The sequence below is a fragment of the Pseudomonas sp. FW300-N1A1 genome, assembly GCF_058789115.1.
Genome location: NZ_JBYTBK010000003.1, coordinates 1 through 55208 on the forward strand (window position 1 = coordinate 1; position 55208 = coordinate 55208).

53 protein-coding genes and 1 pseudogene (1 of these 54 running past the window's edge) are annotated in these 55208 nt (G+C 61.2%); 33 read left to right on the top strand and 21 right to left on the bottom strand.

Annotated elements, in window-relative coordinates; translation table 11 throughout:
* Window positions 1–139: 139 nt before the first annotated feature.
* Window positions 140–712: a xanthine phosphoribosyltransferase gene (locus AC3WQN_RS03580; protein WP_095081958.1), complete on the bottom strand. Its 573-nt coding sequence runs from the start codon at window positions 710–712 to the stop codon at window positions 140–142.
* Between the two features lie 71 nt (window positions 713–783).
* Entirely contained in the window at window positions 784–2793 is a 2010-nt protein-coding gene (gene rep / locus AC3WQN_RS03585) for a DNA helicase Rep (protein ID WP_103398698.1), read from the bottom strand.
* A 265-nt stretch (window positions 2794–3058) separates the two neighbouring features.
* Here rep and AC3WQN_RS03590 point away from each other — a divergent pair, with 265 nt between their 5' ends.
* Complete coding sequence (locus tag AC3WQN_RS03590) at window positions 3059–4732, top strand: putative bifunctional diguanylate cyclase/phosphodiesterase (protein WP_103398699.1); 1674 nt, start codon at window positions 3059–3061, stop codon at window positions 4730–4732.
* A gap of 60 nt (window positions 4733–4792) precedes the next feature.
* On the opposite strand, the gene AC3WQN_RS03595 is transcribed toward AC3WQN_RS03590, so the two are convergent.
* Window positions 4793–6190: a NorM family multidrug efflux MATE transporter gene (locus tag AC3WQN_RS03595; protein WP_103398855.1), complete on the bottom strand. Its 1398-nt coding sequence runs from the start codon at window positions 6188–6190 to the stop codon at window positions 4793–4795.
* Window positions 6191–6348: 158 nt separating this feature from the next.
* Between AC3WQN_RS03595 and AC3WQN_RS03600 the strand changes: the two genes are divergently transcribed.
* Window positions 6349–7269, top strand: coding sequence for a LysR substrate-binding domain-containing protein (locus tag AC3WQN_RS03600; protein ID WP_103398700.1), 921 nt, complete (start codon window positions 6349–6351; stop codon window positions 7267–7269).
* 13 nt (window positions 7270–7282) lie between these two features.
* On the opposite strand, the gene AC3WQN_RS03605 is transcribed toward AC3WQN_RS03600, so the two are convergent.
* Together AC3WQN_RS03605 and AC3WQN_RS03610 are read right to left on the bottom strand one after the other, a co-directional pair.
* Window positions 7283–8776 (bottom strand): YifB family Mg chelatase-like AAA ATPase, encoded by a 1494-nt coding sequence (locus AC3WQN_RS03605; RefSeq protein WP_103398701.1) that lies wholly within the window; start codon window positions 8774–8776, stop codon window positions 7283–7285.
* Window positions 8777–9020: 244 nt separating this feature from the next.
* Entirely contained in the window at window positions 9021–9281 is a 261-nt protein-coding gene (locus tag AC3WQN_RS03610; RefSeq protein ID WP_095081948.1) for an accessory factor UbiK family protein, read from the bottom strand.
* A 415-nt stretch (window positions 9282–9696) separates the two neighbouring features.
* Between AC3WQN_RS03610 and glnK the strand changes: the two genes are divergently transcribed.
* From glnK to sutA, 4 genes are all read left to right on the top strand, one after another.
* Window positions 9697–10035, top strand: coding sequence for a P-II family nitrogen regulator (glnK, locus tag AC3WQN_RS03615; RefSeq protein ID WP_002555808.1), 339 nt, complete (start codon window positions 9697–9699; stop codon window positions 10033–10035).
* A 34-nt stretch (window positions 10036–10069) separates the two neighbouring features.
* The gene (locus AC3WQN_RS03620; RefSeq protein ID WP_103398702.1) at window positions 10070–11407 is read left to right on the top strand and encodes an ammonium transporter; all 1338 of its coding nucleotides are present in this window, start codon (window positions 10070–10072) and stop codon (window positions 11405–11407) included.
* A 212-nt stretch (window positions 11408–11619) separates the two neighbouring features.
* Window positions 11620–12045, top strand: a complete 426-nt coding sequence (locus AC3WQN_RS03625; protein ID WP_095145812.1) for a secondary thiamine-phosphate synthase enzyme YjbQ — start codon at window positions 11620–11622, stop codon at window positions 12043–12045.
* 102 nt (window positions 12046–12147) lie between these two features.
* Entirely contained in the window at window positions 12148–12474 is a 327-nt protein-coding gene (gene sutA / locus AC3WQN_RS03630; protein ID WP_095145814.1) for a dormancy-specific transcriptional regulator SutA, read from the top strand.
* Window positions 12475–12710: 236 nt separating this feature from the next.
* On the opposite strand, the gene AC3WQN_RS03635 is transcribed toward sutA, so the two are convergent.
* From AC3WQN_RS03635 to lptM, 6 genes are read right to left on the bottom strand one after another with little or no spacing between them, the layout of a single operon-like run.
* Complete coding sequence (locus tag AC3WQN_RS03635; RefSeq protein WP_103398703.1) at window positions 12711–13415, bottom strand: HAD family hydrolase; 705 nt, start codon at window positions 13413–13415, stop codon at window positions 12711–12713.
* Window positions 13412–14311, bottom strand: a complete 900-nt coding sequence (xerC, locus tag AC3WQN_RS03640) for a tyrosine recombinase XerC (RefSeq protein WP_103398704.1) — start codon at window positions 14309–14311, stop codon at window positions 13412–13414. Before xerC ends, AC3WQN_RS03635 begins: the two co-directional genes overlap by 4 nt.
* Before the next feature lie 2 nt (window positions 14312–14313).
* Entirely contained in the window at window positions 14314–15033 is a 720-nt protein-coding gene (locus AC3WQN_RS03645) for a DUF484 family protein (RefSeq protein ID WP_103398705.1), read from the bottom strand.
* A 13-nt stretch (window positions 15034–15046) separates the two neighbouring features.
* Window positions 15047–15877 carry a diaminopimelate epimerase gene (gene dapF, locus AC3WQN_RS03650; protein ID WP_095081934.1) on the bottom strand — a complete coding sequence of 277 codons (831 nt, stop codon included), beginning with the start codon at window positions 15875–15877 and terminating at the stop codon, window positions 15047–15049.
* 4 nt (window positions 15878–15881) lie between these two features.
* On the bottom strand, window positions 15882–17129 hold the full coding sequence (gene lysA, locus AC3WQN_RS03655; protein WP_103398706.1) for a diaminopimelate decarboxylase: 1248 nt from the start codon (window positions 17127–17129) through the stop codon (window positions 15882–15884).
* 12 nt (window positions 17130–17141) lie between these two features.
* Window positions 17142–17342 (bottom strand): LPS translocon maturation chaperone LptM, encoded by a 201-nt coding sequence (gene lptM, locus AC3WQN_RS03660; RefSeq protein WP_103398707.1) that lies wholly within the window; start codon window positions 17340–17342, stop codon window positions 17142–17144.
* Window positions 17343–17581: 239 nt separating this feature from the next.
* On the opposite strand from lptM, the gene cyaY reads away from it, so the two are divergent.
* The 3 genes from cyaY to rnk all read left to right on the top strand — a co-directional run bounded on the left by cyaY (window position 17582) and on the right by rnk (window position 18700).
* Complete coding sequence (gene cyaY, locus AC3WQN_RS03665) at window positions 17582–17914, top strand: iron donor protein CyaY (RefSeq protein ID WP_095081928.1); 333 nt, start codon at window positions 17582–17584, stop codon at window positions 17912–17914.
* A 4-nt stretch (window positions 17915–17918) separates the two neighbouring features.
* Window positions 17919–18137 carry a DUF1289 domain-containing protein gene (locus AC3WQN_RS03670; protein ID WP_095081927.1) on the top strand — a complete coding sequence of 73 codons (219 nt, stop codon included), beginning with the start codon at window positions 17919–17921 and terminating at the stop codon, window positions 18135–18137.
* Between the two features lie 152 nt (window positions 18138–18289).
* Window positions 18290–18700, top strand: a complete 411-nt coding sequence (rnk, locus tag AC3WQN_RS03675) for a nucleoside diphosphate kinase regulator (RefSeq protein ID WP_095081924.1) — start codon at window positions 18290–18292, stop codon at window positions 18698–18700.
* Between the two features lie 7 nt (window positions 18701–18707).
* Here rnk and AC3WQN_RS03680 read toward each other — a convergent pair whose 3' ends face one another.
* The 3 genes from AC3WQN_RS03680 to AC3WQN_RS03690 form a co-directional block, all read right to left on the bottom strand.
* A complete protein-coding gene (locus AC3WQN_RS03680; protein WP_103398708.1) occupies window positions 18708–21557 on the bottom strand; it encodes a class I adenylate cyclase in 2850 nt (949 codons plus the stop codon).
* A 183-nt stretch (window positions 21558–21740) separates the two neighbouring features.
* Window positions 21741–21986 carry a TIGR02647 family protein gene (locus AC3WQN_RS03685; RefSeq protein WP_103398709.1) on the bottom strand — a complete coding sequence of 82 codons (246 nt, stop codon included), beginning with the start codon at window positions 21984–21986 and terminating at the stop codon, window positions 21741–21743.
* 178 nt (window positions 21987–22164) lie between these two features.
* Window positions 22165–22464: a hypothetical protein gene (locus AC3WQN_RS03690; RefSeq protein WP_095081917.1), complete on the bottom strand. Its 300-nt coding sequence runs from the start codon at window positions 22462–22464 to the stop codon at window positions 22165–22167.
* A gap of 126 nt (window positions 22465–22590) precedes the next feature.
* Between AC3WQN_RS03690 and AC3WQN_RS03695 the strand changes: the two genes are divergently transcribed.
* The gene (locus AC3WQN_RS03695) at window positions 22591–23250 is read left to right on the top strand and encodes a glutathione S-transferase family protein (protein ID WP_103398710.1); all 660 of its coding nucleotides are present in this window, start codon (window positions 22591–22593) and stop codon (window positions 23248–23250) included.
* A 66-nt stretch (window positions 23251–23316) separates the two neighbouring features.
* Here the strand turns inward: AC3WQN_RS03695 and argH are convergent, their stop codons facing one another.
* A complete protein-coding gene (argH, locus tag AC3WQN_RS03700; RefSeq protein WP_103398711.1) occupies window positions 23317–24711 on the bottom strand; it encodes an argininosuccinate lyase in 1395 nt (464 codons plus the stop codon).
* Between the two features lie 349 nt (window positions 24712–25060).
* Between argH and AC3WQN_RS03705 the strand changes: the two are divergent.
* The 8 genes and pseudogenes from AC3WQN_RS03705 to rsd form a co-directional block, all read left to right on the top strand.
* Window positions 25061–25192: pseudogene (locus AC3WQN_RS03705) on the top strand (sensor histidine kinase); the annotation flags it as partial.
* Window positions 25189–25935, top strand: coding sequence for a LytR/AlgR family response regulator transcription factor (locus tag AC3WQN_RS03710; protein WP_103398712.1), 747 nt, complete (start codon window positions 25189–25191; stop codon window positions 25933–25935). The pseudogene AC3WQN_RS03705 and the gene AC3WQN_RS03710, both read left to right, overlap by 4 nt.
* A 138-nt stretch (window positions 25936–26073) precedes the next feature.
* Window positions 26074–27015, top strand: coding sequence for a hydroxymethylbilane synthase (gene hemC, locus AC3WQN_RS03715; RefSeq protein WP_103398713.1), 942 nt, complete (start codon window positions 26074–26076; stop codon window positions 27013–27015).
* Window positions 27012–27776 carry a uroporphyrinogen-III synthase gene (locus AC3WQN_RS03720; RefSeq protein ID WP_103398714.1) on the top strand — a complete coding sequence of 255 codons (765 nt, stop codon included), beginning with the start codon at window positions 27012–27014 and terminating at the stop codon, window positions 27774–27776. Before hemC ends, AC3WQN_RS03720 begins: the two co-directional genes overlap by 4 nt.
* A 16-nt stretch (window positions 27777–27792) precedes the next feature.
* Window positions 27793–28932, top strand: a complete 1140-nt coding sequence (locus tag AC3WQN_RS03725; protein ID WP_103398715.1) for a uroporphyrinogen-III C-methyltransferase — start codon at window positions 27793–27795, stop codon at window positions 28930–28932.
* Window positions 28929–30167 (top strand): heme biosynthesis protein HemY, encoded by a 1239-nt coding sequence (locus AC3WQN_RS03730; protein ID WP_103398716.1) that lies wholly within the window; start codon window positions 28929–28931, stop codon window positions 30165–30167. The genes AC3WQN_RS03725 and AC3WQN_RS03730 overlap by 4 nt, the downstream gene beginning before the upstream one ends.
* Before the next feature lie 230 nt (window positions 30168–30397).
* Window positions 30398–30949, top strand: a complete 552-nt coding sequence (locus AC3WQN_RS03735; protein ID WP_103398717.1) for a disulfide bond formation protein B — start codon at window positions 30398–30400, stop codon at window positions 30947–30949.
* A gap of 178 nt (window positions 30950–31127) precedes the next feature.
* Window positions 31128–31586 (top strand): sigma D regulator, encoded by a 459-nt coding sequence (gene rsd / locus AC3WQN_RS03740; RefSeq protein WP_095145859.1) that lies wholly within the window; start codon window positions 31128–31130, stop codon window positions 31584–31586.
* Window positions 31587–31652: 66 nt separating this feature from the next.
* On the opposite strand, the gene AC3WQN_RS03745 is transcribed toward rsd, so the two are convergent.
* The gene (locus AC3WQN_RS03745) at window positions 31653–32318 is read right to left on the bottom strand and encodes an FKBP-type peptidyl-prolyl cis-trans isomerase (RefSeq protein WP_103398718.1); all 666 of its coding nucleotides are present in this window, start codon (window positions 32316–32318) and stop codon (window positions 31653–31655) included.
* Between the two features lie 192 nt (window positions 32319–32510).
* Here AC3WQN_RS03745 and AC3WQN_RS03750 point away from each other — a divergent pair, with 192 nt between their 5' ends.
* Window positions 32511–33467 carry an AlgP family protein gene (locus AC3WQN_RS03750; RefSeq protein ID WP_103398719.1) on the top strand — a complete coding sequence of 319 codons (957 nt, stop codon included), beginning with the start codon at window positions 32511–32513 and terminating at the stop codon, window positions 33465–33467.
* On the opposite strand, the gene AC3WQN_RS03755 is transcribed toward AC3WQN_RS03750, so the two are convergent.
* The gene (locus AC3WQN_RS03755; RefSeq protein WP_103398720.1) at window positions 33464–33928 is read right to left on the bottom strand and encodes a TIGR02444 family protein; all 465 of its coding nucleotides are present in this window, start codon (window positions 33926–33928) and stop codon (window positions 33464–33466) included. The genes AC3WQN_RS03750 and AC3WQN_RS03755 overlap by 4 nt on opposite strands.
* A 50-nt stretch (window positions 33929–33978) precedes the next feature.
* Between AC3WQN_RS03755 and AC3WQN_RS03760 the strand changes: the two genes are divergently transcribed.
* The 5 genes from AC3WQN_RS03760 (at window position 33979) to AC3WQN_RS03780 (ending at window position 39755) form a co-directional block, all read left to right on the top strand.
* Window positions 33979–35889 carry an ATP-binding cassette domain-containing protein gene (locus AC3WQN_RS03760; protein WP_103398721.1) on the top strand — a complete coding sequence of 637 codons (1911 nt, stop codon included), beginning with the start codon at window positions 33979–33981 and terminating at the stop codon, window positions 35887–35889.
* Window positions 35889–36470, top strand: a complete 582-nt coding sequence (locus tag AC3WQN_RS03765) for a mechanosensitive ion channel family protein (protein WP_103398722.1) — start codon at window positions 35889–35891, stop codon at window positions 36468–36470. The genes AC3WQN_RS03760 and AC3WQN_RS03765 overlap by 1 nt, the downstream gene beginning before the upstream one ends.
* A 115-nt stretch (window positions 36471–36585) precedes the next feature.
* Window positions 36586–37218 carry a LysE family transporter gene (locus AC3WQN_RS03770; RefSeq protein WP_095145870.1) on the top strand — a complete coding sequence of 211 codons (633 nt, stop codon included), beginning with the start codon at window positions 36586–36588 and terminating at the stop codon, window positions 37216–37218.
* Between the two features lie 148 nt (window positions 37219–37366).
* Window positions 37367–39265 carry an FTR1 family protein gene (locus tag AC3WQN_RS03775; RefSeq protein ID WP_103398723.1) on the top strand — a complete coding sequence of 633 codons (1899 nt, stop codon included), beginning with the start codon at window positions 37367–37369 and terminating at the stop codon, window positions 39263–39265.
* Window positions 39266–39299: 34 nt separating this feature from the next.
* Entirely contained in the window at window positions 39300–39755 is a 456-nt protein-coding gene (locus AC3WQN_RS03780; protein ID WP_095081881.1) for a YaiI/YqxD family protein, read from the top strand.
* 131 nt (window positions 39756–39886) lie between these two features.
* Here AC3WQN_RS03780 and elbB read toward each other — a convergent pair whose 3' ends face one another.
* On the bottom strand, window positions 39887–40555 hold the full coding sequence (elbB, locus tag AC3WQN_RS03785; protein ID WP_103398724.1) for an isoprenoid biosynthesis glyoxalase ElbB: 669 nt from the start codon (window positions 40553–40555) through the stop codon (window positions 39887–39889).
* 115 nt (window positions 40556–40670) lie between these two features.
* Here elbB and AC3WQN_RS03790 point away from each other — a divergent pair, with 115 nt between their 5' ends.
* Window positions 40671–41906, top strand: coding sequence for a sterol desaturase family protein (locus AC3WQN_RS03790; protein ID WP_103398725.1), 1236 nt, complete (start codon window positions 40671–40673; stop codon window positions 41904–41906).
* On the opposite strand, the gene AC3WQN_RS03795 is transcribed toward AC3WQN_RS03790, so the two are convergent.
* A complete protein-coding gene (locus tag AC3WQN_RS03795; RefSeq protein WP_095081876.1) occupies window positions 41887–42519 on the bottom strand; it encodes a DedA family protein in 633 nt (210 codons plus the stop codon). The two genes, AC3WQN_RS03790 and AC3WQN_RS03795, sit on opposite strands and share 20 nt — an antisense overlap.
* A gap of 207 nt (window positions 42520–42726) precedes the next feature.
* Between AC3WQN_RS03795 and hemB the strand changes: the two genes are divergently transcribed.
* Together hemB and ppk1 are read left to right on the top strand one after the other, a co-directional pair.
* On the top strand, window positions 42727–43740 hold the full coding sequence (gene hemB, locus AC3WQN_RS03800) for a porphobilinogen synthase (protein ID WP_103398726.1): 1014 nt from the start codon (window positions 42727–42729) through the stop codon (window positions 43738–43740).
* Between the two features lie 18 nt (window positions 43741–43758).
* Window positions 43759–45984 (top strand): polyphosphate kinase 1, encoded by a 2226-nt coding sequence (gene ppk1, locus AC3WQN_RS03805; protein ID WP_103398727.1) that lies wholly within the window; start codon window positions 43759–43761, stop codon window positions 45982–45984.
* Window positions 45985–46038: 54 nt separating this feature from the next.
* Here the strand turns inward: ppk1 and ppx are convergent, their stop codons facing one another.
* The gene (gene ppx / locus AC3WQN_RS03810; RefSeq protein ID WP_103398728.1) at window positions 46039–47541 is read right to left on the bottom strand and encodes an exopolyphosphatase; all 1503 of its coding nucleotides are present in this window, start codon (window positions 47539–47541) and stop codon (window positions 46039–46041) included.
* Between the two features lie 242 nt (window positions 47542–47783).
* Between ppx and trxA the strand changes: the two genes are divergently transcribed.
* The 5 genes from trxA (at window position 47784) to AC3WQN_RS03835 (ending at window position 53128) form a co-directional block, all read left to right on the top strand.
* On the top strand, window positions 47784–48113 hold the full coding sequence (trxA, locus tag AC3WQN_RS03815) for a thioredoxin TrxA (RefSeq protein WP_003206727.1): 330 nt from the start codon (window positions 47784–47786) through the stop codon (window positions 48111–48113).
* A gap of 249 nt (window positions 48114–48362) precedes the next feature.
* A complete protein-coding gene (gene rho, locus AC3WQN_RS03820; RefSeq protein ID WP_020295939.1) occupies window positions 48363–49622 on the top strand; it encodes a transcription termination factor Rho in 1260 nt (419 codons plus the stop codon).
* Window positions 49623–49765: 143 nt separating this feature from the next.
* On the top strand, window positions 49766–51232 hold the full coding sequence (gene ubiD, locus AC3WQN_RS03825; RefSeq protein ID WP_095081871.1) for a 4-hydroxy-3-polyprenylbenzoate decarboxylase: 1467 nt from the start codon (window positions 49766–49768) through the stop codon (window positions 51230–51232).
* Window positions 51232–52200 carry a CDP-6-deoxy-delta-3,4-glucoseen reductase gene (locus tag AC3WQN_RS03830; RefSeq protein WP_103398729.1) on the top strand — a complete coding sequence of 323 codons (969 nt, stop codon included), beginning with the start codon at window positions 51232–51234 and terminating at the stop codon, window positions 52198–52200. Before ubiD ends, AC3WQN_RS03830 begins: the two co-directional genes overlap by 1 nt.
* Before the next feature lie 259 nt (window positions 52201–52459).
* The gene (locus tag AC3WQN_RS03835; RefSeq protein ID WP_095148673.1) at window positions 52460–53128 is read left to right on the top strand and encodes a gamma-glutamylcyclotransferase; all 669 of its coding nucleotides are present in this window, start codon (window positions 52460–52462) and stop codon (window positions 53126–53128) included.
* On the opposite strand, the gene glpT is transcribed toward AC3WQN_RS03835, so the two are convergent.
* Window positions 53104–54453, bottom strand: coding sequence for a glycerol-3-phosphate transporter (glpT, locus tag AC3WQN_RS03840; RefSeq protein ID WP_103398730.1), 1350 nt, complete (start codon window positions 54451–54453; stop codon window positions 53104–53106). The two genes, AC3WQN_RS03835 and glpT, sit on opposite strands and share 25 nt — an antisense overlap.
* Window positions 54454–54779: 326 nt before the next feature.
* Between glpT and AC3WQN_RS03845 the strand changes: the two genes are divergently transcribed.
* On the top strand, window positions 54780–55208 hold the 5' portion of the coding sequence (locus AC3WQN_RS03845; protein ID WP_256587196.1) for an energy transducer TonB. The gene runs 186 nt beyond the window's last position; the window shows 429 of its 615 coding nt (coding positions 1–429); the start codon lies at window positions 54780–54782; its stop codon lies off the right edge, out of view.

Consider the following 55208-nt stretch of genomic DNA (forward strand, 5'->3'; position numbering starts at 1 on the left):
CCTGATGAAAAACCAGAGCGAATACCACCCAAACTCAGTTATTGGAGCTTCCCCTCAAACATAGAATCTCCCACAGGCTTGCGCAAAACCTGATGTGGGAGCGGGCTTGCAGCTTAAGGCTTGAAGCTTACAGCTGCCCTTATTCGATAAAAGTCACGACGCCGCCCGCCAGGGATTTGACCCGGGCCAGGGATTCGACGCGGTAGCCTTGCGAGTCCAGTTCGGCGCGGCCGCCCTGGAACGACTTCTCGATCACGATCCCCAGGCCTGCCACGGTGGCGCCGGCCTGCTTGATGATCGAGATCAGCGCTTGCGAGGCCTTACCGTTGGCCAGGAAGTCGTCGATGATCAGCACGCGGTCGCTGCTGGTCAGGTGGCGTGGGGAGATTGCCACGGTGCTTTCGGTCTGCTTGGTGAACGAGTACACGGTCGCCGACAGCAGGTTTTCAGTCAGGGTCAGGGACTGGTGCTTGCGGGCGAAGATCACCGGAACGCCCAGGTTCAGGCCGGTCATGATCGCCGGTGCAATGCCCGAGGCTTCGATAGTGACGATCTTGGTGATGCCCGAGTCCTTGAACAGCGCGGCGAATTCGTCGCCGATCAGCTTCATCAGGGCCGGGTCGATCTGGTGGTTCAGAAAGGCGTCGACTTTCAGGACCTGGTCGGAAAGCACGATGCCTTCTTCGCGAATTTTCTTGTGCAGTGCTTCCATGAAGCTTCCTCTGATGGCGCTACATGCGCCTAAGCTCAATTAAAAAGTGGTCGGTTAAAAAGTAGTCAATTCTAGCGCTTTAACATCGCGCGTATATCCGCCAATGCGCTATTGCCACGCACGGCTTTCACTTCGGTCGGGGTATCGTCGTTGCCTTCCCAGGCCAGGTCGTCCGGCGGCAGCTCATCGAGAAAACGGCTCGGGGAGCAGTCGATGATCTCGCCGTACTGTTTGCGCTTGGCGGCAAAGGTAAAGGCCAGGGTCTGGCGCGCGCGGGTGATCCCGACATAGGCCAGGCGGCGTTCTTCCTCGATGGTGTCGGCTTCGATGCTGGAGCGGTGGGGAAGGATTTCCTCTTCCATGCCCATGATGAACACGTAGGGGAACTCCAGGCCCTTGGAGGCATGCAGGGTCATCATCTGCACGCCCTCGGCGCCGTCTTCCTCTTCCTGCTGGCGCTCGAGCATGTCGCGCAGCACCAGTTTGCCGATCGCGTCTTCGACGGTCATTTCACCGTCTTCGTCTTTCTCCAGGGTGTTTTTCAACGCCTCGATCAGGAACCAGACGTTACCCATGCGGTAGTCGGCGGCCTTGTCGCTGGAGCTATTGGTGCGCAGCCAGTTTTCATAGTCGATGTCCATGACCATGCTGCGCAGGGCCGAGATCGGGTCTTCGCCGGCGCACTGCTCGCGCACCTTGTCCATGAAGCGCTTGAAGCGCGCCAGGCGGTCGGTGAAGCGGCTGTCCAGGTGTTCGCCCAGGCCGATTTCGTCGGTGGCGGCGTACATCGAGACCTTGCGTTCGGTGGCGTAGTTGCCGAGCTTTTCCAGGGTGGTCGAACCGATTTCCCGGCGCGGGACGTTGATCACCCGCAGGAAGGCGTTGTCGTCATCCGGGTTCACGATCAGCCGGAAGTAGGCCATCAGGTCTTTGACTTCCTGGCGCCCGAAGAAGCTGTTGCCACCCGACAGGCGATAGGGCACCTGGTGGTGTTGCAGCTTCAGCTCGATCAGCTTGGCCTGGTAGTTGCCGCGGTAGAGGATCGCGAAATCGCTGTACGGGCGGTCGGTGCGCAGGTGCAGGCTGAGGATTTCCACGGCCACGCGCTCGGCTTCGGCGTCTTCGTTGCGGCAGCGGATGACGCGGATTTCGTCACCATGGCCCATCTCGCTCCACAGTTGTTTTTCAAACTCGTGGGGGTTGTTAGAGATCAGCACGTTGGCGCAACGGAGGATACGGCTGGTGGAGCGGTAGTTTTGCTCCAGCATCACCACCTTCAAGGACGGGTAGTCGTCCTTGAGCAGCATCAGGTTTTCCGGGCGGGCGCCACGCCAGGCGTAGATCGACTGGTCGTCGTCACCGACCACGGTGAATTGGTTGCGTATGCCGATCAGCAGTTTCACCAGCAAATACTGGCTGGCGTTGGTGTCCTGGTATTCGTCCACCAGCAGGTAGCGGACCTTGTTCTGCCACTTTTCGAGGATGTCGGCGTGTTCCTGGAACAGCTTCACTGGCAGCAGGATCAGGTCGTCGAAGTCCACCGCGTTGAACGCCTTGAGCGTGCGCTGGTAGTGGGTGTAGACGATGGCGGCGGTTTGCTCCTTGGGATTGCGGGCGTTTTCCAGCGCCTCGGGCGGCAGGATCAGGTCGTTCTTCCAGGCGCCGATCATGTTCTTGATCTCGTCGACGCCGTCGTCGCCCGAGTATTCCTTCTGCATGATGTCGGTCATCAGGGCTTTGACGTCGGTCTCGTCGAAAATCGAGAAACCGGGCTTGTAGCCCAGGCGCACATGCTCCTTGCGGATGATGTTCAGTCCCAGGTTGTGGAAGGTGCAGACCGTCAGGCCGCGCCCTTCGCCACCCTTGAGCAACGTGCCGACCCGCTCCTTCATCTCGCGCGCGGCCTTGTTGGTAAAGGTCATGGCGACGATGTACTGGGCACGAATGCCGCAGCTCTGGATCAGGTGGGCAATTTTGCGGGTGATCACGCTGGTCTTGCCGGAGCCTGCACCGGCGAGCACCAAAAGAGGGCCGCCGACGTAGCTCACGGCTTCTTGCTGCCGGGGATTGAGTCGGGACATGACGGAAAAATGGGTCGATTACGAAAAGGGCGGGCATTTTAACAGGATGCACGGATTCTGCCGCCTCTCTCCGACTTGTGACGTACCACGCGATCTAAATTTGCCGGTTTTGTTACTTTCGCGCAGGATGCGTGCTGAATTTGCGTCTAATGTTCGATTTAGAGCGGTACAACACAGTGTTTGATAATCAATACCATTTGCTCCTGATTATCTGCGCGTCATAATGCCCGCCGCCAACATCTTTTGCAGAGTCTAGGGAGCTAGCTTGTCTACGCCTGTCGAACCCTTGCGTTTGCTGCTACTGGCACCAGAGCCAGCGTGGGCAGCGTTGTTGCGCGAGTGTCTGGTTCCCATGGGGAGCTCGGCTGTGCTGATCAGTGCACCGACCTGGGAGTCGGTGAGCAGCCTATTCACCGAAGGCCACAGTGCGGTGCTGCTGACGGTTCCACCCCTGCAACCGGAGCCGGGCCGGTGCAGCCTGCCGACGGTATTGTTGCTTGAACATGAACCGTCCCCGCCACCGGTTGGTGTCAGTGACTGGCTGGTGCGCGATGTCCTGGATGCCGATACCTTGCGTCGCTGCTTGCGCCACGTGCGAGAGCGCGGGGTGCTGGAAAGCACCCTGCAGCGTCTGGCCGAGCAGGACCCGCTGACCGGTATCGCCAACCGCCAGGGGTTTCAGACCCTGCTGGCGGCACGCCTGGCGGAAAACGAAGGCCGTGGCCTGGCGTTGGGGCACCTGGACCTCGACAACTTTCGTCATGCCAACGACGCCCTTGGCCATCAGGCCGGTGACCGGTTGATCCTGCAGGTGGTCTCGCGGCTCAAGAGCCAGCTTGAGGCCGGCGATCAACTGGCACGCCTGGGCAGCGATGAATTTGCCTTGCTCATCGACACCCGTCGCGCGCCGCAACGCGCCGAATGGATGGCCGAGCGCATCACCGAAGCCTTGTCCGAGCCCTACTGGGTGGACGGTGAAAGCCTGTTGATCGGCTCCAGCCTGGGGATTGCCCATGCCCGGGCCCAGGCCGGTGCCGACCCACTGATGTGGCACGCACACATTGCGATGCAGCAGGCCAAGAGTACCCAGGGCTGTACCTTTCATATCTTCAACGAACGTATCAACCGCAACGCCCGCAGCATGGCTGACCTGGAAAGCGAACTGCGCCGCGCCTTGCGTCGCGATGAACTGGAGCTGCACTACCAGCCGCGATTGAACCTGGATGACGGGCAGATTGTCGGCCTCGAAGCCCTGGTGCGCTGGCGGCATGCCGAGCGCGGCTTGTTGCCGCCGAGCGAGTTCGTGCCGCTGGCCGAGCAGAGTGGCTTGATCGTGCCATTGGGGTACTGGGTCATTTCCCGGGCCCTGCGTGACATGCAGGCGCTGCGTGAGCGCGGCTTGCCAGCGTTGCACATGGCGGTGAACCTGTCGTTTCGCCAGTTCCAGGACAGCCAGCTGCTGTCGACCTTGAGCCGGCTGATCGCCGAGCGCGGCGTCGAAGCGCAGTGGCTGGAGTTCGAACTGACCGAGACCGCGGTGATGCGCCGCAGTGACCTGGTCAAGCAGACCATGGACGCGCTGGGGCGGCTGGGTGTGCGCTTTTCCCTGGATGACTTCGGCACCGGGTTCTCATCGTTCGTGCACCTCAACAGCCTGCCGATTACCTTGCTGAAGATCGACAAGAGCTTTGTCGGCGGCATGGAACAGCGCGAAGAGAATCGCAAGCTGGTCCACGCCATGATCAACCTGGCGCACAACCTCCATCTGGAAGTGGTCGCCGAGGGTGTTGAAACCCCGGAGCAGTTGGAATTGTTGCAGGGGTTTGGTTGCGACCAGGTGCAGGGTTACCTGATCAGCAAGCCGCTGCCGTTGGCGGAGCTGGTGGAGTACCTGACCTTCGGCTGCAGCCAGCAGGCGATCATGGACGTGGTGGGCTGAACACGAGCCAATGTGGGAGAGAGCCGGGCGGCGTTCCGACTGCTCGCTCCCACTGAGATCTCAGTCTGCCTGGGCGTTCCGGAAATTCTGCTCTGGCGTTGGCTCCAGGCGAATCATCCGCTTCATTTTCCACTCAAACGCCAGCGTCAGGCTCACCGCCGCACAGGCCAGCCCCGAGGCAAGCCCCCACCAGACGCCCGTCGGCCCCCAGTCGAGGTGGAAGGCCATCCACCAGGCCGCGGGTGCACCGATCAGCCAATAGCAACCCAGGCCCACCAGGAAGGTGGTCTTGGCGTCTTTCAGGCCGCGTATGCAACCCATGGCGATGGTCTGTACACCATCGAACAGCTCGAACCAGGCCGCGACGGCCAACAGGCTCACCGCGAGGGCGATCACCTCGGCGAACGCCGGGTCGTCATGGTCCAGGAACAGCCCGACCAACTGGTTGGGCAGCAGCCAGAACACCATGGCAAAGCCCAGCATCGCCAACGCACCAAATCCGATCCCGACCCGCCCAGCCAGGCGCGCATCGAGCAATTGCCCGGCACCGTAGTGTTGGCCGATGCGCATCGTGATCGCATAAGACAGCCCGGCCGGCACCATGAACGCCACCGAGACGATTTGCAGGGCGATCTGATGCGCGCCCAGTTGCGTGCTGCCCATGGTGCCCATGCACAGCGCGGCGAACGCAAACAACCCGACTTCTACCGCATAGGTGCCGCCGATAGGCAGGCCCAGCCGCCATAGCTCTCGCAGGTACTGGCGATTGGGGCGTGACAGGCCCTTGCGCAACGGGTATGCGTCATATGCCGGGTGCCGACGGATATGCCAGGCCAGGCCCAGCGCCATGCAGTTGGCAACGATGGCCGTGACCAGGCCGATGCCCATCAGGCCCATTTTCGGTAGGCCGAACATGCCGGTGATCAGCGCGTAGTTGAGCAGGAAGTTGGCCACGGTGCCGACCACGCTGATGACCATCACTGGCGTGGCCCGGCCGATCGCGCTGGTGAACCCGCGCAGTGCCATGAAACTCAGGTAGCCGGGCAGGGCGAACGGCAGGAGCAGCAGGAACTGCCCGGCCATGTGTACGTTGGTTTCGGTCTGCCCGAATAGCAGCAATACCGGCTTGAGGTTCCACAGCAGCACGCCTGCCACCAGCGCCATCAACCACGCGAGCCAGAGTCCGGCCTGGGTCAGCCGTGCAGCACCCTCGATGTCGCCGGCGCCCTGACGGATCGCCACCAGGGTACCGACCGCGGCGATCACACCGATGCAGAAAATCGACACGAACGAATAGGTCGCCGCGCCCAGGCCGCCACCGGCCAACGCCTCCGGGCTGAGCCTGGCCATCATCAGGGTGTCGGTGAGGATCATCAGCATGTGTGCCAACTGCGAGGCGATCAACGGCCCCGCCAGCCGTAGGATAGCCCAGAGTTCGGTCCTTGCTGGATGCTGCATGATCATCACGCTCGTTTCGTCAGAAGATGTGGGAACGGTTGATTCTCGGCGCTCCGAGGTGTTTGCACAAAGGGATAAAAACGATCGCTGGCATGATTAAAACTCATGCTGGCGGGATTCTGCTAGGGTTGGTCCATTGCGCTACAGGAGCTTTATCGATGTCTCGTCGTCTTCCACCGCTGTATGCCCTTCGCGCATTCGAAGCCGCCGCGCGACACAGTTCGTTTACCCGCGCCGCCGAAGAATTGTCGATCACCCAAAGTGCCGTCAGCCGACATATACGCACGCTGGAGGATCACTTTGCCTGCCGGTTGTTTCAACGCAGCGGGCGCCACCTGCAATTGACCGAGGCCGCACGCTTGCTGTTGCCGGGGGTACGCGAAGGTTTTGGTGCATTGGAGCGGGCCTGCAATACCTTGCGCGCCGAAGATGACATCTTGCGCATGAAAGCCCCCTCGACCCTGACCATGCGCTGGCTGCTGGCGCGCCTGAGTCGCTTCCGGCATCTGCAGCCGGGTAATGAGGTGCAGTTGACCAGCGCCTGGATGGATATCGACTCGGTGGACTTCAATCACGAGCCTTTCGACTGTGCCGTATTGCTGAGCAATGGGCATTTTCCACCAGACTGGGAAGCCAGTTATCTGTTTCCAGAGTTGTTGATCCCGGTGGGCGCGCCGAATCTGTTGAACGATCAGCCCTGGGACGTCGAGCGCCTGGCCAGTACCGAATTGCTCCACCCGACCCCGGATCGCCGCGACTGGCGCAGTTGGCTGGAGCGCATGGGCCTGTCCGAGCAGGTGTCGCTCAAGGGCGGGCAGGTGTTCGACACCCTGGAGCTGGGGATGATTGCCGCCGCCCGTGGGTATGGCGTGTCGATGGGTGACTTGCTGATGGTGGCCGAGGACGTGGCTCAAGGACGCTTGAGTCTGCCGTGGCCGACCGCCGTTGCCAGCGGCCTGAATTACTATCTGGTCTGGCCGAAAACCCGTCCGGGAGGCGAGCGTTTGCGTCGTCTGGGTGACTTCCTGCAGGGAGAAGTACAGGCCATGGAGCTGCCGGACGTCCCGCGCCTGGACTGAGCCGGTGCGTCATTCACTGGCTCGAAGGTCGATAGTGCAGCGCCTCGGCCAGGTGGTCGCGCTGGATGTGTTCCACCTGTTCAAGGTCCGCCAGGGTGCGCGAGACCTTGAGCAAGCGATGGGCCGCCCTGAGGGACAGGGTCAGCCGTTCGCAGGCGCTCTCCAGCCAGTGTTCATCAGCCTTGGATAGTCTGCAGTGCTGACGCAGGCCGGGCAGATCGAGAAAGGCGTTCGCGCAACCCTGGCGCTTGTGCTGGCGCTCACGGGCGTGGGCAACGCGCTCGGCGGCGCTGGCGGTGTTGTCGCCGGGTTGGACAGCGGGATTGAGCGCGGTGGCCTCGCGGGCAACGGTCAGGTGCAGGTCGATACGGTCAAGCAGGGGGCCGGAGAGTTTGTTGCGGTAGCGCTGGACCATGTCCGGCGTGCAGGAGCAGCGGCCACTGGGGTCGCCCAGGTAGCCACAGGGGCAGGGGTTCATGGCCGCCACCAACTGGAAGCGGGCCGGGAAACGCACGCGATCCCGGGCCCGCGAGATCACAATCTGGCCGGACTCCAGTGGCTCGCGCAGCACCTCCAATACCTTGCGGTCGAACTCCGGAAGCTCATCGAGGAACAGTACGCCGTGATGGGCCAGGGTGATTTCGCCAGGCTGTGGTTTCGAACCGCCGCCGACCAGCGCCGGGCCTGAAGCAGAGTGATGGGGTTGCCTGAAGGGCCGTTGCGGCCAATGACTCAAGGGCACGCAACTGGCGACCGATTGAATCGCCGCCACTTCCAGTGCTTCGCTCTCTGTCAGGGGTGGCAACAGCCCTGGCAAACGACTCGCCAACAAGGTTTTTCCCGTGCCCGGTGGCCCGCTGAACAACAGGTTATGCGCCCCCGCGGCAGCAATCAGCAGCGCCCGCTTGGCTGCAATCTGGCCCTGCACTTCATTCAGGTCGGGATAGGGCTTGCTGGCATGGAGCAAGCCATCGGAGGTGTAGGGTTCGAGGGGCGTGTGACCGTTGAAATGGGCGACCGCTTCCAGTAGGTGGTTCACCGCGATCACCTTCAATCCGGAGGCCAGGCAAGCCTCCTCGGCATTCGCCCACGGCACCACCAATGCACGTCCGGCCTGGCGCGCCGCGAGGGCCGCCGGCAATACCCCGCGAACCGCCCGCACCTCACCGGAAAGTGCCAGCTCTCCCAGGCACTCCACATCATCGAGGGTCAACGTCGGCACTTGCACGCTGGCCGACAGGATTCCCAGGGCTATCGCCAGGTCGAACCGCCCGCCATCCTTCGGCAAATCAGCAGGGGCGAGGTTCAGCGTGATGCGTCGCGCCGGAAACTGCAGCCCTGAATTGATGATCGCACTGCGCACCCGGTCCTTGCTTTCCTTCACCGCCGCTTCGGGCAAGCCGACCATCGTCAGCGACGGCAAGCCGTTGGCCAGGTGGACTTCGACGGTAACGGCAGGCGCCTCGACGCCCACCTGGGCGCGACTGTGGACGATGGACAGAGACATGGTCATTCCTTGAGCGAAAGAAGGCCGCTTCCTGCGGTTGTTCAAGGGTAGTTGCGCGGGGGTGTTTTAGCGCCGCGCGAGGGCGGGCAAACGTTCGCAGAATGTTGCGGACGGGGGGCATTTGTAGGCGCGAGCGCGCTCGCGATGAACGCAAGAGCGTCGCGTCTATTCAGACAGCACGCTTAATCGTTGACGCCCAGCGCGAGCGCTCGAGCATCGAGCGGCTGCTCCTACTGTAAGGGGGTCACTCGGCGGGCGGGTTGAGCTTCGCTTCCAGTTCCGCCACTTTTGCCTCAAGGCTCTCCAGCCGTGCCCGGGTGCGTGCCAGGACGACCATCTGGCTGTCGAATTCTTCCCGGCTCACCAGGTCCAGTTTGCTGAAGCCGCTTTGCAGCAGGGCTTTGAACTGACTTTCGATTTCGCTTTTCGGCAGCGGGGTTTCGCCGCTGAACAGGCGGGAGGCGTGGCCGCTCAGGGCGTCGAGGAGGTCTTTGGGCGCGAGCATGGTAAGGGTCCTTAAAACTGATGGCTGGCAGTGTATCACGCAGCGTCTATGGTCATTTGTGTGCACCGGGTCGCACGGTTTTCGCGCACATGGCCGCCCGTCGGCGCACTGTTTTCGTGCGTATCGATGAGGGCAAATCAGGGTAAGCGCTCGCGGTCGCGGGCAAGGGATTGAAATCAGTGACTTTTCAGGAGATGGCAAGCTTTCTGCTAAGACTTGAGTAACCCATGCACTGATGCAGTCGCTGTGACGAATGCAGTGCGGCAGGCGGAGCGGGGAGTTTCGTCAGGAGCGGTTAACTGGCGTCAGTCGGGCAGGTAAGGCCGACGATGCGTTACAAAGCCAGGCACTGCGCTTAGACTTGAGACGGGTTTGTTTTCCTGGGGCAAGTCCACCAATTCGGGAGAGAGTTTTCATGAAGCTAGTCACTGCCATCATCAAGCCGTTCAAACTGGATGACGTACGCGAGTCGTTGTCCGAGATCGGCGTGCAGGGCATTACCGTTACTGAGGTCAAAGGCTTCGGTCGGCAGAAGGGTCACACCGAGCTGTATCGCGGCGCGGAGTACGTGGTCGATTTCCTGCCCAAGGTGAAGATCGATGTCGCCATCGACGACAAGGATCTTGACCGGGTTATCGAGGCGATAACCAAGGCGGCCAACACCGGCAAGATTGGTGACGGCAAGATCTTCGTGGTCAATCTGGAACAGGCTATTCGCATCCGTACCGGCGAAACCGATACCGACGCAATCTAAGCCGCCAAACCCCAACGCCCCAGGAGAAAACAATATGACTCTGCGTAAATTCGCAGGGCTAGGAGCCCTGTTGTCCTTCGTAATGCCCAGCCTGGCCATGGCGGCAGACGAAGTGGCGGCTCCGGTCCTCAACGCCGGTGACACCGCCTGGATGTTGACTGCTACTGCCCTTGTGCTTTTCATGACTATTCCAGGCCTCGCGTTGTTCTACGGCGGCATGGTGCGCTCCAAAAACATTCTTTCCGTGATGATGCAGTGCTTCGCCATTACCGGTCTGATCAGCATCCTGTGGGTCATTTATGGCTACAGCATTGCGTTCGACACCACCGGCATGGAGCAGGGCGTCGTCAATCTCAACTCGTTCGTCGGCGGCATGGGCAAGGCGTTCCTCGCCGGTGTCACGCCAGCGAGCGTGACTGGACCTGCTGCACTGTTCCCTGAGGCGGTGTTCATCACCTTCCAGATGACGTTCGCCATCATCACCCCTGCGCTGATCGTCGGCGCCTTTGCCGAGCGGATGAAGTTCTCCGCCATGCTGATCTTCATGGGCGTGTGGTTCACCCTGGTCTATGCACCGATTGCCCACATGGTCTGGTCCGGCAACGGCGGCCTGATGTGGGACTGGGGCGTGCTGGACTTCGCGGGCGGCACCGTGGTGCACATCAACGCCGGTATTGCCGGCCTGGTGGCGTGCCTGGTACTGGGCAAGCGCAAAGGTTTCCCGACCACCCCCATGGCTCCGCACAACCTGGGCTACACCCTGATGGGCGCTGCGATGCTGTGGGTGGGCTGGTTCGGCTTCAATGCCGGCTCCGCCCTGGCGGCCAACGGCACCGCCGGCATGGCGATGCTGGTCACTCAGATCGCGACTGCCGCTGCAGCCCTGGGCTGGATGCTGGCTGAATGGCTGACCCACGGCAAACCCAGCGCCCTGGGTATCGCCTCGGGTGTCGTCGCCGGTCTGGTGGCCATTACACCCGCTGCTGGCACCGTGGGCCCGATGGGTGCCCTGGTGATCGGTCTGGCAGCCGGCGTGGTGTGCTTCTTCTGCGCCACGACCCTGAAACGCAAAATGGGTTATGACGACTCCCTCGACGCCTTTGGCGTGCACGGTATCGGCGGTATCCTCGGCGCCATCCTTACCGGCGTATTCGCAGCCCCTTCGCTGGGTGGCTTCGGCACCGTGACCGACATCGCCGCACAAGTCTGGATTCAGTGCAAAGGCGTGGGTTTCACGGTGATCTACACCGCCATCGCGACGTTCATCATTCTCAAGGTGCTGGATGCGGTCATGGGGCTGCGGATTACCGAAGAGGAAGAAGCGGTTGGCCTCGATCTGGCACAACACAACGAGCGTGGCTACAACTTGTAAGCCAGCGCAAAGAAATCGCCCGGCTTGCCGGGCTTTTTTTTGTCTGGCGTTTGACCGTAAGGAGTGGGCTGAAAGGTTTTTTCTGATGTGTTTTGTAGCCTTTGCGCCGAACGATTTTGTAGGGGCGATGGCTTACAGCATTGCGGGAATATTAGGGTCTTTGTTTTTTCCCAGAGCGCGCTAGAATGCGCCCCGAACGTGCGGAGAACTGTATGTGGCAACAGACTCTGATTACCCTGCGGGCAAGGCCTCGGGGCTTTCATCTGGTAACGGACGAGTTGCTCGCCGGCCTGCCTGAACTCAGGGCATGTCGGGTGGGTCTGTTGCATTTGTGGCTGCAGCATACCTCGGCGTCGTTGACCATCAACGAGAACGCCGATCCGGCGGTACGTCGAGACTTCGAACGGTTTTTCAACCGGCTGATCCCACAAGGCGCAGCCGGCTATGAGCATAACGACGAAGGCCTGGACGACCTCCCGGCGCACTTCAAGGCCAGTTTGCTAGGCTGTCAGTTGAGTTTGCCGATCACGGCAGGCCGATTGGCGTTAGGTAGTTGGCAAGGTGTTTATCTGGGCGAGCACCGTGATCAAGGCGGTGCTCGCAAAGTCCTCGCCACCGTGCACGGTGAAGGGGCATAAACCGCTGGTTACCAGCGGATGTTGAATTTTTTCTGGCAGTCGTCGACAGACGACGAAGCTGGGCTATAACTAATCTGCTTTTCGCAAGTCATGAGGTAGAACATGAGCGACGATGATCTGGAAAACGACGACCTCGAAGTAGGCGACGAAGACGAGACCGAAGAAGGCCTTGAAGCAGCAGCCGAAGACGTTGCTGACGACGATGGCGGTGACGATACTCCGGTCCCGGCAGCCAAAGGTAAGGCCAAGGCTGCTGTGTCGGTAGACGAACTGCCGAGCGTTGAAGCCAAGAACAAAGAGCGTGATGCCCTGGCGCGCGCGATGGAAGAGTTCCTGGCCAAAGGCGGCAAGGTTCAGGAAGTAGAGGCCAACGTGGTGGCTGATCCACCAAAGAAGCCAGATAACAAGTACGGCAGCCGTCCTATCTAAGGACTTGCCCTGTGCTTGCTGAAAAAGCCCGCCGTCGCTGCGGGCTTTTTCATGGGGGTAAGGAAATAGGGAGTCGGACGCAAGACCAGTGGCGAGGGAGCTTGCTCCCGCTCGGCTGCGTAGCAGTCGCAATCCGGGTATCGCGGTCTGCCTGAAAAACGCGTGCGCTGGTTTTAGGACCGCTTCGCGGTCCAGCGGGAGCAAGCTCCCTCGCCACAAAAGCGGTTCTCAGGCAGTCAGGGTGCTGAACTCCAGCGTGCCAGCAACGCCGGCAATTCGCTCAGGCAACGAATCTCGGCATCCGGCGCCTGGCTGGCCTCCCAGGGCTTGCCTGCCGGGTTGAACCAGATCGCCCGCAACCCCGCCTGCTGCGCACCGGCAATGTCATCACCCGGGTGGTCGCCGATATGCACGGCGGTTGCAGCGGTTGCACCTCCCCGTTTCAGGGCTTCGTGGAACAGCCGTGCATCGGGCTTGGCGATGCCGATGTCTTCGGCGCACAAGGCAAACTTGAAATAGTCCGCCAGCCCCAGTCGGCGTACGTCGGCGTTGCCGTTGGTGACGACACCCAGGGCATAGTGGTTGGCCAGGATCTCCAGCGTTGGTTGCACCTCTGGAAAGATGTCCAGCTGATGCCGCGCCTGCAGGAACACCTCGAAGCCTTGATCAGCCATCTCCAGGGCTCGCTCGTGGGTGTAGCCGGCTTCTTCCAGGGCGTGGAACAGTACCCGTCGGCGCAGGGCGCTGATGCGATGCTTGAGTTGTGGTTCGCTGCTCAGCACGCGCTCGCGAATGGCCCACAAGTGGTCCACCGGCAAGGCACCCAGGCTGGGGGCGTGCTCGGCCAGCCACTGGCGCAGTATGGCTTCCGCGCTGACGATGACCGGGGCGGTGTCCCACAGGGTGTCGTCGAGGTCGAAGGTGATCAGTTGGAGGGTCATTGCTCATCGCCTTTGATGCGTTTGGCCCGTGGGTGGGCGCTGTCGTAGACCGAGGCCAGGTGCTGGAAGTCCAGGTGGGTGTAGATCTGCGTGGTCTTGATGTCCGAGTGACCGAGCAGCTCCTGCACGGCGCGCAGGTCCTGGGAAGATTCCAGCAAATGGCTGGCGAAGGAGTGTCGCAGCATATGCGGGTGCAGGTTTTGTCCCAGCTCGCGCTCGCCAGCGGCCTTGACCCGAGCCTGGACCGCCCGCGCGCCAATACGCCGGCCTTTCTGGCTGACGAACACCGCATCGTCTACCGGGTTGGCCAGTTCGCGCAGCGGCAGCCATAGCGCCAGGGCTTCACGGGCCTTCCTGCCGATGGGCAGTACCCGGGTCTTGCTGCCCTTGCCGAGCACTTGCACCAGGCCATCCGCCAGATCCAGCTGATCGAGATTGAGCCCGGTCAGCTCCGACAGGCGCAAGCCGGAGGAGTAGAGCAGCTCCAGGATGGCTTGATCGCGCCGGGCCATGAAGTCGTCCTCAACGGCGCCATCGAGCAGTTGCAGGGTGCGGTCGGTGTCGAGGGTCTTCGGCAGTCGCCGTTCACCCTTGGGGGGCGCCAGGCCGTTGGCCGGGTCGTGATCGCACAGGCCTTCGCGGATCAGGTACTGGTAGAGGCCGCGTACCGCCGAGAGCAGGCGGGCCAGGCTGCGTGATGACTGGCCTTGCGAGTGCAGGCGCGCGATCAGGTGCCGCAGGCGCTGGATGTCCAGGCTGGCCCAATTGCCGATGCCTTGTTTGTTGCAGTGCGCCAGGACCTTGTTCAGGTCGCGGCGATAGGCTTCAAGGGTATGGGGCGACACCTGGCGCTCGCTGCGCAGATGCTCGCAGTAGGCGTCCAGTTGTCGTTCCATGATCAGCGTACCGAGCGCAGGGTGGTGTTGACCCGTGGCAGCACGCGACCCATGACTTCAGCGATGTAGCCGAGGAACAGCGTACCCACCGAGCTCTTGTAGTGCTGCGGATCACGGCTGGCGATGGCCAGCACGCCCTGCAGGCCGCTGAGGGTAACCACGGCGGTAGAGCCGATTTGCTTGCGTTGCTCTTCGCCAAACAGGAAGTCCAGCTCGTGTTCACGCAGGCTGCCACTGACGCTTTTTTCTTCCGAGAGCAGGCCGCCGATGGCTTTCTGGGCCTCGACCGTGGTCACCCAGCGGCCAACCGGCAACGGCTCTTCGCTGAACAGGATCAGGCTGACAAAGGGTACCTGGAAATCCTGGCGCAGACTGTCTTCGACGCTGATGACCACGTCATCCAGGCTGCTGGCGTCCATCAGGGCAAGGATCAGGCGGCGGGTCTTGTCGAACAGTCGATCGTTGTCGCGGGCGACATCCATCAATTGCGAGAGGCGGTGGCGCATCTCGATGTTGCGTTCGCGCAGGATCTTCAGCTGCCGCTCGACCAGCGAGACGGTATCGCCGCGCTGGTGCGGAATGCGCAAGACCGAAAGCAGGTCATCGTGTTCGACGAAGAAATCCGGATGAGCCTCCAGGTACGCGGCAATCGCCGCCGCCTCCAGGCTTTCGGAAGGGGATTCGTCGGGCTGTGGGGCTGGAACCTGAGGCTGATCAGTCATGGATTTGGCTCACTCAAAGACGCACTTGTCCTTCATATACGCGTACTGCCGGACCGGTCATCATCACCGGTTGGCCCGGGCCTGCCCACTCAATGGACAAGCGCCCGCCGGGCAGGTCGATCAATAGCGGCGAATCCATCCACCCCTGGCTGATCGCGGCCACTGCTGCCGCACAGGCACCGGTACCGCAGGCCTGGGTTTCCCCGGCACCGCGTTCCCAGACGCGCAACTGCGCCCGGTTGCGGTCGATGACCTGGAGAAAACCGACGTTGACCCGGGCCGGGAAGCGCGGGTGATGTTCGATTTTCGGTCCCAGTTCATGTACCGGCGCGTTGTTGATGTCGTTCACACGCAATACGGCATGGGGGTTGCCCATGGAAACGGCGGCCAGTTCGACGGTCTGGCCGTCGACCTCGACCTTGTAGCTTGTCGCTTGCGCGTCGGCCTGGAACGGGATCTCGGCCGGCACCAGGCGCGGGGCGCCCATGTTGACGCTGATCTGACCATCGTTGCGGACATCGAGTTCGATGATGCCGCTCTTGGTCTCGACACGAATCTGCCGTTTGGCTGTCAGGCGCTTGTCCAGCACAAAGCGTGCGAAGCAGCGCGCACCGTTGCCGCATTGCTCGACTTCCGAGCCATCGGAATTGAAGATCCGGTAACGGAAGTCCACGTCCGGGTTGCTCGGCGCCTCGACGATCAGCAACTGGTCGAAACCGACACCGGTGTGCCGGTCACCCCATTGCTTGGCGTGCTTGGGCAGAATGTGCGCGTGCTGGCTGACCAGGTCGAGGACCATGAAGTCATTGCCCAGGCCGTGCATCTTGGTAAAACGCAGCAGCATGGGATTACTCCGGCAGCAGGCTTTCGCCAGCAAACAACTCGGCTACCGTCTCGCGGCGACGCACTTCAACTGCCTGGTCGCCATCTACCAGCACTTCGGCGCAACGGCCGCGCGTGTTGTAGTTGGAGCTCATGACAAACCCGTAGGCACCGGCCGAATGCACGGCCAGCAGGTCGCCTTCTTCAAGCGCCAACTGACGGTCCTTGGCCAGGAAATCGCCGGTTTCGCAGATCGGGCCGACGATGTCGTAGGCACGGGTCGCGGTCTCGCGAGGGCGCACGGCGGTGACGTCCATCCAGGCCTGGTACAGGGCCGGGCGGATCAGGTCGTTCATGGCCGCGTCGACAATGGCGAAATCTTTGTGTTCGGTGTGCTTGAGGTACTCGACCTGGGTCAGCAGTACGCCGGCGTTGGCGACAATGAAGCGGCCCGGCTCGAACACCAGCGCCAGGTCACGACCGTCGATACGCTCGCGTACGGCCTTGATGTAGTCGGCAGCCAATGGTGGCTCTTCGTCGCGATAACGCACGCCCAGGCCGCCACCGAGGTCGATGTGGCGCAGGTAGATGCCGCAGTCGCTCAGACGATCGATCAGCGCCAGCAGGCGGTCGAGGGCATCAATGAATGGCGGCAAGGTGGTCAGTTGCGAGCCGATGTGGCAATCGACGCCAATCACTTCCAGGTTCGGCAATTGCGCGGCGCGCACATAGACGTCTTCGGCATCAGCGATGGCGATGCCGAACTTGTTCTCTTTCAAGCCGGTGGAAATGTACGGGTGGGTGCCAGCGTCGACGTCCGGGTTCACGCGCAGCGAAACCGGTGCACGGACACCCAGCTCGGCGGCTACCACTTGCAGGCGCTCCAGCTCGTCGGTGGATTCGACGTTGAAGCAGTGCACGCCGACTTCCAGGGCGCGACGCATGTCGTCACGGGTCTTGCCGACGCCGGAGAACACAATCTTGTCCGCCGAACCGCCAGCGGCCAGCACGCGTTCCAGCTCGCCACGGGAGACGATGTCGAAACCGGCGCCCAAGCGCGCCAGGACATTCAGTACACCCAGGTTGGAGTTGGCCTTGACCGCGAAGCAGACCAGGTGCTGCGTGCCCGCCAGCGCATCGGCGTAGGCCAGGTACTGGGCTTCGATGTGCGCGCGGGAGTAAACGTAGGTAGGTGTGCCAAAGCGCTCGGCGATGGCGGACAAGGCAACACCTTCCGCGAACAGCTCCCCGTCACGGTAGTTAAAAGCGTCCATGATGTTCCCTTATTAGTAGGTGCTGGTGCTGGTGCTGGTGCTGTTCGTAGTGTCGTGCTGGTGTGCTTTGGACTGAGACGACTTCGCCTGCTCTTCAGGGGACTGGCTGTCATCGGGCAGATACAGCGGACCTTTTTGACCACAGGCCGATAATAAGCAGGTAAAAGCGACGAGCGAAGCGAGCGCAGCAAGGGAAGAGATCAGGCGCTTCATGGCGAAATCCTTGAAAATGCGTTAATTGCGCCGGAGTATACCGGCCACCCAGCAGCTTGCCTATGCGACGGTCCACCCGTCCGGCGGGGCTTTGCCAGAGGCGTCTAATCTATTGGCAGGTGGTGCTCAGGTTTTCCCTCATTGCGTCCGGCGCTTGGTCGGTATCCTTTGCAATCACCCGGGCGCGCCCGTATCTTGCGGCGCTTGAGCGTAAGTAGACACTTTTTGAGGTTGCCGCAATGAGTTTGACTGAAGCCCGTTTCCACGATCTGGTCGATGCTACCCAGCAGACGCTGGAGGATGTTTTCGACGAGAGTGGCCTGGATGTAGATCTGGAAAGCTCGGCCGGTGTACTCACCGTCAAGTTCGAAGGCGGCAGCCAGTTGATCTTCAGTCGTCAGGAACCCTTGCGTCAGCTGTGGCTGGCGGCAGTCTCCGGTGGCTTCCACTTCGACTACGACGAAGAAAGCGAGCGCTGGATGTGCGACAAGTCTGAAGAGCAGCTGGGTGAAATGCTTGAGCGCATCGTCTGGGAGCAGGCCGGCACCAAGCTCGATTTCGAAGGCCTGTGATTCCGTGACGCAGCCCGTCCCCGTTCGCCCACCCAAGCCGCTGTACAGCAATGTCAGCGGGGCGGTGCCGTCGCCGTGCTCCGGCGTTTGCCGGCTGGATGAGCACAAGGTTTGCCTGGGCTGTTTTCGTCATGTCGAAGACATTCGCGAGTGGCGTTCGGCCGACGACGAGCGCCGCCGGGTGATCTGTGACCAGGCGGCCGAGCGCAAGTCTTCAGTCTGACCAGGCACTGTGGCCTGGAGTCCATGGCTTGTATATTTTTTGAGCTGTGATAGTGTCCGGTTACGCCTCAACCCATCGAGGCGCGTGAAAACCCCGTCTATTTTTGGCGGGGTTTTGCTTTTTTGTGCAGAAGAAAGGAGTCTGCCTGAATCATGACCGCACCTTCCATCATCCTTACCCGCCTTGACGTGCAACGTCTGGAGCGGTTGATCGAGACCCTGGACGATTCGTTGCCGGGCGTTATCGCGCTGCAAACCGAACTGGATCGCGCCGACACCCTGGTCGGTCACGATGAAGTGCCTGCCGATGTCGTGACGATGAACTCGCGCGTTCATTGCCGTGAAGAAAGCAGTGGCAAGGACTATCACCTGACCCTGGTTTATCCCAAGGATGCCAATGCCGACGAAGGCCGGATTTCCATTCTTGCACCGGTCGGCAGCGCCCTGCTGGGTCTGCGGGTGGGGCAGCACATCGACTGGCCGGCACCGGGTGGCAAGACCCTGAAGTTGACCCTGCTGGAAGTCGAGTCGCAGCCTGCCAATGGCGGTGATTTCCCGGTCTGACGTTTCCTCAGGCCTGTCCGAGCGCCTTGTTCAAAGCGCGCTCCAGGTCTGCCTTGTAGCGCAGGTAAAGATTGCTTGAGCCCTGGCCATCGCCGAGTACACCCGACAGGTCCAGGTCGGTGATGTAGCAGCGATAGCGTTGGGTCTCTCGGCGTTGCCCAACAATCTCCTGCGCCACCACGGCATAGAGCTGGTCGCCGTGTTCCAGTTCGCTGAACTCCCGCTGATTGCAATACAGAGTGACCTGCACCTTCCCGGGAGCGGCTTTGCCGATGATCGCCTGGACGTCATAGAAGGGTTTGTCCACCAGTGTCCGGGGCGCTGGCCGTGGTTCGACCCGGCGTGCCCGTCCGCTGCCTGATGGCAGCAGTTGGCAGTACACCACCTCCAGCGGGGTCACCGGTTGCGCGGCGTCCATGGGCAGTAACGCCTCACGGCGATACAGGATCGACTGCAGGAAGCGTTGCAGCGGCACCAACAGGCTTTGCTCATCGTGATAGGGCTGACGCTGTTGCCACAGGGCGTTGAACTCATCCAGTACGTAGAGCTCGGCACTGGTGTCGAGGGCGCGGTAGAACACCTGAATGCAGCCGGGCTGGCCCATGGGCAGGATCAGCGCCAGGTCCTGGTCTTCCAGCGCCATCGGGTCAAGGTGCAACGGACTGTAGTCGGTCCGCTCCTTGCCCAGGTAATCCTGCAGCGCCGACAGGTTGTTCAGCGCCACGTAGCGGACCTGGCCGGGCACCAGTTCCAGCACGTGGTAATGCTGCTGGACCTGGATCAGGTAGCGATGATTGAGGTGGCTGAGTAACAGATTCTGCGCAGTATCGAGGATGTCCTCCACGCGCCGGGCGATGAACGGCGCGCGGTTGTGACAGAAGCAATGCACCCGCAGTTGTGGTTGCCGAGGACCGTTGGGCAGGGCGTTGAGGTAGTCGCGCAGGCAGTCGAGCAAGGCGTGAGCACCGTCGTAGCGGTTGACCAGCACTTCGTTCCAGCTGTTGAGCGTGACCTGGTCGAGGGTCAGCACCAGGTTTTCGCGCACGCCCGCATAGCTCAGCGAGTCGGTGCGTTCAGTGGTCATCAGAATGTTCAGGTCGCGGTGATGCTTGAGCGGATCGATGCCCACATTCACCAGGATCAGCACTTCACTCGGCACGCTGGCGCGCAGCAGTTGCTCCTCGCTGACGTCGGTCAACGGCAGGGCGATAGTCTGCTGCACGCTGCCCAGTAGATTGAATAGCTCGAATTCGCTCAGGTCGCTGCTGCCGGGGTGCAACGCCAGGCGGGTGCTGCTGTCGATCACGCCATTGCGGTGGCACCAGGTCAGCAATTCCAGCAGTTCGCGACAGCGTTTGATCGGCGCGAAATGCTCCCACTCCAGATTGCCCAGGTTGCCGTTGTACAGGCCCCAATGGGTCTGTCCGGGCTCTTTTTTGTTCGCCGACTGGACCAGCGTCAGGGTGTCTTCGGCCAAGTCAGGGGCGATGCCCGGGTTGATGAACTCGATCTTGTCGGCCTTGCGTTCGAAGGCGGCATACAGCCTGCGGCCCAGGACATTGAGGTCGCGTTTGTTGATCAGGCTGACACTCTGTTCGGTACGGGCGAACTGGGTCAGGAAGCGGTAGCTGTAGTTGAGTTCGTTCACCAGCGCGCGGCGCTCGGCGGCGACCTGGCGGACCTTCCATTGGCTGCGACTGTCGAGCATCGCCAGCTGTCGGCGGTCCCAGCCCCATTCGTGGGCCAGTTTCTCCAGCAACAGGCGCTGCCAGCTGCTGTTGCGTTGGCCATTGTTGCCGGTGAGCTTGCGGTTGACCTTGAGGTACAGGGCACGCCGGACCAGTTCAAGGCGCTCTGGCTCGCCGCGGGATGCGAGGTATTCCTCGATACGGCGATAGACCACGATGTACGGGTCCAGCTCATCCAGGTCCAGGCGATTGGCGAACACCGCCTGCTTGAAACGCAGGCTCAGGCATTCGACGTGTGGGTGTTCGCTGGCGTAGACCTCGGTCAGCAGCAGTTTGAGCACGGACTTGTAGGGCGACTCGATGCCTTTGAACAGCTGCCAGAGGCCGGCACCGATGAACTCGCCGGGTGGAATATGCGCCAGGTGGCCCAGGTCGAGAACTTCATCGGCGCGGATAAAACGCTTGGACAGCAGGGTGTGAGTGTACAGGTCGTAACCGGCTTCTTCGTACACCGGCACCAGCCACCAGATGGGCGTGCGCCCGGCCAGCCAGATCGCGGTGCGGTAGAACTCGTCCAGCAACAGATAGTGCTGGGTGGTGCCACAGTCTTCGGAGCTGAGTGGCTTGTCCCGTTCGCCGCGTACGAAGCGCTGTGGGTCGATCAGAAAGAAGTGTGCTTCGGCGCCTTGGCTGGCGGCCCAGGCTTCCAGTAATTGGCACTTTTTACCCAGCTCCGCGAGTTCGCTTTCGCTCAGGTCCGAGGCGTGGCAGACCCACAGGTCCATGTCGCTCTGATCTGCCTGGGCCAGTGTGCCGAGGCTGCCCATCAGGAACAGGCCGTGAATGGGCCGCGGCGGGTTGCCGTGACGGGCCTTGTAAGAGAAGGAGCGCGTCAGGCGTTGCGCTTCGGCGAGGGCTGGAGCGTCAGGCTCGTAATTCGACAAGCCCGCGGGCGTGCTGCCGGAAACGTAGCCGGGCAACAGGGGATGATTGACGTGGAAAAACAGCGGCAACAGCGTCAGCACTGTTTGCTGGCGCGGCGACAGTCCTTCCATGGCGCGGGCCAGGCGGCCGTCATTGAGTTTCAGAAAGCGCGCGCGTAATTGGCTGAGAACCTTGCGGTCGATTCCCTCGTCCAGATCGGGGCGAATTTCATGGGTGCGGGTCATGTCAGCTCAAACCGGCTCGCAGTCAACGAACGTGGGAAAGTCTCAGGTCGACGGCCAGTTTACAGCCTCGCGGCCATGACTTTTAAGCTGATTGTTGGTTTCTGGCGTCAAATTACTATCGACGGGCGACAGCTTGCCCGCGGAAATCCCGTAGAGGGGTTCCCGTGGGCGATACAGAGGGGGTTATGCGGTTTCTTCGACGGACAGGATGGTCAGCAGGCTTTGCACGTGCTGCGCGGCATCACGACCCAGGCTGGTCAGGTAACCGCCATCGGGTTGGTCGATCAGTTCTTTTTCGAACAGGCGTTGTGCCGCGGCAATGACTTTCGGGGCTGCGGTCTGATGAATTTTCAAACCTTCCTGGGAACTGTCCAGGTTGAAGAGTGCAAGGATTTCCAGTTCGGCAACCAACTCAGGGGTAAGCGACATAGGGACTCCAGACTTTCTAGGAATTGGGACGATAGCGTCCCTAAGGTGAACGCACTCGGCCGGCATGTCCAGTGCTCGCAGCAGGCTTTTTGGTCCCGGGCAGGGTTGGCGATGTAAAACCCTGTGGGGAGGGGAGAGAGCCCCCTTCCCGTTGCAACTCGCCCGTAAAAGGGCCTGCTTACTTCTTTTCCGGCGGCAACTCGGGCAGGGCGCGCAGTGCGGCTTCATACCATTGTGTGTCAAACGCGCGGTCTTCTTCGAGGATTGCGTCGATTTCAACGGCCAGTACGTGGGCCATCAGGTTGAGGATTTCTTCACGCTCGTAACCCACCAGGGTCAACTTGTTGAAGGTCGCCTTGGCCGCTGGCGGGTTGTCGCTCTCGATCTGGTTTTCGATCGCTTCGATCAGGGTAGTTTCGGCGAACGCCTCTTCGTCGTTGTCGTCGTTTTCGTGGGTGCCGGGTGTTGGCTCGCTCATGACAGGCTCCTGTAGGAAAGGTGGTCAGTTTACCTGCATTCAACGCCGTGATGCTGCTGGCGAGAGTGGCCCGGACGTTCTATAACAAACGCTCGCCAACCCCCTGAGCGGCCTGGAGGCTTCGTGATGCTCAAGCTTTATGGATTTGCAGTCAGCAACTACTACAACATGGTCAAACACGCACTGATGGAGAAGGGGGTGCCTTTCGAGGAGGTGCCGTTTTATGCCGGCCAAAGCCCCGAGGCACTGGCCATCAGCCCTCGCGGCAAGGTCCCGGTGCTGGGTGTCGAGCAAGGTTTTGTCAACGAAACCGGCGTGATCCTGCAATACATCGAAGACACCCAGGCAGGCGCGCCACTGCTGCCCAGGACGCCGTTCGAGCGTGCTCAGGTGCTGGCACTGGCCAAGGAAATCGAGCTGTATATCGAACTGCCGGCGCGGACCTGTTTTGCTGAAGCGTTTTTCGGCATGACGGTACCGGAGGCAATCAAGGAGAAAGCCAGGGCCGAGCTGTTGCTGGGGTTTGCGTCCCTGGGGCGTCACGGCAAGTTTGCACCGTACGTAGCGGGCGATAGTCTGAGCGTGGCGGACCTGTACTTCCTGTACAGCGTCAGCCTGGCGTGCGCGGTTGGCAAGAAGCTCTTCGATCTGGATCTGTTGGCGGAGCTGCCGGCGGCCAGGGCCTTGCTGGAACGGTTGGAGCAGACGCCCATTGCCAGGCGTATTGCGGCCGACAAGGATGAGGCAATGCCAGCGTTTCTGGCGATGATCGCGTCCAGGCAGTAGGTCTGTAGCGTTTCTCATCCCTGCATTCGCGGGCAACTGGCTGTTGCCCGCGATGCATTCAACGGTTTAGCGGGAGGCTAACAGCGCCTGGCCGCGAATCACCGCCGCCTTGACCTGGGCCGGTGCCGTGCCGCCGATGTGGTTGCGGGCATTGACCGAACCTTCCAGCGTCAGCACGGCAAACACGTCCTGCTCGATCTGGTCGCTGAACTGACGCAGCTCTTGCAGGCTCATCTCCGCCAGGTCCTTGCCGCTTTCCACGCCGTACTTCACCGCGTGGCCGACGATTTCGTGGCAGTCGCGGAACGGCAGGCCGCGGCGAACCAGGTAGTCCGCCAGGTCAGTGGCGGTGGAGAAGCCGCGCAGGGCCGCTTCACGCATGATGGCGTGCTTTGGCTTGATGGCCGGGATCATGTCGGCAAAGGCCCGCAGCGAGTCGCGCAAGGTGTCGGCGGCGTCGAACAGCGGTTCCTTGTCTTCCTGGTTGTCCTTGTTGTAGGCCAGCGGCTGGCCTTTCATCAGGGTCAGCAGGCCCATCAGCGCGCCGAAGACCCGGCCGCTTTTGCCGCGAACCAGTTCCGGAACGTCAGGGTTTTTCTTTTGCGGCATGATCGAGCTGCCGGTGCAGAAACGGTCAGGCAAATCGATGAACTGGAACTGCGCACTGGTCCACAGCACCAGTTCTTCGGAGAAGCGCGACAGGTGCATCATCGCGATGCTGGCGGCCGAGCAGAATTCAATGGCGAAATCGCGATCCGACACGTTGTCCAGCGAGTTGCCGCCCACGGCGTCGAAGCCCAGCAGTTGCGCGGTCAGCTCGCGATCGATCGGGTAGGTGGTGCCGGCCAGCGCGGCGCTGCCCAATGGCATGCGGTTGGTACGCTTGCGGCAGTCGACCAGGCGCTCGTAGTCGCGGCTGAGCATTTCGAACCAGGCCAGCATGTGATGCCCGAAGGTCACCGGCTGTGCGGTTTGCAGGTGGGTGAAGCCCGGCATGATGGTGTCGGATTCGCGCTCTGCCTGTTCCAGCAGGCCTTTTTGCAGGCGAGTGATTTCACCCAGGATCAGGTCGATCTCGTCGCGCAGCCACAGGCGGATATCGGTGGCCACCTGGTCGTTACGGCTACGACCGGTGTGCAGCTTCTTGCCGGTAACGCCGATGCGGTCGGTCAGGCGCGCTTCGATGTTCATGTGCACGTCTTCAAGGTCGATGCGCCAGTCGAAGGTGCCGGCCTCGATCTCGCCCTGAATGATGGTCAGGCCATCGATGATGCTGTCGCGCTCGGCATCGGTCAGCACGCCGACCTTGGCCAGCATGGTGGCGTGGGCGACAGAGCCCATGATGTCGTGGCGATACAGGCGCTGGTCGAAAGTGACGGAGGCGGTGAAGCGGGCGACGAAGGCGTCGACGGGTTCACTGAAGCGGCCGCCCCAGGACTGATTGGTCTTGTCAGTGCTCATGAATTCGCTCGTGATCGGCTGAAGGAAGATGGCGTAAAAACCTGCCGTGGATAATAACAGGGTTGCCAATCGAGTCGGTGTCGCTGGGCGATACGTTTTTGCTGTTTACAAGGCCATACTCCAAGGCTGTCCCTGCGTTTACGCAACGATATTTGTCAAATGAGCACTTTTGGCGCAGCGAGCGTCTACAGTTGGACGTTAGGGGCTGCGCAATTGTCGAATCAAGGCGCAATGCGGTCAGTCTCGACGCCGACTACAAAAGAGCGGAGTGTTCATGTTGGATATCAGCTTTGCTTACGGTGACGCCTCGCCAGGCCAGTCTTCGCACGCAGCGGTGCCGGTACCGATAAATATTGCAGTCCGACGTGCGGCACTTTTTCGCCCTCGCGCTAGTCTTAGCGTGGATCGCGGTGACGGACGTCACTACACCTGTCTACGCTATCCTTGTGCGAGACTCACGCAGGAAGCCAGTGCAATATGAATGTCCTGATCGTTGATGACGAACCCCTAGCCCGCGAGCGCCTGAGCCGTATGGTCGGCGAACTCGAGGGGTACAATGTCCTGGAGCCCAGCGCCACCAATGGCGATGAGGCGTTGACCCTGATCGACAGCCTGAAACCCGATATCGTGCTGATCGATATCCGCATGCCCGGCCTGGATGGTTTACAGGTCGCCGCCCGGTTGTGTGAGCGTGAAACCCCGCCAGCCGTGGTGTTTTGTGCGGCCCAGGATGAATTTGCCATAGAGGCCTTGCAGGCCAGTTCCGTGGGCTATCTGGTCAAGCCGGTACGCGCCGAACTGCTGCACGAGGCCTTGAAAAAGGCCGAACGCCCCAATCGTGTACAGCTCGCCGCCCTGACCCGGCCGGCGGCCGAAAGCGGCAGCGGTCCACGCAGCCATATCAGTGCCCGCACCCGCAAAGGCATTGAACTCATTCCATTGGCCCAGGTGGTCTACTTCATTGCCGACCACAAGTACGTGACCTTGCGCCACGAAGGTGGCGAAGTCCTGCTGGATGAGCCGTTGAAAGCTCTCGAGGACGAATTCGGCGACCGATTTGTGCGGATCCATCGCAATGCACTGGTGGCTCGCGAGCGCATCGAGCGCCTGCAGCGCACACCGCTTGGGCACTTCCAGCTGTTTCTCAAAGGTCTGAACGGAGATGCACTGATTGTCAGCAGACGCCACGTCGCTGGTGTGCGCAAGATGATGCAACAGCTCTAGGGTGGCGTTCTCAATTAGTTTCCCCGCCCCTTTGCCGGGCAGGTGAGGCCAGGGAGGCCATGCTGTTTCTGATACAAGTCAAAGCGGATTTGGCTGAGCTGTTATTATCCGTCATATCTATTCAGTACGGATTGATCCATGTCCCCTCGCGAAATCCGCATCGCTACCCGCAAAAGTGCCCTGGCCTTGTGGCAGGCCGAATACGTCAAGGCTCGTCTGGAACAGGCCCATCCGGGTCTGGTCGTGACGCTGGTGCCCATGGTCAGCCGCGGCGACAAGCTGCTTGACTCCCCGCTCTCGAAAATCGGTGGCAAGGGCCTGTTCGTCAAAGAACTGGAAACCGCGTTGCTGGAAAACGAAGCCGACATCGCCGTGCACTCCATGAAAGACGTGCCCATGGACTTCCCGCAAGGCCTGGGCCTGTTCTGTATCTGTGAGCGCGAAGACCCGCGCGATGCCTTTGTGTCCAATACCTACGCCAGCCTGGACGCGCTGCCTCAGGGCAGTGTGGTCGGCACTTCTAGCCTGCGCCGTCAGGCACAACTACTGAGCCGTCGCCCGGACCTGCAAATCCGCTTCCTGCGTGGCAACGTCAATACCCGCCTGGCCAAGCTGGATGCCGGTGAGTACGACGCGATCATCCTCGCGGCGGCCGGTTTGATTCGCCTGGGTTTCGAGGATCGCATCAGCTCTTCGATCAGCGTCGACGACAGCCTGCCGGCAGGTGGCCAGGGGGCGGTCGGTATCGAATGCCGCAGCGCCGACAGCGAAATTCACGCATTGCTGGCACCACTGCATCATCAGGACACCGCCACGCGGGTCACGGCCGAGCGCGCCCTGAACAAACATCTCAATGGCGGCTGCCAGGTACCGATCGCCTGCTATGCGGTACTGGAAGGTGATCAGCTCTGGTTACGTGGCCTGGTGGGTGATCCGAGTGGCGGCCTGCTGCTCAGTGCCCAGGCGCGTGCGCCGCGCAGCGACGCCGAGGCCTTGGGTGTGCAAGTGGCCGAAGACCTTCTGCGCCAGGGCGCCGACACGATCCTGAAGGCAGTCTACGGCGAGGCAGGTCACGAGTGACTGGGTGGCGCTTGCTGCTGACGCGTCCGTTGGACGATTCGGCGGCACTGGCCTTTTTTTTGGCCGAACAGGGGATTTTCAGCAGCTGCTTGCCGCTTTTGGAAATAGAGCCGATGCCTGACTCTGCGATCATGCGCGAGGTGATCCAGGGGCTGGATCGCTACTGCGCGGTGATCGTGGTCAGCAAGCCGGCCGCCCGGATCGGCATGGGCCTGGTCGAGCGGTATGGGTCGCAATCGCCGGGTTTGAAGTGGTTCAGTGTGGGCGCGGCAACGGCGCAGATCCTCCAGGAGCACGGGCTGGATGTCAGCTTCCCGGAATGCGGCGATGACAGCGAAGCCTTGCTTGGACTGGCACCGTTGCGCGAGGCTATCGCGCGGCCGGATGCGCGCGTGTTGATCCTGCGTGGCGAGGGTGGGCGTGAGCTACTGGCTGAGCGCTTGCGCGAGCAAGGTGCTAGTGTCGAGTATCTGGAGGTGTACCGTCGCGGCTTGCCGCAGTATGCCGAGGACGCCTTGCCTGAGCGGATTGAAGCGGAACGCTTGAACGGCCTGGTGGTCAGCAGTGGACAGGGTTTTGAGCACCTGCGCCAGTTGGCCGGCAATGCCTGGCCTGAGTTGGCGCGGTTGCCCTTGTTTGTGCCAAGCCCTCGGGTCGCCGAGATGGCGCTGGCGGCAGGCGCCCAAACAGTTGTGGATTGTCGTGGTGCCAGTGCCACGGCTTTGCTAGCGGCGTTGCGGGAAACCCGCCCCGCTTTCTAATGCAAAGGATGGATACGTGAGCGAAACAGCCTTGCCTAAAGATGACGTCCAGCCTGTGCTCGATGCGCCGGTTGAAACTGTAAGCAACCCAGAACCGCGCCGGGGCAACGGGCTGGCGATTTTTGCACTGCTGGTCGGTGCCGCCGGTGTTGCCGTCGGCGGCTGGGGTATCTGGCAGGTGCGCACCCTGCAGGCCAGCACTCAGCAGCAGTTGGGACAATTGCAGGCGCTGGGCGATCAGGCGCAAAGCCTCAAGCTCAATGAGCAGCGTCTGACGGCGCGGCTTGAGCAATTGCCGGCAGCCGAAGAACTGGAAGAGCGCCGACGTCTGGTGGCCCAGTTGCAAGGCGATCAGCAGCGCTTGAACCAGCGTCTGGAAACCGTCCTGGGTGCCAGCCGCAAGGACTGGCGACTGGCTGAAGCCGAGCACTTATTACGTCTGGCCAGCCTGCGCCTTTCGGCGTTGCAAGACATCAGCAGCGCCCAGGCCCTGGTGCAAGGCGCTGACGAAATTCTGCGCGAGCAGAATGATCCTGGCGCCTTCGCTGCCCGCGAGCAAATTGCCAAGACGCTGGCGGCATTGCGCAGCACCGAACAACCGGACCGTACCGGACTGTTCCTGCAGCTAGGCGCCTTGCGCGATCAAGTGGCCGAACTGACCGAGCTGGCTCCCGAGTTTCATGAACGTGGCGACTCCCTGCAAAGGCTGACCGCCGATGGCGATGGTGCCAGTCACTGGGTACAGTGGTGGGAGCAGATTTCGCGCTACATCCGCATTGACTTCGATACCGATAAAAACATCCGCCCACTGCTCGCCGGGCAGAGCCTGACGCAGGTGCGCCTGGCCCTGAGTCTGGCGCTCGAGCAGGCTCAATGGGCCGCGCTCAATGGCCAGGCACCGGTGTATACCCAAGCGCTGGACGAGGCGCGGGATGTACTCAAGGGCAGCTTCAACCTGGACAACCCGCAAAGCAAAGTCATGCTTGAGCAATTGGCCGAGTTGAGCAAACAACCGGTCACTGTGGCGACTCCTGACCTGGCGACGACCTTGAGTGTGGTGCAGGGCTATCTGGAGCGACGTAACGTCAATGCCGAGGAATCGGTCAAACCTGCCGTCAAGGCGGGCGCTGGCACCACGCCGGAGACCAGCCCATGAAGCGACTCTATGTGATGGTGTTCCTGATCATCGCCGTCGCTGGCGCCATGGGGCTGGCGATTGCCCAGCACTCGGGATACGTGTTGATCGCCTACAAGACCTTCCGCTATGAATCGAGCCTGTGGGCGACGCTGCTGCTGGTGGCCGTGATCTGGTTGGTGTTGTGGGGGATCAAGGCCTTGATCGAGCTGGTCGCGGTCTCCAGTGGGGTGGTCAACCCATGGTCGAACCGCAATCGCAGCCGGCGGGTCCAGGTCGCAATCGAGCACGGCCAGCTCGATCTCGCGGAAGGTCGTTGGGCCAGTGCCCAGCGTCACCTGCAGCGTGCCGCCGAAGCTGAACGCCAGCCGTTGCTCTACTATCTGGGCGCGGCCCGTGCGGCGAATGAGCAAGGGCACTACGACGAATGCGACAGCCTGTTGGAGCGTGCGCTGGAGCGCCAGCCGCAGGCCGAGTTGGCGATTGCCTTGAGTCATGCACAATTGCAGACCGACCGCGGTGATACCGACGGTGCGCTGGTTACGCTTTCGGCCATGCGCGAACGACATCCTCACAGTGTCCAGGTACTGCGCCAGTTGCAGCGTTTGTATCAGCAGCGTGGTGACTGGTCCGCGGTGATTCGCCTGTTGCCGGAACTGCGCAAGGACAAGGCGCTGCCAGCCAGCGAGCTGGCGGAACTGGAGCGTCGGGCCTGGGGTGAAAACCTGACGTTGGCGGCCCGCCAGGAGGAAGGCGAAGCCGTGGGCCTGCAGTCGCTCAATCGCGCCTGGCAACAACTGACGTCCGCTCAGCGCCAGGAGCCGCAACTGGTATTGGCCTATGCCGAACAGTTGCGTCAGCTCGGCGCGCAGGTCGAGGCCGAAGAGGTCCTGCGTACAGCGCTCAAGCGTCAATACGACAGCCACCTTGCGCGGTTGTATGGGTTGCTGCGCGGCAGTGATCCGTCGCGTCAACTGCAAACCGCCGAGGGCTGGTTGAAGGCCCATCCCAACGACCCGAGCTTGCTGCTGACCCTGGGGCGCCTGTGCTTGCAAGCCAGTCTGTGGGGCAAGGCGCGGGATTATCTGGAGAGCAGCCTCCGGCTTGAGCGTAATCCTGAAGCCTGTGCCGAGCTTGCCCGCTTGCTCGCCCAACTGGGCGATACCGAGCGTAGCAATCAGCTGTTTCAGGAGGGTTTGGGCCTTCTGGACGAGCGTCTGTTGGCTTTGCCGTTACCGGTGCCGACACGCGCTTGAACTCATGGCTTGCAGGCTCTTCCGTAGGGGGAGGGCCTGCTGTCGAAAACGCCGGATATTCCTCTGAAAGGCTTGGCGTAGGCATCATCCTACGGGTGACTACACTCGGTCCCGTCTCTTCTGCCGGGATTTCCTTACAGCTGCGGCGAAGTCTCTCCACGGGCCTGTCTTGTAAGGTCCCAACGCTTTCCTCTACCGTAAATACCGGTCTCTTTTTTTACGGATAAGCCATGTTCCTGGCCTGCTCTCGCTCCCTGTTTTTCATGGCCTTCGTTGCAGGTGCCGTGGCATTGGGCGCGTCGTATTATCTGGAGTACGCCATCGGGCTCAAGCCCTGTGGGCTGTGCACGTTGCAGCGTTTTTTCCTGATGCTGTTCACCGTCGTGTGCATGATCGCTTCACTGCATGGCCCGCGGCGGGCAGGCTGTTTTCTGTACTGGCTGTTGAGCCTGACCTGGGCCGTTGCCGGCATGGCCCTCGCCTGGCGACAGGTAATATTGCAAAGCGATCCTGTACAGCAGTTGGTGGCCTGCTATCCCGGTGCACAGGATGAATCCGTGAACTTGCCGTTGCTGGGTCTGCTGAAGCGAGCGCTTGATGGTACGGAAGTCTGTGCGCAAATTTCCTGGTCGCTGCTCGATCTGAGCATCCCCGAGTGGAGCCTGCTGTTCTTTGTGGCGGTCATGATTCTCGCGGGTTACCAGATCCTTCTGCTTGTCTGGCACGCCTTTGGGCGACCGTCCAGCGGCGAGTCGTCGCACCGGGGGGCGGGAGGCGATTAAACACTTGTATGAACTTTGTCTCCTGCGTACCTTGAAGCCATTGGCGTGCGAGCATAATCTGGCCCGCACGTATCATTGGATTTATGTTGCTCGATGATGCTTTGCCTGGCCGGATCCTGAAGCTTCACGTCTTTCGGCGAGTGCGGGCGACATCACCCATAAGGGAAGAGAGATCACCATGCTCGAAAGTTGTCAGAATGCTCAGGAACGCTGGGGTGGAGTGCATCTGCTGATCGATCGCTGGTTGCAGGAGCGTCACGAACTGGTTCGAGCCTATGATGCTCTCGGCGCCAAGCCTGAGGCTCTAGGCGAAAACCGAAAGCCATTGCAGGAGTTCTGTGGTGTCCTGGTCGACTACGTGTCTGCCGGTCATTTCGAGATCTATGAGCAACTCACCGGTGAAGCCAAGGCGTTCGGTGACAAGCGCGGGCTGGAACTGGCCGATACGATTTACCCGCGCATCGACGTCATCACGGAAAAGCTGCTGGCGTTCAACGACCTGTGCGATGCCGGCAAGTGTGTTGCCGAGAAGTTCAAGGAGCTGGGTGGTTTGCTGCATGAGCGCTTCGAACTTGAAGACTGCCTGATCGAAGTGCTGCACACGGCTCACAAGGAAGAGGTGCCCGCGCAGGCCTGAGCCTCGATCGCGTGCAAACTGCAAAACGGTGCGCCTTGCGCACCGTTTTTCGTTTGGGTTGTTTGTTCAGCCTGTTGCCCCGAGCAGTTCCACTTCAAACACCAGCGGCGTGAACGGTGCGATCAGGTCCCCCGCGCCGTCGGCACCATAGGCCTGCGCCGACGGGATCACCAGGCGCCATTTTGCCCCGACCGGCATTTGCTGCAATGCGCTGCGCCAGCCGTTGATCACGCTGTCGAGGCTGAACCATTGGGCCTGATCGTTCTGGTCGAACACCGTGCCGTCGGGCAGCCTGCCGATATAGCGAACCTGTACCTTGCCATTGGGGCCGGCCTTGGTCCCATTACCTGCAACCAGCTCGGTCAGCAGGATGCCATCGGCCAGTTCCCGGACGCCGGGCCTGGCTTTTTCAACGGTCAAGAAACGATGCTCTTTTTCCAGGGCTATCTCGCTTTGCGGTAGCGCGGGCTGCTCGGCAATCTGTGCTTCGTGCTCGGCCAGGATCTGCTCGATTCGCTCATCCGTGAGCGCCAGCGGCTTGCCCTGGTAGGCCTGTTGCAGGCCTTCTACCAGTGCTTGAATCTGCAACTGCGGAACCTCTTGGCGCAAGCGCTCGCCCAGGCTGGCACCGAGGCTGTAGGCAAGATCGTGGGCATCATTATTCGGGTTTTTTTCAGCGGCATACACCGTCGAAAATATCACGCACAAGGGCAACAACAGGTAACGCGACATGGGCGCTCTCCAGTCTGGAATGCGGTGGATTATGCCAGCGGGAATGTCATGGTCGGTGAACTGCTTTGAGAGGCGTGCAGAACATTTTCAGTTTGGTGCAACGCATGGCCATCGATACTGTCAACATGCCCTAGCGGCGGTAGCAGCAGAGGTCTAGTATGAGCCGCACCCACGTCAGCCAGGAGGTAAACCATGTCGGCCAATAAGAAGCCTGTAAATACTCCGTTGCACTTACTCCAGAATCTCACGGGCAGCCTGCTCGAGCATTTGGAAAATGCTTGCTCCCAAGCCTTGGCTGATGCTGAAAAACTGCTCGCCAAACTGGAAAAGCAGCGCGGAAAAGCACAGGAAAAACTGCACAAATCGCGCACCAAATTGCAGGACGCTGCAGCGGCCGGCAAAGCCAAGGCACAGGCCAAGGCCAAAGGTGCGGTACAAGAACTTGAAGAACTGCTCGACGCACTCAAGGATCGTCAGTCCGAGACGCGCAACTACATTCTGCAACTCAAGCGCGACGCCCAGGAAAGCCTGAAACTGGCCCAGGGTGTTGGTCGTGTGAAGGAAGCTGTCGGCAAGGTGCTGACCCAGCGTTTGGCCAAGCCTGCCGCTGCCGCCACGGCCACAAAAAAACCAGCGGCCAAACCGGCTGCTGCCAAGGCGCCCGTGAAAGCAGCTGCCAAACCTGCTGCCAAGGCACCTGCCAAAACAGCCGCCAAGCCAGCCGCGAAAAAACCGGTTGCTGCCAGTGCCGCGAAACCGGCTGCCAGACCCGCGGCCAAGCCTGTTGCTAAAACAGCCGCCGCCAAGCCGGCTGCCAAACCTGCAGTCGCCAAACCTGTAGCGGCAAAACCGGCCGCCAAGCCTGCTGCCGCTAAAGTCGCCGCCAAGCCAGTCGCCAAAGCGCCCGTCAAGGCGCCCGCCAGACCCGCAGCCAAGCCTGCGGCCACTGCCAAACCTGCCGCCGCCAGCGCCGCCAAACCGGTTGCGAAACCGGCTGCGAAACCTGCGGTGAAAAAGCCTGTCGCAGCCAAGCCTGCTGCTGCCACACCAGTGGCTGCGAAACCTGCGGCACCTACCCCAGCGGTGAGCACTCCGGCAGCTTCGCCTGCACCGGCAGCGGCAATCAGCACCCCGACCAGCGCTTCCTAAGCATCGGTCATCGCGACGCGCAGCTGATGCAGCGCGTCGCGACTCAGTTTGGCGGCGCTTACCGCCAATCCTTCCTGCCACGCGGCCAAGTCGTTCGCTTGCCCCGTCGGCCACCCCCGCGCCGATTGTTCCAGCCGCAACAGCAATTGCCGCTCGGCCTCCAACTCCAATGCCTTGACTTGCGCTCGCAGGATGCCGAGTGGTGCGTCTGAAACCGCAGCGGCTTTCCACTGCAGGCGTAACTGTCGTAGCGGCTGCACCACCTGTGAGTCCCAGGGCTCAGCCAGTTGAAGGAGCTGTTGCAGGCGTTGCGGGTTGCACGCCACGCCGCGTTCGCCGAGCCAGCAGGCGCAGAGCAGCAGGCACACGTTGGCGCCCGCCGCTTGCAGTGCCAGGCAGGCGTCTTCTACACCCGGGCGGGCGTAAGTGCTGAGGGAAAAGCTCCACAGGTCAGAGGACATAGTGCTACTCGCGCCAGTTGCGAGCGAAGCTGGTAGACTCCGCCGCCATTATGATTCGACTTCAGAACCTGACTTTACAGCGTGGCCCGCAACGTCTGCTAGAAGACGCCGAGCTGACCCTGCACGCCGGCCATAAAGCCGGCCTTATCGGTGCCAACGGCGCCGGCAAATCGAGCCTGTTCGCCTTGCTCCTGGGTGACCTGCACCCGGACTCGGGTGATTGCTTCCTGCCGGCCGACTGGCGCATCGCCCACATGCGTCAGGAGATCGACACGCTCGAACGCCTGGCGGTCGACTACGTGCTCGATGGCGACCTGCGCCTGCGTGAGGTGCAACGCGACCTCGCCGCGGCCGAAGCGGCCCATGACGGTGCCGCCCAGGCGCGCTTGCATTCGGAGCTCGACAGCGCCGATGGCTATACGGCCGACGCTCGCGCCCGCAAGCTGCTCGCGGGGTTGGGGTTCACGAATGAACAGATGGATCGCCCGGTCGGAGATTTCTCCGGTGGCTGGCGGATGCGTCTGAACCTGGCACAGGCACTGATGTGCCCGTCGGACCTGTTGCTGCTCGACGAACCTACCAACCACTTGGACCTCGATGCCATTATCTGGCTGGAAGAGTGGCTCAAGAGCTATCCCGGCACTCTGCTGCTGATTTCCCACGACCGGGATTTCCTCGATGCCGTGGTCGATCACGTGGCCCACGTCGATCAACGCAAGATTACGCTGTACCGCGGTGGCTACTCGGCGTTCGAGCGGGCCCGTGCCGAACGGCTGGCCCAGCAGCAACAGGCCTACGAGAAGCAGCAGGCGCAACGTGCGCACATGGAAAGCTACATCGCTCGCTTCAAGGCCCAGGCCACCAAGGCCCGCCAGGCCCAGAGCCGGATCAAGGCGCTGGAGCGAATGGAAGAGCTGTCCGCCGCCCACGTCGATTCGCCGTTCGATTTCGTCTTCCGTGAGTCGACGAAGATTTCCAGCCCGCTGATCGACCTGTCCGACGCCCGTCTGGGCTATGGCGAGAAAACCGTGCTGGAGAAGGTCAAGCTGCAACTGACCCCGGGTGCGCGGATTGGTCTGCTCGGCCCTAACGGCGCGGGCAAATCGACCCTGATCAAAAACCTCTCCGGTGAGCTGGAGCCTTTGGCCGGCCGCTTGACCCGTGGCGAGAACACGGTGGTGGGCTACTTTGCCCAGCATCAGCTGGACTCGCTGGATTCCAAGGCCAGCCCATTGCTGCATTTGCAGCGCCTGGCACCGACCGAGCGTGAACAGACCCTGCGCGACTTCCTCGGTGGTTTCGACTTCCGTGGTGCACGCATCGACGAACCGGTGTTGAACTTCTCCGGTGGCGAAAAGGCTCGCCTGGCACTGGCGTTGATCGCCTGGGACCGGCCGAACCTGTTGCTGCTCGACGAACCGACCAACCACCTGGACCTGGAAATGCGCCTGGCGCTGACCATGGCCCTGCAGGAATTCAGTGGCGCGGTACTGGTGGTCTCTCACGACCGTCATCTGCTCAAAAGCACCACCGATAACTTCTTCCTGGTGGCCGATGGCAAGGTCGAAGAGTTCGACGGCGACCTGGAAGACTATGCCCGTTGGCTGGTCGAGTACCGTCAGCGCAACGCGCCGGTGAGCACCACGCCGGTCAATCCGGACAAGACCGACAAGAAAGCCCAGCGCCAGGCCGCTGCCGCGTTGCGTCAGCAACTGGCACCGCACAAGCGCGAGGCCGACAAGCTGGAAACCGAGTTGGGCAAGCTGCACGAGAAGCTGGCGAAGGTTGATGCCAGCCTGGGCGACAGCGATGTTTACGAACCGGCGCGCAAGAACGAACTGCGTGATCTGCTGGCCGAGCAAGCGAAGCTGAAGGTCCGGGAAGCCGAGCTGGAAGAGGCCTGGATGGAATCCCTGGAACTTCTGGAGAACATGCAGGCGGAGCTGGAGGCGCTGTCTTGATGGAGGCCTTCAAGCTGCCGCTGCCGGCGGTGTGGGTCGATCCGATCTGGCTCGGCGTGCAGATTCTGCTGATCCTGTTGGCGGGTTACCTGACCCAACGCTTCGTGGCCAAGGGCCTGACCCGCCTGGGCGAGCGCTATCCGTTCCCACCGCAGTTGCTGATGCCGCTGCGAGGTGGTCTGCGCTGGCTGATCATGGGCAGCGCACTGATCTTTGTGCTGGAGCGCCTGGGCGTTTCCGCCACGGTACTGTGGACAGCGTTGTCCGGCTTTGTGGCGGTGGCCGCCGTGGCGTTCTTCGCCATGTGGAGCGTGCTGTCCAACCTGCTGTGCGCGATCCTGATCTTCACGGTCGGCCCGTTCCGGCTTGGCGACGTGGTCGAATTGGTGGACACCACCGACAAGCCCGGCGTCAAAGGTCGGGTCGTGGCGATCAACCTGCTGTACACCACGCTGATCGAGGCCGAAGAACTGGGTACCGGCAGCGCCATGGTGCAAGTGCCGAACAGCCTGTTCTTCCAGCGCTCGGTTCGACGCTGGCGCGGCAGCGACGCATTGCCTTCCAACGGCTTTGAAAAATAGCCGGGTGGGCGACAACGCTGGTCGGCAGCGGTCATTTCCTGCAAAAAATCGATAGTCATTCGTTGGCCGGCGCATTAGCTTAGACGTCTGATACGAGTCTGAGTCGAGGTGTGCAATGGTGCTTGAGACATGGTTGGCGTTTTTTGCCGCCTGCTGGGTGATCAGTCTTTCCCCGGGCGCCGGCGCCATTGCGTCGATGTCCTGTGGTCTGCAGTACGGTTTCTGGCGTGGCTATTGGAACGCCCTTGGCCTGCAATTGGGGCTGGCGATGCAGATTGCGATTGTTGCCGCTGGTGTCGGTGCGATCCTCGCCGCTTCGTCCACGGCGTTTTACGCGATCAAATGGTTCGGCGTGGCCTACCTGATCTACCTGGCGGTCAAGCAATGGCGTGCGCTGCCCAGCGACCTGAGCGATGACGCCGCCATCCGCCCGATCGGCAAGCCACTGGCATTGGTGTTTCGCGGCTTCCTGGTCAACGTCAGCAACCCCAAGGCGCTGGTGTTCATGCTGGCCGTGCTGCCGCAGTTCATTGACCCCCATGCACCGTTGGTGGCGCAGTACCTGATCCTGGGCGTGACCATGATCTGCGTCGACCTGATCGTCATGGCCGGCTACACGGGCCTGGCATCCAAGGTCCTGCGTCTGCTGCGCACTCCCAAGCAACAGCGCCGGATGAACCGCGCGTTCGCCGGTTTGTTTGTCGGTGCAGCCGGTTTGCTGGCAACCATTCGCAAGGCCGCGGTGTAAGCAGTCAGCGGTTAATCAAGGCGACCTGATCAGGTCGCCTTTTTTGTTTGTGCGCACTGAAATCCTGAACACAAAGACGACAAAGCTTGAGCGAAGGGCATTGAGAGTGAACAATGTGTAACTTCGTATTTCCATTTGAGACTCATTCATGACTGCGCCGTCCCGTTTTCTGGCCTGGTTGGTCTTTCCGTTGTTTGCACTGTGCAGTTTCAACCTGCTGGCCGACACCGTGGAAGGCGCCCCTCAAGCCCTGCATGTACTCGACTACGTGGGTGCGGATTACCCGGCTACGGTAGCGGCGGGCAAGGTGATCGATGCGGCCGAGTACCAGGAGCAGGTCGAGTTTTTAAAGGCGCTGCAAGGCTTTGTCGCGGGGTTGCCGGCGAAGCCGCAGAAGGCTGAGCTGGAGCAGGGCGTATCGGCCCTGCGCAAGGCTGTCGACGAACGCCAGGACGGTGCGAGCGTCGCCCGTCAGGCGCGACAGCTGGGGGCGAAACTGGCAGTGGCCTACGAGGTCAGTCAGGCACCGATCATTACCCCGGACCCCGCGCGGGGCGCACCGCTGTATGCACAGCACTGCTCGGTGTGCCACGGCGACAGCGGCGCTGGCGATGGCCCCGCAGGCGTTGGCATGGAGCCTGCGCCGGCGAACCTGCGTGATAGCGCACGCCAGGACCGCCTGAGCCTCTACGCGATCTACAGCACCCTTGGGCAGGGCGTTGAAGGCACGGACATGCCATCGTTCGCTGATCAGCTCGACGAGCGGCAGCGTTGGGACCTGGCCACCTACATCGCCAGTTTCAGTGCCGACCCGGCAGCGGCAAAAAGCGAGAAGACCTACAACCTCGCCGACCTGGCGCGCCAAACGCCGACCGAGGTGCTGGCGGCCGAAGGTCCCGAGGCGGCGGCAACCTTCCGTGCGCAGCGTGCCCAGCCACCGCAGGTCAAGCGAGGGCCGGCGCAACTGCTCGATTACACCGCCGCGACACTGGACAAGAGCATCGCCGCGTATCGAGCCGGTGAGCACGATCAGGCCTACGACCTGTCGGTGGCCGCGTATCTGGAGGGCTTCGAACTGGTTGAGAGCTCCCTTGACAACGTTGACGCGGTGGTGCGCAAAGACACTGAAAAATCCCTGATGGCCTACCGTCAGGCGTTGCAGGACGGCTTACCGGTCGAGCAGGCTGAACAGCGACTAGACGTGGCCAAGGCGAAACTGAAGGAGTCCGCCGGCCTGTTGGGCAGCGATGGCCTGAGCTGGTCCCTGAGTTACATCTCGGGTCTGTTGATTCTGCTGCGCGAAGGCCTGGAAGCGATCCTGGTGCTGGCGGCGATCCTCGCATTCCTGCGCAACACCGGTCAGCAATCGGCGGTGCGCAGTGTCAACGTCGGATGGGGGCTGGCGCTGCTGGCGGGCCTGGGCACCTGGGCGCTCGCGGCGTACGTGATCGACGTCAGCGGTTCCCAGCGAGAGCTGCTGGAAGGTGCGACGGCGCTGTTTGCCAGCGTCATGGTGCTGTGGCTTGGGGTCTGGATGCACGACCGTCGCCATGCGGCAGCCTGGCAGGATTACATCAAGAGCAGCCTGGTGGGCGGCGGTGGGCGCTTCGGGTTTGCGATCCTGGCGTTCTTCTCGGTGTACCGTGAGCTGTTCGAAGTGATCCTGTTCTACGAAACCCTGTGGCTGCAAGCCGGCCCGGCGGGTCATGAGGCGGTACTGGCGGGTGGCGCGACAGCACTGGTGCTGTTGGTGGGCTTGGCCTGGGTGATTTTGCGCGGCTCGGCGAAACTGCCGCTGGCCCTGTTCTTCAGCATCAACGCCGGCTTGCTGTGCGCATTGTCGGTAGTGTTCGCCGGGCATGGGGTGAAAGCCTTGCAGGAAGCCGGGATCTTTGGCACACGGCCGGTGCCGTTCTTTGATTTCGACTGGCTGGGGATTCATGCCGACGCCTACTCGCTGAGTGCGCAGGTGGTGGCGATCCTGGCGATCATTGTGCTGTACAGCCGCAGTCGCATGGCCGAGAAGCGCCGGGTGCCAGCCGCTTGACCCTGGTCGCTGTTTGCAAGAGAGGAAAAACCTGATGCGCGTATGGATCGATGCCGACGCTTGCCCCAGGGCTGCGAAGGACCTGGTGGTGAAGTTCGCCCTCAAGCGCCAGTTCGAGGTGGTGCTGGTGGCCGGTCAACCACAGATCAAACCGGGCCTGGCCCTGGTGAAGCTGATCGTGGTGCCCAGCGGTCCGGATGCGGCCGACGATTACCTGGTGGAGCATGCGGTACCGGGTGAGCTGGTGATCTGCAGCGATGTGCCGCTGGCCGACCGTCTGGTGAAGAAGGGGGTTGCGGCGCTGGACCCTCGGGGCAAGGAGTTCGACACGCAGAACATGGGCGATCGCCTGGCGGTGCGTAACCTGTTCACCGATTTGCGTGAGCAGGGCCAGGCGGGCGGCGGTCCCGCGCCGTTTGGCGAACGTGACAAGCAGGCGTTTGCCAATGCGCTGGACCGGATATTGACGCGGTTGTCCCGCAAGCCCTGAGACGTACACCTTCCTGTGGCGAGGGCGCTTGCTCTCGCTGGGTTGCGGAGCGACCCCAAGGCCACCGGTCCTAGGCGGCTTGATCACACCCACACAGGGTGTGGGGAACGATCAATACATGTCGGCCAATGTCATGCATCGTTTTCGTGGGTCAACTCCAGTACCCGGTCAACCAGCTTGTTGATCCCCGAAGCCGCTTCACTGATCGACTGCGCCAGCATGTAGGCGGGGGTGCTGACCAGTTTGCGCGCCTTGTCCTCAACGATCTCGGTCACGGCACAGTCCGCGTGGATGGCGCCCATCTTGTCCATGGCAGCGGCAGTGTCGGCGTCGTTGCCGATGGTGCAGGTCACGCCGGGGCCATAGATCTTCGCGGCCAGGGCTGGCGAGATGCAGATCAGGCCAACCGGCTTGCCCGCTTCGGCAAAGGCTTCAGTCAGGGCCAGAACATCCGGTTGCACGGTGCAGGCGGCGCCTTCGACGGCAAAGCTGGACAGGTTCTTGGCGGCGCCAAAACCACCGGGCACGATCAGGGCGTCGAAGTCTTCGACGCTCGCTTCGCGGATGTCCTTGATGTTCCCCCGGGCAATGCGCGCCGACTCCACCAGCACGTTGCGCGACTCGGGCATTGCTTCGCCCGTCAGGTGGTTGACCACATGCATTTGCGCGATGTCAGGGGCAAAGCACTGGACCTGCGCGCCACGCTGGTCGAGGCGCAGCAGGGTAATCACGCTTTCATGGATCTCGGCGCCGTCATAGACGCCACAGCCGGAAAGTATCACTGCAACTTTTTTGCTCATGGGTTCTTCTCCAGATACATGGCGTTAAATGTCCACTAATTTGTCACGCGTTGCCATAGGGGAGTCTGGCGGTTGCGCCTAATCTTTTGACAATCCATTGCAAGCGGGCCGGGTCATGAATTTCGTTTTGTATGCCGTGCCGTTTTTCTTTCTGCTGATCGCCATCGAGTTGCTGGCGGACCGCTGGCGTGGGGTGAGCAATTACCGGGTGGCGGATGCCATCAACAGCCTCGGCACGGGTGTGTTGTCGACCACCACGGGACTGCTGACCAAGGGCGTCGGGCTGGTGACGTACGCATTCGCCCTCAAGCACCTGGCGCTGTTCGAGCTGCCGGCCGAGCGCCTGTGGGTGTGGGTATTTGCCTTTGTACTCTATGATTTTTGCTATTACTGGCTGCACCGGATGGGGCATGAGCGCAACATCCTGTGGGCGGCGCACTCGGTGCACCATCAAAGCGAGGACTACAACCTCTCCACCGCGCTGCGCCAGACCAGTACCGGCTTCTTGCTGGGTTGGATTTTCTACCTGCCGATGGCCGTGCTCGGCATACCGCTGTTGGTGTTCGTCAGTGTCGCGGCGTTGAACCTGCTCTATCAGTTCTGGGTTCACACCAAACACATTCCCAAGCTGGGCTGGTTCGAATGGTGCTTCGTGACGCCGTCCAATCATCGCGCCCACCATGCGCAGAACGCTCTTTATATGGATCGCAACTACGGTGGGGTGTTCATCATCTGGGACCGTCTGTTCGGTACGTTTCAGGAAGAGGACGACAACGAGCCGGTGATTTTCGGCGTGACCACGCCTCTGGCGAGTTGGAACCCGTTATGGGCGAATATGCAGTTCTATGCGCAGCTATGGGCGGATGCACGTCGCGCCCAGAGTGGTTGGGACAAGCTGCGAATCTGGTTCATGCGCACGGGTTGGCGCCCGGCGGACGTGGCGGCGAAGTACCCGATGAACAAGCCGGACCTGAGCCGGTTCCGCAAATTCGAAGTGCCGTTGGACGGCCGTCTGCAAGGGTATGTCGCGGTTCAGTTCTGCCTGTATATCGCGCTGGGCAGTTACCTGATGAGCCTGGAGCACGCGCTGCCAACGGCCGCCCTGGTAGTGGGCTGGGGAGCGGTGGCATGGGGTCTGTTTGTGCTGGGGGCGATGCTGGAGAATCGCCCGCAAGCGTTCAGGCTGGAGGTGTTGCGGCTGGCGTCGAACCTGCCGCTGGCGGGGCTGGCACCGCTGGTCGGGCTATGGCCGGCCAGCACGGCAGGCTGGGTTGGCCTGCTCGGTTACAGCGTGCTCAGCGGGATCGGCCTCTACTGCTGCGCAAGCCGCATCACTCGGCTGGCGTCGTAGGTTCGCCAGCCTTGGCCTTCTCGGCCTTCAAGGCTTGTTCGTCCGCATAGATCTTCTTGGCCAGGCGAGCATTCTTGAAGCGCCGACGCAGCCACAGGATGAGGCCCAGCACCAGCAACGCGCCCAGTACCCACAGCTCGTACTTCTTGACGCTGCCCAGCATGCCCTCGAGCACTGCACCGAAGTGATAGGCGGCGGCCGCCAACGCGGTGGCCCAGATGGCGGCACCGATACCGTTGAGCAGCAGGTAGCGGCCTGGCGGATAACCCGAAAGGCCAATGGCCACGGGCATGACCGTGCGCAAGCCGTAGACGAAGCGAAAGCTCAGTACCCAGATGTCCGGATGCTTGCGAATGTGCTCCAGCGCCCGGTCGCCCATCAATTGCCAGCGTGGTTTGCGTGCCAGCAGTTTGCGGCCGTGCTTGCGCCCCAGGAAGTACCACAGTTGATCGCCGGCATAGCTGCCGAGGAAGGCCACGACCACCACGATATTGATGTCCATGTATCCACGGAACGCAAGGAAGCCGGCGAGCACCAGAATGGTTTCGCCTTCGAAGAACGTGCCGAGAAAGAGGGCAAAGTAGCCAAAATCATTCAGGAATTGTTGGAGCATTGTCTGGGTGCTGGCGAAATGAACGCGCAGCCTAACCCTTCAGGCCCATGGAGGAAAGTATCCAAATGTGTCTCGACGTGAACATTTCCTACAAGGACAATGGATGCGACTACCGGTCACGGGGGTGCACACAACTGTAATCTGTTGGTCATAATGGATGCTTATAACTGTCACGCTCGCCTGCCAATGCGGGCTCAGGAGTCTGTCGTGAGCTTTACCCCCGCCAACCGTTTGTTTCCTGCAACCCGCCTGCGTCGCAATCGTCGTGACGAGTTTTCGCGTCGTCTGGTACGTGAAAACGTGCTGACCACCAATGACCTGATTCTGCCGGTATTTGTGCTGGACGGTGAGAACCGTCGCGAAGCGGTGGCCTCGATGCCTGGCGTCGAGCGCCTGACCATCGACCTGTTGCTGGAAGAGGCGGCCGGTTGGGTCGAGCTGGGTATTCCGGCCGTCGCCCTGTTTCCGGTGACGCCGACCGAACTCAAGTCCCTCGACGCGGCGCAAGCCTGGAACCCGGACGGCATCGCCCAGCGCGCCACGCGTGCCCTGCGTGCACGCTTCCCGGAGCTGGGGGTGATCACCGACGTCGCGCTGGATCCGTTCACCACTCACGGCCAGGACGGTATTCTGGATGAAGAAGGCTATGTGCAGAACGACATCACCGTCGATGCGCTGGTCAAGCAAGCCCTGTCCCATGCCGCTGCCGGTGCCCAGGTGGTCGCCCCGTCGGACATGATGGACGGCCGCATCCAGGCCATCCGTGAAGCGCTGGAGCTGGCAGGTCATGTCAACGTGCGAATCATGGCCTACTCGGCCAAGTACGCCAGTGCCTACTACGGCCCGTTCCGCGATGCCGTCGGTTCGGCGCTGAACCTGGGCAAGGCGAACAAGGCGTCCTATCAAATGGACCCGGCCAACGGCAACGAAGCGTTGCACGAAGTGGCTAGCGACTTGTCAGAAGGTGCGGATATGGTCATGGTCAAGCCAGGCATGCCGTACCTGGACATTCTTTACCGGGTCAAAGAAGAATTCAAAGTGCCGACCTTTGTCTATCAGGTCAGCGGTGAATACGCCATGCACATGGCGGCTATCCAGAATGGCTGGTTGAGCGAAGGGGTTATTCTTGAATCCCTGACCGCTTTTAAACGTGCCGGTGCTGATGGCATCCTCACTTACTTTGCCGTACGTGCCGCCCAATTGTTACGAGAGCAAAAATAGCCCTCCCAGGAACATTCGATGAATACCGAAGGCCTCACTGAAGTTGCCGTAAAAGAAGCTCAACCCGTGGTCGAGCCAGTCGTCGAACCCCCGCTGGAGATGGAGCCTGCTCCGCCCGCGGTGGTGGTCGACGTGGCACCCGCGGTACCGGCGATCGCTATTCCCGGTCTGGATGACAGCAGCCTGTACATCCATCGCGAGTTGTCGCAACTGCAGTTCAACATCCGCGTGCTGGAACAGGCGCTGGACGAGTCCTATCCATTGCTGGAGCGACTGAAGTTCCTGCTGATCTTCTCCAGCAACCTGGACGAGTTCTTCGAGATTCGCGTAGCCGGGCTGAAAAAACAGATCACCTTCGCCCGTGAACAGGCCGGTGCCGATGGCCTGCAACCGCATCAGGCACTGGCACGCATCAGCGACCTGGTGCATGGCCAGGTTGATCGCCAGTACGCGATCCTCAACGACATCCTGTTGCCGGAGCTGGAAAAGCATCAGGTGCGCTTCATTCGTCGGCGCCACTGGACCACCAAGATCAAGACCTGGGTGCGCCGCTACTTCCGCGACGAGATTGCCCCGATCATTACCCCGATCGGTCTCGACCCGACGCACCCGTTCCCGTTGCTGGTGAACAAAAGCCTGAACTTCATCGTCGAGCTCGAGGGTATCGACGCCTTCGGCCGCGATTCCGGCCTGGCGATCATCCCGGCGCCGCGTCTGCTGCCGCGCGTTATCAAGCTGCCGGAAGAAGTCGGCGGCTCTGGCGACAACTATGTGTTCCTGTCGTCGATGATCCACGCGCACGCCGATGACCTGTTCCAGGGCATGAAGGTCAAGGGCTGCTACCAGTTCCGCCTGACCCGCAACGCCGACTTGTCGGTCGACACCGAAGATGTGGAAGACCTGGCCCGTGCCCTGCGTGGTGAGCTGTTCTCCCGTCGCTACGGTGATGCGGTGCGCCTGGAAGTGGCTGATACCTGTCCGAAACACCTGTCCGATTACCTGCTCAAACAGTTCAACCTGCACGAGACCGAGCTGTATCAGGTCAACGGCCCGGTCAATCTGACGCGGCTGTTCAGCATTACCGGCCTGGACAGTCAGCGAGAACTGCAATACCTGCCGTTCACGCCGCAGATCCCGAAACTGCTGCAAAACAGCGAGAACATTTTCAGTGTGATCAGCAAGCAGGACATCCTGCTGCTGCACCCGTTCGAGTCGTTCACGCCGGTAGTCGACCTGCTGCGCCAGGCGGCCAAGGACCCGCATGTGCTGGCGGTTCGTCAGACCTTGTACCGCTCCGGCGCCAACTCGGAAATCGTCGATGCACTGGTCGACGCCGCGCGAAACGGCAAGGAAGTCACAGCGGTGATCGAGCTGCGTGCGCGGTTCGATGAAGAGTCCAACCTGCAACTGGCCAGCCGTCTGCAAGCGGCCGGTGCGGTAGTGATCTACGGCGTGGTCGGCTTCAAGACCCACGCCAAGATGATGCTGATCCTGCGTCGCGAGGCCGGCGAGATCGTCCGTTATGCGCACTTGGGGACTGGTAACTACCACGCCGCTAACGCCCGTCTGTACACCGACTACAGCCTGCTGACGTCCGACGACGCCTTGTGTGAAGACGTTGGCAAACTGTTCAGCCAGTTGATCGGCATGGGCAAGACCCTGCGCATGAAAAAGCTGCTGCATGCGCCCTTTACCCTGAAAAAGGGCATGCTCGACATGATTGCCCGCGAAACCCAGTTCGCCGTCGAGGGCAAGCCGGCGCACATCATCGCCAAGTTCAACTCGCTGACCGATCCGAAGATCATTCGCGCGCTGTACAAGGCCAGCCAGTCAGGGGTGCGTATCGACCTGGTGGTGCGTGGCATGTGCTGCCTGCGCCCAGGTATCGCCGGGGTTTCGCACAATATTCATGTGCGCTCGATCATCGGTCGCTTCCTGGAGCACACGCGGGTCTTCTACTTCCTCAACGGCGGCGAAGAGCAGATGTTCCTGTCCAGTGCCGACTGGATGGAGCGCAACCTCGACAAGCGCGTCGAGACCTGTTTCCCGGTGGAAGGCAAGAAGCTGATCACGCGGGTCAAGAAAGAGCTGGAGCTGTATCTGACCGATAACACCCACAGCTGGAGCCTGCAGTCGGACGGTCGTTACGTGCGCAATACGCCGACCGGCAACCAGAACCCGCGCAGCGCCCAGGCGACCCTGCTGGAGCGATTGGGCAGTCCGATCCTGACCGTCAGCAACTAACGCGCTGGCATCGGGCAAAAAAATGGCGATCCGTGTGGATCGCCATTTTTGTTTTCAGCGAACGTTCAACACCACGCCCACCCGGGTCAGCCACTCCGCCTCCAGGGCAAAGTCGGCCTGGGTCAGCTGGTTTTCGTCCAGCCAGTGCTCCGGGAACTGCACATCCAGATTGTCGCCATTGGCATGCAGCGTGACCTGCGGCATCGCCTGGGTGCCACGGATGTGATGAAACAGAATCGCAAAGCGCAATAGCACGCACAGGCGAATCAGCTTGATGCCGTCATCGCCGAACTCGGCGAACTTGTCCTTGGGGATGTTGCGGCGGTGGCCACGCACCAGCAGTGCCAGCATCAGCTGGTCTTCACGGGAGAAGCCGGCGAGGTCGGAGTGCTCGATCAGGTAGGCGCCATGCTTGTGGTACTGGTAGTGAGCGATGTCCAGCCCGACTTCATGGACCTTGGCCGCCCAGCCCAGCAATTCGCGCCAGACACCGTCGTCCAGGTCCCAGTCTGCTGCCACCTGGTCGAACGCATGCAGGGCCTTGCGCTCGACGCGTGCGGCTTGCTCCAGGTCAGCATGGTAGCGCTCCATGAGTGAGCCCAGGGTGCGCTCACGGACGTCTTCATGGTGGTGACGGCCCAGCAGGTCGTAGAGCACGCCTTCGCGCAGGGCGCCTTCACAGTGGTCCATGCGTTGCAACTCAAGCGCGTCGAAAATCGCTTCGAGGATCGCCAGGCCGGCGGGAAAGATGGCACGACGGTCGGGCTTGATGCCTTCAAAGTCGATTTTCTCGGCGTCGCCGAGTTTGAACAGCTTGCGCTTGAGCCAGGCCAGCCCTTCGGCGTTGACCTCGCCGGTGCCATGGCCACCCGCTTTCAGTGCCAGGCCAATGGCGCGGATAGTGCCTGAGGAGCCGATGGCTTCATCCCAGGTCAGGCGGTGCAGGGCGTGTTCGATGCTCATGATCTCCAGCCGTGCCGCGGTGTACGCCTGGGCGTAGCGGGCCGGGGTGATCTTGCCGTCCTTGAAATAGCGCTGGGTGTAGCTCACGCAGCCCATTTGCAGGCTTTCGCGCAGCAGCGGCTCAAAGCGCTGGCCGATGATGAACTCGGTGCTGCCACCGCCAATGTCGGCCACCAGGCGCTTGCCCGGGGTGTCGGCGAGCGTGTGGGAGACGCCCAGGTAGATCAGGCGTGCTTCTTCACGGCCGGAGATGACTTCTACCGGGTGGCCGAGGATTTCTTCGGCCCGGCGGATGAATTCGGCACGGTTGCGCGCTTCGCGCAGGGCGTTGGTGCCCACGATCCGCACGGCGCCCTGGGGCATACCGTTGATCAGTTGGGCAAAGCGCTTCAGGCAATCGAGCCCGCGCTGCATGGACTCTTCGCTGAGCTGGCGCTCTTCGTCGATCCCGGCAGCCAGTTGAACCTTCTCGCCAAGCCTCTCGAGAATCCGGATTTCATTGTGGTGAGCTTTGGCTACAACCATATGAAAGCTGTTGGAGCCCAGGTCGATAGCGGCGATCAGGGACAGATTCTTGGCTTGGGATTGGGGCATGGTGTGGGGGTCTCGGTCGATAACCCGCCCATCGTGCCACGATCAACCGCCGCCGCCAACGCGCAGCGCTGAATGCCTTGATCCAGACAACGTCTGTGGCGAGGGGGCGCGCCATCACTTGACTTGAGCTATACCCAAAGTCATGGGCCGCCATAGCGAGGCTCAATCATCTGCGGCTTCCTGAACGAGGGAAGGGCAGCTATGATGGGCCACGTTTTTTTGCTTACAACCTGGAGACTTCCATGAGCAGCGATCTTATCAAACACGTTAGCGACGCTAGCTTCGAAGCTGACGTACTCAAGGCCGAAGGTGCTGTACTGGTCGACTACTGGGCTGAGTGGTGCGGTCCATGCAAGATGATCGCTCCGGTCCTGGACGAAATCGCTGAGACCTACAAAGGCAAGCTGACCGTTGCCAAGTTGAACATCGACGAGAACCAGGAAACCCCGGCCAAGCACGGCGTGCGTGGTATCCCGACGCTGATGCTGTTCAAGAACGGCAACGTCGAAGCCACCAAGGTCGGTGCGCTGTCGAAGTCGCAACTGGCTGCCTTCCTCGACGCCAACATCTAAGCGTCGTTGCAAGTGTCACCCAAAAAGCCCCGCAAATCGCGGGGCTTTTTCGTTATTCAGGGCTAGACGCTCCTAAACTCAGGTGTTACATTCGGTCCCGCACTGGTTCCTCCAGTGCCCCCTGCAAGCCGTCGCCGACGCTCTCCTTTTCGAATAAGTACGCGATCCTGTCGCCTTCTCCGCGGCGCGGCCTCATTAAGCCGAAGGCTTAATTTCCCCCCCCTCCATAAATGATTACGTCATTCCTATATGAATCTGACTGAACTCAAGCAAAAGCCGATTACCGAACTGCTCGAATTGGCCGAACAGATGGGCATAGAAAATATGGCCCGTTCGCGCAAGCAGGACGTGATTTTCTCCTTGCTCAAAAAGCACGCGAAAAGCGGCGAGGAAATCTCCGGTGATGGCGTGCTGGAGATTCTCCAGGACGGCTTCGGCTTCCTGCGCTCCTCGGACGCTTCTTACCTGGCCGGCCCGGACGATATCTACGTCTCGCCAAGCCAGATCCGTCGCTTCAACTTGCGCACCGGTGACACCATCGTTGGCAAGATCCGCCCGCCGAAAGAAGGCGAGCGTTACTTCGCACTGCTCAAGGTCGACACGATCAACTACGATCGTCCCGAGAACGCGAAGAACAAGATTCTCTTCGAGAACCTGACCCCGCTGTTCCCGACCGTGCGCATGAAGATGGAAGCCGGCAACGGTTCCACCGAAGACCTGACCGGTCGTGTCATCGACCTGTGCGCACCTATCGGCAAAGGCCAGCGTGGTCTGATCGTTGCACCGCCAAAGGCCGGTAAAACGATCATGTTGCAGAACATCGCAGCCAATATCACCCGTAACAACCCGGAAGTTCATCTGATCGTGCTGTTGATCGACGAACGTCCTGAAGAAGTGACGGAAATGCAGCGCACCGTGCGCGGCGAAGTGGTTGCCTCGACGTTCGACGAGCCGCCAACCCGCCACGTGCAGGTTGCCGAAATGGTGATCGAGAAGGCCAAGCGCCTGGTTGAGCACAAGAAAGACGTGGTCATCCTGCTCGACTCCATCACTCGTCTGGCACGTGCCTACAACACCGTGATCCCGAGCTCCGGCAAGGTACTGACCGGTGGTGTCGATGCTCACGCCCTGGAGAAACCAAAGCGTTTCTTCGGTGCTGCACGGAACATCGAAGAAGGCGGCTCGCTGACCATCATCGCCACCGCGCTGGTTGAAACCGGCTCGAAGATGGACGAAGTGATCTACGAGGAATTCAAGGGCACCGGCAACATGGAGCTGCCACTGGATCGTCGTATCGCTGAAAAACGCGTCTTCCCGGCCATCAACATCAACCGTTCCGGCACCCGCCGTGAAGAGTTGCTGACGGCTGACGACGAGTTGCAGCGCATGTGGATCCTGCGCAAGCTCCTGCATCCGATGGATGAAGTGGCGGCCATCGAGTTCCTGATCGACAAGCTGAAACAGACCAAGACCAACGATGAGTTCTTCCTGTCGATGAAACGCAAGTAAGTTGACAAGGCTCAACAAAAAGCCGGGGAAACCCGGCTTTTTGTTATCTGATTATTGATGAACTGGCAGTTCAGTGTTCTGAACCCCGGGGTTCGGCGCTAAACTGCCAGCCCCGAACGCCACGGCCAATACGAGGCTCACGCATGCAGTATCGCGACTTGCGCGACTTTATCAGCGGTCTGGAACAGCGCGGCGAACTCAAGCGCATCCAGGTCCCGGTGTCCCCAGTGCTGGAAATGACCGAGGTCTGCGACCGCACCTTGCGGGCCAAAGGCCCGGCGCTGCTGTTCGAGAACCCCACCGGCTATGACATCCCGGTGCTTGGCAACCTGTTCGGCACGCCAGAGCGCGTGGCCCTGGGCATGGGTGCAGAGGCCGTCAGCGAGCTGCGCGAGATTGGCAAGCTGCTGGCCTTCCTCAAGGAACCCGAGCCGCCCAAGGGCCTGAAAGACGCCTGGTCCAAGCTGCCGATCTTCCGCAAGATCATCTCGATGGCGCCCAAGGTCGTCAAAGACGCGGTCTGCCAGGAGGTGGTCATCGAAGGCGACGACGTCGACCTGGCGATGCTGCCGGTGCAAACCTGCTGGCCGGGCGATGTCGGCCCGCTGATCACCTGGGGCCTGACGGTGACCAAGGGGCCGAACAAGGACCGGCAGAACCTCGGCATCTATCGCCAGCAGGTGATTGGCCGCAACAAGGTCATCATGCGCTGGTTGAGTCACCGTGGCGGCGCGCTGGACTACCGCGAGTGGTGCGAGAAGCACCCGGGCCAGCCGTTCCCGGTGTCCGTGGCGCTGGGCGCTGACCCGGCAACCATTCTGGGGGCGGTGACGCCTGTGCCGGACAGCCTGTCCGAGTACGCCTTCGCCGGCCTCTTGCGCGGCAACCGTACCGAGCTGGTGAAGTGCCGTGGCAACGACCTGCAAGTACCGGCCACTGCCGAGATCATCCTGGAAGGCGTGATCCATCCGGGCGAGATGGCCGACGAAGGCCCTTACGGCGACCATACTGGCTATTACAACGAAGTCGACAGCTTCCCGGTGTTCACCGTCGAGCGCATCACCCATCGCATCAAGCCGATCTACCACAGCACCTACACCGGACGTCCACCGGATGAACCGGCGATCCTCGGTGTGGCGTTGAACGAAGTGTTCGTGCCGATCCTGCAAAAGCAGTTCCCGGAGATCACCGATTTCTACCTGCCACCCGAAGGCTGCTCGTACCGAATGGCCATCGTGACCATGAAGAAGCAGTACCCGGGCCACGCGAAGCGGGTAATGCTGGGTGTCTGGTCGTTTTTGCGACAGTTCATGTACACCAAGTTCGTTATCGTCACTGACGACGATATCAACGCCCGCGACTGGAACGACGTGATCTGGGCCATCACCACGCGCATGGACCCAAAGCGCGATACGGTGATGATCGATAACACGCCAATCGACTACCTCGACTTCGCCTCGCCGATTTCCGGCCTGGGGTCGAAGATGGGACTCGATGCCACGCATAAGTGGCCTGGTGAAACCACCCGCGAGTGGGGCCGGGTAATCGTCAAGGATGAGGCGGTGACACGCCGGATCGATGCCATCTGGAATCAATTAGGAATAGATTGATGCGTGTAACCTTGCAGCCGTCCGGAGCAGTGCTAGAGATACTGCCCGGCGAGCGGATTCTCGATGGGGCGCGGCGCCTGGGCTACGAATGCCCGCAGAGCTGCCGTAACGGTAACTGCCACGTCTGTGCGGCGCTGTTGGTCGAAGGTCGGGTCGAGCAGTCCGGCAATGTGCGTGACCACGGCGAGTTCTACACTTGCATTGCAGAGCCGCTGGAAGACTGCATCGTATTGTGGGATGGCGTCCTTGCGCTGGGAGAGTTGCCGGTGCGCACCTTGTCGTGTCAGGTCATTGAGTGCAAGGACGTCGGCGGGGATACCTGGCGGGTTCGCCTGCGGGCACCGGCCGGCAAGCCGCCGCGCTATCACGCCGGCCAGTACCTGATGATCGAGCGTGAGAATGGCGAGAAATCGGCCTTTTCCCTGGCCTCGGCTCCCCATTCCGGTCGCGACCTGGAAATTCATGTATTGGCGCGCGAAGCCAGCGCACTGCGTCTGATCGAGCAGTTGCAGCGCAATCGCATGGCGCGGGTCCAGTTGCCGTTCGGTGACACCCACCTGGCGGAACTGCCGGAAGGGCCGCTGGTACTGATCGCCGCAGGCACCGGTATGGGGCAGATCCACAGCCTGCTCGAGCACTGCCGGGCCAAAGGCTTCAAGTATCCGGTGCATCTGTATTGGGGCGTGCGCCGTCCTGAAGATTTTTACCAGATGGAACACTGGGATGAATGGATGAAGCTGCCCAACCTGTTCCTGCACCAGGTCGTCAGCGACCTGTGCGGCTGGGAAGGGCGCTGCGGCATGTTGCACGAGGCGGTCTGCCAGGATTTCCCTGATCTCAAGGCCCTGCACGTCTACGCCAGCGGCTCGCCCGCGATGGTCTACGGCACGCTGGATGCGCTGGTCGAAGCCGGGATGGATGCCCATCAAATGCGCGCCGACGTATTTGCATATGCGCCGCGATCTTGATCCGCGCTCTTGAGCCGCGATCTTGATCCACGATCTTGATCCGCATTCGTTAATCGAAACGCCTTCGTTCCAACTCTCTATATAGCCCATCGGTATTTATTCAATTGAATAAATACCGAGCGGCTATATGTCATTCAGACATCCCGTTCAGCACCATGCCATGGCACTTAAGTTGCCTTGAAACAAATGTGCCTTATTGTTACGCCCGTGCGTTCTATTGAGTAATTGTTTACCCGCGGGGAGCTGAACGCTATTCGCCATGACAGCCATTGAATCTGCTTTTTTGAATCTGGCTTACCCTCCGCGGCTCGATCTGGGGCCGCAACTGACGCACGAGCAATTGCTTCACTCCATGCAAAGCACCCTGGCCCGACACAAGGGCGGGCCGGTGTGGTTGTTCGCCTACGGCTCATTGATCTGGCGCCCGGAATGCACGGCGGTCGAGCGGGTGCGCGCACGTGTGCATGGCTACCATCGCGGCTTGTACCTGTGGTCCCACGAACACCGTGGCACGCCGGAGTTGCCGGGCCTGGTGTTTGGTCTGGATCGGGGCGGTTCGTGCAGTGGCTTTGCCTACCGCCTGCCCGAAGAGCAACTGGAGGCTTCACTCTATGCCCTTTGGCAGCGCGAAATGCCGGTGCCGTCCTATCGTCCGCACTGGCTCACCTGCCGGTTGGCGGATGGCAGCAAGGTTCAGGCATTGGGGTTTGTATTGGAGCGACACCTGCCCAGTTATGCCGGTAACTTGCCGGATCACGTACTGAGCCAAGTGTTCGAAAACGCTTGCGGGCGCTACGGCACCACTCGCGATTATGTCGAGCAGACCGCCAGTGCCCTTCGTAGCCACGCCATGCCAGACCGGAATCTGGAGGCGCGGCTCAAGCGTTGCGGGTCATCGAAGGATCAAGCGATCGCTTCACGGCCCTGACTGGCCACTTGCTTGTGCCACAGGGTCGGCGCCAGGAATGCCATGGCCAGCAGGCAAGCACCGATCAGCAGCACGAAACCGCCATCCCAGCCGAAGTGGTCCACGGTGTAGCCCATGGCGGCACTGGCCGCGACCGAGCCGCCCAGGTAGCCAAACAGACCGGTGAAGCCTGCCGCCGTGCCAGCGGCTTTCTTCGGAGCGAGTTCCAGCGCCTGCAGGCCGATCAGCATCACCGGGCCGTAGATCAGGAAGCCGATCGACACCAGTGCGATCATGTCGACCGTCGGGTTGCCGGCCGGGTTCAGCCAGTAAACCAGGGTGGCGACGGTCACCAGCGCCATGAACACCATGCCGGTCAGGCCGCGATTGCCACGGAACACCTTGTCCGACAGCCAGCCGCAGAGCAGGGTGCCCGGAATGCCGGCCCACTCGTAGAGGAAGTACGCCCAGGACGTCTTGTCGACGGTGAAGTGCTTGGCTTCCTTGAGGTAGGTCGGTGCCCAGTCCAGTACGCCGTAGCGCAGCAGGTAGACGAATACGTTGGCCAGGGCGATGTACCACAGCATTTTGTTGCGCAGCACGTATTTGACGAAGATGTCCTTGGCGCTGAATTCTTCTTCGTGGCTGTCATCGTAGCCGTGCGGGTAGTCGTTCTTGTACTTCTCGATCGGCGGCAGGCCCACCGATTGCGGGGTGTCGCGCATCATGATAAAGGCAAACACCGCGACCAGCAGCGCCACGGCGGCAGGCACGTAGAACGCCGCATGCCAGTCGTTGAACAGGCCCATGCCAATCAGGAACAACGGGCCGATCAGGCCGCCACCGACGTTGTGCGCGACGTTCCATACCGACACCACGCCACCGCGTTCCTTCTGCGACCACCAGTGCACCATGGTCCGCCCGCTCGGCGGCCAGCCCATGCCCTGGGCCCAACCGTTGATGAACAGCAGGATGAACATCATGGTCACACTGGACGTCGCCCAAGGTGCGAAACCGAACACGAACATCACCCCGGCCGACACCAGCAGGCCAAATGGCAGGAAGTAGCGCGGGTTGGAGCGGTCGGACACCAGGCCCATCAAGAACTTCGACAGGCCATAGGAAATCGCGATAGCCGACATCGCCAGGCCCAGCTGACCGCGGGTATAGCCTTCTTCAATCAGGTAGGGCATGGCCAGGGAGAAGTTCTTGCGCAGCAGGTAGTAACCCGCATACCCAATGAATATCCCGGCGAAGATTTGCCAGCGCAGGCGCCGGTACGTGCTGTCTACGTCTTCTTCAGGCAATGGCGCCTGATGTGCGGCAGGGCGAAAGAAAGCAAACATTCAAGAGCTCCAGAATTCTTGTTTTGACTGCGGATGCGAATGTTACAGTTTCGTTACCGAAAATAGCACTGCTTCTCATCTGTTAAAAAGGCGTAAATGAACAAAGTCGCACATTCTTTTATGAACATGTCGCTCAGATATAAGTAGGCGACGGCGTAGGGCGTTTTACTTCGGCTGACATCAACGAGATCTACACGTAAGGAAGGGCGACGTTTTGGGAGGTTTCCCGCGTCTGGATCGGAAGTGGGGGGATGGGGTTGCCGGAGGGTGAGTTTTAACCTTTAGCGCGGGTGCCAAATCTGGTACATCGATCGCGGAGGGGCGTCATGCGCTGGCTTGGTCTGGTTTTACTGTTGTGTGCCGCGGGTGATGGGGTGGCCGGGGCTCTGTACCTGGTCCCGGATTACACTCCCAAGCCGAAGTACCCCAGGGAACTTCAGCGGGCGGGGATTTCCGGCGAAGTGCAAATTGGCTTGACCATCCAGGCCGATGGCTCGGTCAGCCAGGTGAGGGTGCTGGAAAGCGCCCCTCCGGGTGTTGCCGAGGCAGCCAAGGCGGTTATCAGTCAGTGGCGCTTCAAGTCCTGGGCCGTCGATGCCGACACCCAGGCTGAAGTGGAGGTGATCGCGCCGATGCGTTTTAGTCTGGATCTGGATTTGCCTTTGGGCGTTAACCAGTGGTTGAGTCGATTGTTGTGTCGGGAAATCACTCAATACACGGTCAATACGCCACGTTCGAGTTGGATGGACGCGACA

Bases quoted from the DNA above. Each gene is read 5' to 3' on its own strand.
- AC3WQN_RS03580 (WP_095081958.1), bottom strand. From the start codon at position 712: ATGGAAGCACTGCACAAGAAAATTCGCGAAGAAGGCATCGTGCTTTCC.
- rep (WP_103398698.1), bottom strand. From the start codon at position 2,793: ATGTCCCGACTCAATCCCCGGCAGCAAGAAGCCGTGAGCTACGTCGGC.
- AC3WQN_RS03595 (WP_103398855.1), bottom strand. From the start codon at position 6,190: ATGCAGCATCCAGCAAGGACCGAACTCTGGGCTATCCTACGGCTGGCG.
- AC3WQN_RS03600 (WP_103398700.1), top strand. From the start codon at position 6,349: ATGTCTCGTCGTCTTCCACCGCTGTATGCCCTTCGCGCATTCGAAGCC.
- AC3WQN_RS03605 (WP_103398701.1), bottom strand. From the start codon at position 8,776: ATGTCTCTGTCCATCGTCCACAGTCGCGCCCAGGTGGGCGTCGAGGCG.
- AC3WQN_RS03610 (WP_095081948.1), bottom strand. From the start codon at position 9,281: ATGCTCGCGCCCAAAGACCTCCTCGACGCCCTGAGCGGCCACGCCTCC.
- glnK (WP_002555808.1), top strand. From the start codon at position 9,697: ATGAAGCTAGTCACTGCCATCATCAAGCCGTTCAAACTGGATGACGTA.
- AC3WQN_RS03620 (WP_103398702.1), top strand. From the start codon at position 10,070: ATGACTCTGCGTAAATTCGCAGGGCTAGGAGCCCTGTTGTCCTTCGTA.
- AC3WQN_RS03625 (WP_095145812.1), top strand. From the start codon at position 11,620: ATGTGGCAACAGACTCTGATTACCCTGCGGGCAAGGCCTCGGGGCTTT.
- sutA (WP_095145814.1), top strand. From the start codon at position 12,148: ATGAGCGACGATGATCTGGAAAACGACGACCTCGAAGTAGGCGACGAA.
- AC3WQN_RS03635 (WP_103398703.1), bottom strand. From the start codon at position 13,415: ATGACCCTCCAACTGATCACCTTCGACCTCGACGACACCCTGTGGGAC.
- xerC (WP_103398704.1), bottom strand. From the start codon at position 14,311: ATGGAACGACAACTGGACGCCTACTGCGAGCATCTGCGCAGCGAGCGC.
- AC3WQN_RS03645 (WP_103398705.1), bottom strand. From the start codon at position 15,033: ATGACTGATCAGCCTCAGGTTCCAGCCCCACAGCCCGACGAATCCCCT.
- dapF (WP_095081934.1), bottom strand. From the start codon at position 15,877: ATGCTGCTGCGTTTTACCAAGATGCACGGCCTGGGCAATGACTTCATG.
- lysA (WP_103398706.1), bottom strand. From the start codon at position 17,129: ATGGACGCTTTTAACTACCGTGACGGGGAGCTGTTCGCGGAAGGTGTT.
- lptM (WP_103398707.1), bottom strand. From the start codon at position 17,342: ATGAAGCGCCTGATCTCTTCCCTTGCTGCGCTCGCTTCGCTCGTCGCT.
- cyaY (WP_095081928.1), top strand. From the start codon at position 17,582: ATGAGTTTGACTGAAGCCCGTTTCCACGATCTGGTCGATGCTACCCAG.
- rnk (WP_095081924.1), top strand. From the start codon at position 18,290: ATGACCGCACCTTCCATCATCCTTACCCGCCTTGACGTGCAACGTCTG.
- AC3WQN_RS03680 (WP_103398708.1), bottom strand. From the start codon at position 21,557: ATGACCCGCACCCATGAAATTCGCCCCGATCTGGACGAGGGAATCGAC.
- AC3WQN_RS03685 (WP_103398709.1), bottom strand. From the start codon at position 21,986: ATGTCGCTTACCCCTGAGTTGGTTGCCGAACTGGAAATCCTTGCACTC.
- AC3WQN_RS03690 (WP_095081917.1), bottom strand. From the start codon at position 22,464: ATGAGCGAGCCAACACCCGGCACCCACGAAAACGACGACAACGACGAA.
- AC3WQN_RS03695 (WP_103398710.1), top strand. From the start codon at position 22,591: ATGCTCAAGCTTTATGGATTTGCAGTCAGCAACTACTACAACATGGTC.
- argH (WP_103398711.1), bottom strand. From the start codon at position 24,711: ATGAGCACTGACAAGACCAATCAGTCCTGGGGCGGCCGCTTCAGTGAA.
- AC3WQN_RS03710 (WP_103398712.1), top strand. From the start codon at position 25,189: ATGAATGTCCTGATCGTTGATGACGAACCCCTAGCCCGCGAGCGCCTG.
- hemC (WP_103398713.1), top strand. From the start codon at position 26,074: ATGTCCCCTCGCGAAATCCGCATCGCTACCCGCAAAAGTGCCCTGGCC.
- AC3WQN_RS03730 (WP_103398716.1), top strand. From the start codon at position 28,929: ATGAAGCGACTCTATGTGATGGTGTTCCTGATCATCGCCGTCGCTGGC.
- AC3WQN_RS03735 (WP_103398717.1), top strand. From the start codon at position 30,398: ATGTTCCTGGCCTGCTCTCGCTCCCTGTTTTTCATGGCCTTCGTTGCA.
- rsd (WP_095145859.1), top strand. From the start codon at position 31,128: ATGCTCGAAAGTTGTCAGAATGCTCAGGAACGCTGGGGTGGAGTGCAT.
- AC3WQN_RS03745 (WP_103398718.1), bottom strand. From the start codon at position 32,318: ATGTCGCGTTACCTGTTGTTGCCCTTGTGCGTGATATTTTCGACGGTG.
- AC3WQN_RS03750 (WP_103398719.1), top strand. From the start codon at position 32,511: ATGTCGGCCAATAAGAAGCCTGTAAATACTCCGTTGCACTTACTCCAG.
- AC3WQN_RS03755 (WP_103398720.1), bottom strand. From the start codon at position 33,928: ATGTCCTCTGACCTGTGGAGCTTTTCCCTCAGCACTTACGCCCGCCCG.
- AC3WQN_RS03760 (WP_103398721.1), top strand. From the start codon at position 33,979: ATGATTCGACTTCAGAACCTGACTTTACAGCGTGGCCCGCAACGTCTG.
- AC3WQN_RS03765 (WP_103398722.1), top strand. From the start codon at position 35,889: ATGGAGGCCTTCAAGCTGCCGCTGCCGGCGGTGTGGGTCGATCCGATC.
- AC3WQN_RS03770 (WP_095145870.1), top strand. From the start codon at position 36,586: ATGGTGCTTGAGACATGGTTGGCGTTTTTTGCCGCCTGCTGGGTGATC.
- AC3WQN_RS03775 (WP_103398723.1), top strand. From the start codon at position 37,367: ATGACTGCGCCGTCCCGTTTTCTGGCCTGGTTGGTCTTTCCGTTGTTT.
- AC3WQN_RS03780 (WP_095081881.1), top strand. From the start codon at position 39,300: ATGCGCGTATGGATCGATGCCGACGCTTGCCCCAGGGCTGCGAAGGAC.
- elbB (WP_103398724.1), bottom strand. From the start codon at position 40,555: ATGAGCAAAAAAGTTGCAGTGATACTTTCCGGCTGTGGCGTCTATGAC.
- AC3WQN_RS03790 (WP_103398725.1), top strand. From the start codon at position 40,671: ATGAATTTCGTTTTGTATGCCGTGCCGTTTTTCTTTCTGCTGATCGCC.
- AC3WQN_RS03795 (WP_095081876.1), bottom strand. From the start codon at position 42,519: ATGCTCCAACAATTCCTGAATGATTTTGGCTACTTTGCCCTCTTTCTC.
- ppk1 (WP_103398727.1), top strand. From the start codon at position 43,759: ATGAATACCGAAGGCCTCACTGAAGTTGCCGTAAAAGAAGCTCAACCC.
- ppx (WP_103398728.1), bottom strand. From the start codon at position 47,541: ATGCCCCAATCCCAAGCCAAGAATCTGTCCCTGATCGCCGCTATCGAC.
- trxA (WP_003206727.1), top strand. From the start codon at position 47,784: ATGAGCAGCGATCTTATCAAACACGTTAGCGACGCTAGCTTCGAAGCT.
- rho (WP_020295939.1), top strand. From the start codon at position 48,363: ATGAATCTGACTGAACTCAAGCAAAAGCCGATTACCGAACTGCTCGAA.
- ubiD (WP_095081871.1), top strand. From the start codon at position 49,766: ATGCAGTATCGCGACTTGCGCGACTTTATCAGCGGTCTGGAACAGCGC.
- AC3WQN_RS03830 (WP_103398729.1), top strand. From the start codon at position 51,232: ATGCGTGTAACCTTGCAGCCGTCCGGAGCAGTGCTAGAGATACTGCCC.
- AC3WQN_RS03835 (WP_095148673.1), top strand. From the start codon at position 52,460: ATGACAGCCATTGAATCTGCTTTTTTGAATCTGGCTTACCCTCCGCGG.
- glpT (WP_103398730.1), bottom strand. From the start codon at position 54,453: ATGTTTGCTTTCTTTCGCCCTGCCGCACATCAGGCGCCATTGCCTGAA.